Here is a 57,167-nt window from a genome sequence, read left to right as displayed (position 1 = left end):
TTCCTGGTGCATGTGCAGGATCAAGTACGTCAATGTCGATCGTGACATATACCGGACGACCAGCAAGTGTCGGCAATACTTCCTTTAATGGCTCAAGCACTTCAAACTTGGAAATGTGCATGCCCACTTCCTTCGCCCACTGAAATTCTTCCTTCATTCCAGAACGGATTCCGAATGAATAAACATTTTTCGGGCCAATGTGCTCAGCAATCTTGCGAATTGGCGTTGAGTGTGACAATGGCTCGCCCTCATAGTTTTCACGCAGGTCTGTATGCGCGTCAAAGTGGATGATGGCAAGGTCTTCGTACTTTTTCGCGACTGCCTTCATGACCGGCCAGGATACCAGATGCTCGCCACCCATTCCAAGCGGGAATTTTTCCTCAGCCAAAAGCTTGTCTACGTATTCCTCAATCAAATCAAGGCTTTTCTGGGCATTACCGAATGGGAGCGGAATATCTCCTGCATCGAAATAGTTAAGATCAGCCATCTCGCGGTCAAGATACGGGCTGTATTCTTCAAGGCCGATCGATACCTCGCGGATGCGGGTCGGGCCGAAGCGTGAACCCGGTCGGTAGCTGACTGTCCAGTCCATTGGCATTCCGTAGAGGACAGCCTTGCTTTCGTTAAAGTTTGAATGGCTGCCGATAAACACATTGCCAGAATATGCTTCATCAAAACGCATTCCAAACACCTCTTTCAGTTGTTTTTTTACAGTAAAACGGCCCCCCCGGTTTAACCGGGAAGCCGAAATAAACATTGTGCTGAGTCTTGATTATTTTACAAGGTCGCCAACGAACTTTGGCAATACGAAAGCTGCTTTGTGAAGCTCTTTCGTGTAGTACTTTGTTTCGATTTCGTGGAAACGGTCTTCGCTCACTTCTAGTGGATCATGTTTCTTGGATCCAAGTGTGAATGCCCACATTCCGCTTGGATATGTTGGGATATTCGCAATATAAAGGCGTGTGATCGGGAAGATTTCCTTAACATCCTTCTGAACATTGCGGATAAGGTCAGCCTTGAACCAAGGGTTGTCAGACTGTGCAACAAAAATTCCGTCTTCCTTCAATGCTTTTGAAATTCCAGCGTAGAAGCCCTTTGTGAAAAGGTTTACTGCAGGACCGACTGGTTCAGTAGAGTCAACCATGATGACATCGTACTGGTTTTCGCTTTCTGCGATATGCATGAAGCCGTCGCCGACCTGGACATCTACACGTGGATCGTCCAGCTTGCCTGCGATTTCAGGCAGGTATTTTTTAGAATACTCGATTACCTTTCCATCGATATCAACAAGAGTCGCCTTTTTCACGCTAGGGTGCTTAAGCACTTCGCGGATCACTCCTCCGTCTCCGCCTCCAACAACTAGTACATGCTCAGGATTCGGGTGGGTGAACAATGGAATATGTGCAACCATCTCGTGGTAAACGAACTCATCTTTAACAGAAGTCATGACCATGTCGTCAAGCAGAAGCATATTGCCCCACTCTTCTGTTTCCACCATATCAAGCTTCTGGAATTCTGTCTGTTCTGTATGTAACGTCTTGTTCACTTTCATCGTGATACCAAAGTTTTCTGTCTGCTTTTCTGTAAACCAAAGACCCATTTTTATTCCTTCCTTTCGGCAAAAAAATTTCCGTTATGATGCGGCGAATTTCAAGTGTTGAACTCTTAAACGTCTTATCCAAAAGATTACATATATGTCCAGCTGCGGCTCCTAGCTCCTCGAGTCACTTCGGTCCGTCCGGTGAAGTCAAAGAACGACTTCTCCTGCCGGCCCTCCAGTGCTTGTCGGAGCTGAACAGTCGCCTCCGCATTTCTTTTTTATACTTCCCCAACATCACAAATACAAACATCAGAAAAAGTATAGTTGAATCTAGCAAAAATGCAAGCAAAATTTAATTAACTTTGATTCTATGTTTAAAAATTGCTGTTTTTTTTCATACTGATAATATCTATCTTTTTTTAGGAGGAAGCATTTATGGAGCTGATGACAGACCAGCGGTTTCGCAAGACGATGAAATATTTGCGTGCTTTGATTTTTTTCGGACTTGCAGGACTTGCTTTGGCGACTGTACTCTACTTTTCCCTGATCGGTTATGCGAAGCTCCAGGGTCCGCCTCCTCTGGCCGTGCCGCAATCGACCTTGTTTTTCTCCGATGATGGAACGGTGATCGGCGAAAGCCATTCCGGCCAAAAGCGCTATTGGGTGGCTCTCAAGGATATTTCGCCTCATTTGATTAATGCGACGATTTCTATAGAGGATAAGACCTTTTTTACCCATAATGGGTTTGATTATAAGCGGATTGCCGGTGCGGCGCTTGCTGACTTGAAGGCGATGGTCAAGGTTCAGGGTGCGAGCACGATCACTCAGCAATATGCAAGGAACCTTTATCTGGAACATGATAAGACATGGAAACGGAAGGCGACCGAGGCGCTTTACACTTTGCGCCTTGAGATGAATTATTCCAAGGACGAGATTCTCGAAGGCTATCTGAATACGATTTATTATGGCAATGGTGCATACGGCATCCAGGCAGCGAGTCGTTATTATTTTGGCAAGGACGCGAAGGAATTATCCCTGGCGGAAGCTTCCATGCTGGCCGGAATCCCGAAAGGACCAAGCATTTACTCACCTCTCGCTTCAATGGAAAAAGCAAAGCAGCGACAGCGCACCATTTTAAGTACGATGAAGACAAACGGTTATATTACCGAGCTTGCCGCACAAAGAGCAAGCATCGAAAAGCTGAAGCTAGTCGGAGAGCATCAGCATTCCAGGATTGGAGCGGCTCCATACTTCCAGGACGCTGTCCAGAATGCACTCCGCAATTCATTGAACTTTGATGATCGGACCATTTCCCTTGGGGGATTGAGGGTTTATACGACACTCGATCTTGAGCAACAGGAAATAGCCGAGAAGTCTATCGACAAAATGATTGCAGCTGATTCAGAAATCCAGACAGGATTTGTGGCAATGAATCCGAAGAATGGACATGTGGTTGCGCTTGTCGGCGGCAGGAAGTATGAGGAAAGTCCGTTCAACCGGGCTGTGCAGGCTGTCAGACAGCCTGGTTCGACAATGAAACCGATTCTGTATTATGCCGCACTTGAAAATGGTTTTACTCCATCGTCCACAATGAAAAGCCAGCTGACGACGTTCATGTTCGATGATGGACGTTCAGAGTATACACCGCATAATTTTAACAATAAATATGCTGAAGATGACATAACGATGGCGCAGGCTTTGGCCTTATCTGATAATGTATACGCCGTGAAAACCCATCTGTTCCTGGGAGAAGAAACCCTTGTGGAAACGGCGAAACGATTTGGAATCAAATCGGATATGGAAAAGGTTCCATCGCTAGCCCTTGGCACATCCGGTGTCAGGGTAATTGATATGGCCAATGCCTATAGTATTTTGGCAAATGGCGGTAAAAAAGTAGATCCTGTGCTGATCAAGAAGGTTGAGAATCATAAAGGTGAAGTGATATACGAATATAAGGCTGAAAAAGAAGAAGTTCTGAAACCGGAACTCGCCTCGGTGATGACCCATATGCTGACAGGCATTTTTGATAAAAAACTCAATGGCTATTCTTCTGTTACAGGAAGCACACTGATTAAAAAGATGACTCAGCCATACGCTGCTAAGTCTGGAACGACTGAAACAGACAGCTGGATGATCGGTTATACCCCTCAGCTCGTTTCCGCAGTATGGACAGGTTATGATAAAGGGAAGCCAATTGAGCTGACAGTGGAGAAATCCTATGCGAAGAATATCTGGCTCGATTTTATGGAAAAAGCACTTGATAATGAGCCTGTGAAAAAATTCAAGGCATCAAAAGGAACTGTCACCGTCTATGTTGACCCAGCCAATGGCAAGCTCGCTGCTGACGGATGCCCGGTTAAAAGGCTGACATTATTCGCTGCAGGTACAGAGCCTACTGAATACTGCACAGAACACCTAGATCATGAAGAGCATAAGGAAGAACAGCCTAAGAAGGAAAAGGAAAAAAAACCATGGTATAAGCGGATTTTCGGGTTGTAGACCATCCTATATACCATACGTTGTCAACAACAATTATCTCAGTATAGCAAGAAAAGCGTAAGCGCCTTGGTCAGCCCCGACAAGCGCTGGAGGACCTGACAGTGAAGTCGTTCTTAGACTTCATTGGCAGGACCGAAAACGAAATGTATAGCCGACTGCCCAGAAACGCAGAAACTGGAGACTCCGACAAAGAAGCGCTTTTTGCTTCTGCCGGCGGAGTTGAAGTTTCGGAGTTTCTAGGAGGCGACACTAGACTAGCGTCTCGAGGAGTTAAGAGCCAAAGCTAGACAAGCGTCTCGAGGGGCTAGGCGCTGAAGCTGGCCATTTCTCGAAGTGAAAAATTAAATTTACATTGTAAAAAGAAAAACCCCGGAAGCAAGCCTCCGGGGTTTTCCTCGTCCTAGCATAAAATGTGTTTTACGCTGATATCAGTTTACTTTTTTTATTGCATTTGAGCAAGCCAGATATTGTCACTTGCTGTTAACTGTCACAATTTAGACAAATTATTAGGAGAATTATCCAGATATATTAATTGGCTAGTAAGCCCGCTTTCAGCTTATCTTCAGAGCGTTCCCACATTCCCGGATCATGATTCTTCAGGAAATCAGCCAGGATCTGTTTTGATTTTTCATCCATATGGTCGACAATGATATGGCGCTTGATAGACTTATCAAGACGGTTCACATGCTCCGGCAGCGATTTGTACCCGCGGCGAATTTCACGGTTGACAGTCATTTCGCAGGCTGTGACACCTGCATAATAAGGTCCTTCTTCCTTCCTGTCAATTGTCACCCAGACAACCCAATATAACTTTGCATCAGGTACTTCATTCCGATCCGGAAGAAACTTAATCCCTTTCTCAACAGCACTGCGAGCGTGCATCGCACCAACTTCTACAGCAGCCTCCCCTGCTTCCACGTCAATGATGACCGGCGAGACATTATCAAGTGTCAGAACACCTTTACCGAAACCCTTATGGCCGTCCATCGGGTCATTTTTTATTATATTGAAGCCAATATTCTTGCCCTTTTTTTCTTCCATGTTGGAAACCTCCTTAAAATAAATCAGAAAAATAGATTGTATATTCCATCAGTCACAGCCGGAATCAAATAGTAGAAAATCGGCTGGATTGTATATTGATCAAGGGGTGTGATCACAAGGATCAAGAAAATGATCGATCCATACGCTTCATACTGGGTCATTTTCGCCCTGATGTCCGCTGGTGCCAGGTCCTCGATGATTCGGTAACCATCAAGCGGCGGGAACGGCAATAGGTTGAAGATGAACAGCATCGCATTCAGTCCGATAAAGATATTCAGGAAGTCCAGGAAAAACTCTGGAACCCCAGGCGCCAATCCTAGCATCACAAATATGTACCAGATAGCCATTGCCAGGAAGACTAGAATAAGATTACTTACTGGGCCGGCAACCGACACGAGCACTCCGGCAAGCTTTGGATTTTTGAACATGAAGCGATTGACCGGAACCGGTCTCGCCCAACCAAATCCTGCGATAAAAATTAAGATGGTTCCCAGCGGGTCCAGATGCTTGATCGGGTTCAGTGTCAATCGTCCCTGTCTCTGGGCGGTCGGGTCGCCAAACTTATACGCAACCCAGGCGTGCGCAAATTCATGGACAGCGAAAGCAATCATCAATGCGGCAGCCACATACGGAATTTCCTCTAACGAATAGGGTAAGCTCACATTCCATTCCCCTTTTTTGTCTTTTCTTTGTCTAGCTTCAGCGCCTAGCCCCTCGAGTCGCTTCGAACCGCCCAATGAAGTCAAAGAGCGACTTCACCGGTCGGTCCTCCAGCGCTTGTCGGGGCTGACCAAGGCGCTTACGCTTTTCTTAAAGTATAACCCATTCTCCTTCGAATGTGAAAAAGTGAATCTTCGACCAGACTTGCGAATTTTGATGAATTATGAAAAACTCAATTTAGATTTACATATCAACCATTTCAAGGAGGCAATACACATGCCATACGTAACAGTAAAAATGCTTGAAGGACGCACAGAGGATCAAAAGAAAGCATTGGTTGAAAAAGTAACAGACGCTGTCAGCGAGACAACTGGCGCACCTAAAGAAAAAGTCGTCATTTTCATCGAGGAAATGACGAAGAACCACTATGGTGTTGCAGGCAAGCGGTTGAGTGACGAGTAGGATGGACTAAAAGCTCAGAGGATTCTGGGCTTTTTCTCTTTATGTGCCCCGTTTTCTTTCTTACTCCCTCATCCGGGCACATATCTTCCTTTTTATGTGACCAGCTTTCCTTCTTACATAAAAAAACCGAGCACAAAACCCTAAATAGGTTCCATACTCGATTTCATGATTCAAATATCCTTATGCCAACAATTGCTTTGACTTATTTTTCAAGCTTCCAATATATGCATAAGCGTCGTCAATTTCTTCGTCTGTATACTTCTGGCTCTTCTTCACGGTCTGGATTTTTTCCCGGACCTCAGCTTCTGGCAAGTTATCAAAATACAAAACAGTGGAAACGAGTTCAAGGAATCTTGCATTCTGATCGTTGATGTCTGTCAGGCAGTCGCCAAGGCATGGCATCTCGACGCTGTTTTCACCGAGGAATTCCTGGCCTGCTTCTGTCAATGTGTAGCGGTACTGATAGTAGCCGCCCTTCTTTTCCTTCACTTCGTCCAGAAAACCCATATTGCAAAGTTCTTCCACTCTCAGTGTAAGTTCTTCGGAATACGGTCCGTAAAAGTGGAACTGGAATCGTTCCTGGAACGGGAATTCCATCTTTTTGGCGATATAGATCATTTTCTGAAGCTTTTTCCTGCCGATGACCTCTCCGGAAACTGAAATAGCTTGTATGATTTTAGCGTGGTCTTTTAGCAAAACGTGTCAACTCCTGTATCAAATGGTCCCATTGTCTAAGTTCAGCTCAAGAATCTGTGCAATCTGTTCAATCTCAGGGCGTGCTTTCTCCTTTTCCAGGAAATCGGAAGGATAATATAGTTTATGGTCTGTCCGTCTTTTACCGGAAATGGCGTCGACAATATCAGACTCTCGCGACAGCTCGCGGATTTCGCCGTTTTTCTTCAGCAGATGGATCGGAAGGCGTTCTTCCTCTTCACCTGGACGATAGAAATCGTAGGGCAGATCTGATGAGGAATCAACAACCAGGTAATATTCAGGATCCAATCCCGCCTGTTCAAATAACAGAGAAAGCTTCGCAAGCTTCTTGTATTCTTTAGCAGGATCAAACTCAACATATTTAAATAGATTGCGGTTATTAAAGCGGCGGCACAAATCGCTCAGGATTTCGTCCTCTTCTTCCTCCCATATCTGGAAATAGTAGAGGAATACGGCTTCATCTAACTTTAAATAGTCTTCGAGTGTCATGCGGTCTTCAAAAATTGAATAAAAATGATGCGGTTTATGTTTAAAGGTGTAGTTTTGCTCGTGAAGGTGTTTGGCACGGTGCAGGATTTTCGTCAGTATGACTTCCGCACTCCTTGTCACTGGATGGAAATAAACCTGCCAGTACATCTGATAGCGGCTCATTATGTAATCCTCTACAGCATGCATCCCGCTCTGCTTGATCACGACCTGATCCTCACGCGGACGCATCACACGCAAAATCCGTTCCATATCAAAATGTCCGTAGCTGACTCCGGTAAAATAGGCATCCCTTTGCAGGTAATCCATCCGGTCAGCGTCAATCTGGCTCGAAATCAGGCTGATGACAAGCTTGTTTTCATACGTTTTTTCAATAACCTCAGCGACCTTTTTCGGAAAATCTGGCGCGACTCTCGTCAGCACCTGGTTCACTTCGGTATCGCCCAGGATGATTTCCCTTGTAAAATCCTCATGGTCAAGGTCGAAAACCTTCTCGAACGAATGCGAGAACGGCCCATGGTCAAGATCGTGAAGCAAGGCTGCGCATAGTGATAAAAGGCGCTCCCCTTCGTTCCATTCAGGACGGGAAGCAAAGGCATTGTCGACAATCCGGCGCGTGATTTCGTAGACGCCCAGAGAATGGTTGAACCGGCTGTGTTCAGCTCCGTGGAAAGTCAGGTATGTTGTGCCGAGCTGCTTGATCCTTCTCAGGCGCTGGAACTCCTTCGTTCCAATCAAATCCCAGATTACCCGGTCACGGACATGGACATAGCGGTGTACTGGATCTTTGAAAACTTTTTCTTCAAATAGCTTTTCTTCCGAATATCCCATCGTTCCCCTTCTTCCTGATTAGCTTGTTTTTATTATAGCCTGTTTCGTTCGTCAATTCATCTTGATTTTCTGCATTTTTTTACAAAAATTGCATATTCATTTGCAGGGAATTTCCCTATTCCCTTTCATTCCTATATTCCTCGGGTCATAAACTAGTTTGCAAGTTTCTCTGATTAGAAAAGCGTAAGCGCCTTGGTCAGCCCCGACAAGCGCTAGAGGGCCGACCATTGAAGTCGCCCTTTGACTTCACCTGAGCGGACCGAAATCGAAAAGTATAGCCGACTGCCCAGAAACGCAGAAACTGGAGGCCCCGACAAAGAAGCGCTTTTTGCTTCTGCCGGCGGAGCTGAAGTTTCGGAGTTTCTAGGAGGCGACACTAGACTAGCGTCTCGAGGAGTTAGGAGCCAAAGCTAGACAAACGTCTCGAGGGGCTTGGCGCTGGAGCTGGACAATTCTCGAAGTGAAAAATTAATACTTTCTTATTCTAAAAAAAATCACCTCTAAACGGTTGTTTAGGGGTGAAGTTATATAGGCTATTAGTGCGGAGCCATTATATTAAAAATGAATTACTTAAGTTTCTTTTGGACTTTCTCCATAAGCTCTTCTTCTGTCAGTGCAGCAACTGGACGGTTATTGACGAACGCAAATGTTTTTTTCCTGCCTGGTCCGCAATAAGACTGGCAGCCGATGTCGACAGTCGCTTCAGGATCCATCTGTTTGAGCTTCGGAATCAATGTTTTAAGGTTTACGGCCTGACAATCGTCGCAAACACGGAATTCGTTTGCCATTTAGGACAACCCTTTCTATAAATACTGTCAAGCGCCAGCGTCAGCCTCTCAATCACAGCTATTCTCCCTGCGAAGATCAGAAATCCTGTACGCCTCTGCTTTTCGTTTTAGACTAAAGGGTATTTTACCTCTTATTAAAGATGAATGCAAGCTGTTGAACAGGTCCATGTGCTTATCTATTTAAATGAAAAACATGTATTTTGCGCAAAAAATCTACTATCCTTCCATTTTACAATGTATAAGCTTTCCAATTTCAGGACAAGATTGAACTATAAGTTTCAATAGTTAACCAAAGTAAAAGGGAGTTGAAGAAAATGAAGACACGCCAGGATGCCTGGACGGAAGAAAATGATTTATTGCTAGCTGAAACCGTGCTGCGACACGTAAGGGAAGGCAGCACCCAATTGAACGCATTTGAAGAGGTGGGCGACAAGCTCGACCGCACTTCTGCCGCTTGTGGATTCCGCTGGAACGCAGTCGTCAGGCATAACTATGAAAAAGCATTGCAGCTTGCCAAAAAGCAGAGAAAACAGAGACAGAGAATCCTAGGAAAAGATCAGGGCGGCAAGAAGAAGCTGCTTTACAATCCTCCGGTGCCAACGCTGGATGAAAGTTTGACAGGTTCGCTGCCAGCAGTGGAGCAGGAAGAATCTCAACCAACCTTTGACCTGTCCATGCTCGAACAGGACGACAAGCAAATTGACGCAGCACTCATGGCTGAAATGCAAGATTTGATGAACAAGAAGCAGGAACAGAAGGATTACTCTACTGAAGCAGCTGCCGAAGTGGCTGAAATCCCTGCCCAGGAGACGAAGACAGTTGTAACCCAGACGACACATACACCGCCGGTCCGCCACACGGTTCCGACTACCGGCATAACAATGGGACATGTGATCGCTTACCTGCAAAGCCTAAGTGGCTCATCGCTTCAGGTAGATATTTATAAGAGTGAGAATGAAAGATTGAAGCGCGAAATCAATAGTTTAAGGAAACAAAACGAAGAATTACAAGGAAAAATTAACAGGCTTGAAGAAAACACGAACACGATGCAGGAAGATTACGAAACACTTATGAAAATCATGAACCGTGCCCGAAAGCTCACCTTGTTTGAAGAAGATGAACGTTCGGCAACGAAGTTCAAGATGGACCGCAACGGCAATCTTGAAAAAGTAGCGGAATAGAAATCTAGTTGCTAAATAGATAGGGTAGATGGAGAAGGAGTTATGGCAACAGCCCCCTCTTAAGCTCTTATGAGACTTTTAAATTAGGAACTTGTAAATTTCAATTGTGAAAGGTCTCTGAAAAGAGCATAAAACAAGCCGGAAAACATGGGTTTTCCGGCTTGTATATTATTACTTGCTATTCCCGCGGCTCAAGGAATTTCTCATTTCGCTCAATGACCCGGCTGTAATAGTGATCGAACAGTTCAATCTCATAGCCATCAAGGTATCCTGATACCAGCTGATTGCTGTTGGCGCTGAGGAATTTTAAAAATCTCAGCATCACATCCTGAATCGTCATTTCGACACCAACTAGTTCGGAAAGCGAGGCCATGACTTCAGGCTGAACATCCGGATAAGTGAATTTTGTAAGTTCCCCTTTTTTAGAGCGATCATAAAACTCACGGATCAGTTCTGCTCTCTGACTTCCACTTCCAGTCACACAAAGATAGATTTGCACGGCTACCCCTTTTTTCAGGCGGCGCTGCGAGATTCCAGCAAATTTCTTGCCGTCAACGCTTAGATCATAGCTTCCCGGACAATAGGACGCAGAAATCTCCCTTGCTTCTATATCTTTATTGAAATCAGCAAACAATTCCTTAATCAATAACCACATCGCATCATATCCACGGTTGATGTCTATCCCCTTTTCCTTTTCAGGTAAAATAAGTGATAGATTCAGGACACCTTCATCAAGCACGACGGCAAGTCCCCCTGAATTGCGGACAATATATTGGTAGCCCTGCTCCTGAAGATGATTCAGTCCTTGCTGGAGATAGGGAAGCCTTGTATCCTGGATTCCAAGGACGACCGTGTCATGGTGCACCCACGCTCTCGCTGTGGCCGGCGACTGGCCTGTACCGACTGATTCGCATAAGGTATCATCCGTCCCGAACGACTGAAGAGCATGAAATTGTGCCCCGAGTGCCGACTGGTCGATCAATCTCCATGTATCCTGACGCAATAAATTGAGCGCCTCATCCATCGCGATTTCCTCTTTTCTTTCTGAATCTTTCCGTTGATATTATAGCATATGCAGAAAAGCGCAAGCGCCTTGGTCAGCCCCGACAAGCGCTGGAGGGCCTGACGGTGAAGTCGTTCTTTGACTTCATTGGCAGGACCGAAGCGACTCGAGGGGCTAGGCGCTGGAGCTGGACAAGAAAAGCGCAAGCGCCTTGGTCAGCCCCGACAAGCGCTGGAGGGCCTGACGGTGAAGTCGTTCTTTGACTTCATTGGCAGGACCGAAGCGACTCGAGGGGCTAGGCGCTGGAGCTGGACAAGAAAAGCGCAAGCGCCTTGGTCAGCCCCGACAAGCGCTGGAGGGCCTGACGGTGAAGTCGTTCTTTGACTTCATTGGCAGGACCGAAGCGACTCGAGGGGCTAGGCGCTGGAGCTGGACAAGAAAAGCGCAAGCGCCTTGGTCAGCCCCGACAAGCGCTGGAGGGCCTGACGGTGAAGTCGTTCTTTGACTTCATTGGCAGGACCGAAGCGACTCGAGGGGCTAGGCGCTGGAGCTGGACATTTCTCGAAGTGTAAATCTACATATTTTCATTAAGTAAAAATGCCGATCGAAAAAATCGACCGGCATGGTGGAATTTCTTATTTAGTAAGTGCCTGAGCTGCTGTAATCAACGCGAGCTTGTACACATCTTCTTCGCTGCAGCCGCGGGACAGGTCGTTTACTGGACGGTTCAAGCCCTGCAAAATCGGGCCAACTGCTTCAAATCCGCCTAGACGCTGGGCGATTTTATAGCCGATATTGCCTGCTTCAAGGCTTGGGAATACGAATACATTCGCATTGCCCATGATCACTGAATCCGGCGCTTTCTTTTCAGCAACAGATGGAACGAAGGCCGCGTCGAATTGGAACTCTCCGTCAACAATCATTAATGGGTCACGGAGCTTTGCTTCTTCGACTGCCTTAGAAACTCTTTCAGTCTCAGGAGAAACCGCAGATCCCTTCGTTGAGAAGCTGAGCATCGCCACTCGTGGCTCGACATCGAACATCCTCGCTGTCTTCGCGCTTTCAACTGCAATTTCCGCTAGGTCCTGGCTGTCGGGAGCGATGTTGATCGCACAGTCAGCGAACACATACTTCTCATCTTCACGCACCATGATGAAGACACCAGAAGTCTTGCGCACACCTTCCTTTGTCTTGATGATCTGCAAGGCAGGCCTTACCGTATCCGCAGTGGAGTGCGCTGCGCCGCTGACCAGCCCGTCTGCTTTGTTTGAGTACACAAGCATTGTACCGAAGTAGTTTTCATCAAGCAGTATTTTTCGCGCTTGCTCTTCGGTCGCTTTTCCTTTACGTCTTTCAACAAATGCAGCGACAAGTTCATCCATCATTGCAAAATTTGCAGGGTCGTAGATTTCAACCGCTTCAAGCGATACATCCATATTAGCTGCTTTCGCCTGGATCTGTTCAATATCGCCCACTAAAATTGGTGTTAAAACACCGTCTGCAGCCAGTCTGCCAGCCGCTGCTAAAATCCGTTCGTCGAGGCCTTCCGGAAACACGATCCGTAAATTTTGTCCGCTTAATTTGGCTTTTAAGCCTTCAAATAAATCACTCATGCTGACTCCTCCTTTTATCTATACCTCTAGCATACTTTACCAACACTAAAATTCAAGGATGTTACCGTTTACAACCATGAAGTCTTTTTATTGTAAATTTTCAAGCATGTTTACCTGCCTCTTTTACTATTTGCAATCTTTAACAAAATATCCTTTTTCCGCAAAGGCTAAACAATCATGGTTTTATTAACATGACGAATGGAGAAACTATGATATGATAATGGTATATTGATGATTTTTAGGAGTGATATAAATGAGTGAAGCAGCACAGACATTAGATGGCTGGTATTCCCTCCATGATTTCCGAACAGTGGATTGGACAACCTGGAAGATGCTTCCGGCAGAAGAACGCCAGGAGATTGTCCAGGAATTCCTCAGCCTAGTGGAAAAGTGGAACAAGACAGCGGCTGAGAAACAAGGGAGCCATGCACTATACACAATCGTTGGCCAAAAAGCAGACTTCATGATGATGATCCTTCGCCCAACTATGGAAGAATTGAATGAAATCGAAACAGAATTCAACAAGTCCAAGCTTGCTGAATACACGATTCCTGCTCATTCCTATGTTTCTGTTGTCGAGCTGAGCAACTACCTGCCAGCTGGCGAAGATCCATACCAAAATCCGCAAATCCTTGCACGCCTTTACCCTGAGCTTCCAAAAGCTAAGCATGTTTGCTTCTATCCAATGGACAAGCGCCGCCAGGGCGAAGACAACTGGTACATGCTTCCGATGGAAGACCGCCGTAACATGATGCGCAGCCATGGCATGATTGGCCGCCAGTATGCTGGCAAGGTTAAGCAAATCATCACTGGCTCTGTAGGCTTCGACGATTACGAGTGGGGTGTAACATTGTTCGCGGACGATGTCCTTCAATTCAAAAAGCTTGTATATGAAATGCGCTTTGACGAAGTCAGTGCCCGCTATGGTGAATTTGGTTCATTCTTCGTAGGGAACCTTTTAGAAGAAGACCGCGTACCTGCATACTTGAACGTTTAAAATTAATAATTTGAATCCCCAGGCTTTTGCCTGGGGATTTTTGTGTGTTGTTTTAGCCACGGAATATCCTGTTGAAAAGAGTGTTCTCTTAAAATGTTCGAGTCATAAAATCAAGCTTTTCTCATATGTATTGAATAGTGAGGATTCATTTTATTTGTACTCCCAACCTGTAAAGCTCAATTTCACCATTTACATAAATAAAGGTGAATTGAAGGAAGGAAAATATTTTAAGGAGGCTACACCATGACTGAATACAATAATCCGTATTATAACTACAGAACCTACCCGCAAATGTACCAACCGTACAGCGGCACAGAAGACCAGACAGCTGCGCAAGGAAAAATGGGGCAAATGGGACAGATGGCACAGATGGGGCAAATGGGGCAAGCTGGATTCCCGCAAGGCACCGCCTTCCCTGCCCAGTCAGGTGGTGCCATGCCAGGTGTTTCCGTGGCAGGTGCTGCTTTTCAAGGTGTCTCTCCCCAAGTCCCAGGAATGCTTCCAATTGAAGCATCGTATATAGAAAATATTCTTCGACTGAATAAAGGCAAACTTGCTACCGTCTACGCCACTTTTGAAAACAACACGGAATGGAACGCGAAAATTTTTCAGGGGATCGTTGAAGCAGCTGGAAGGGACCACTTGATTCTCAGTGATCCTCAGACAGGGAAAAGGGTTTTATTGCCAATGATTTACCTAGATTATGTCACATTTGATGAAGAAATTGAGTACGACTATCCATTCGGCGGCGGTGGCGGACTCACTGCTTATCCTCCTCGTTAATTTAACAACTTATCTACATGAAAACGGCTTCGGCCGTTTTTCTTATTCTCATTACCAGCAACTTTCAAAGAAAGGATAACTATATAGGATTTTCTCTATATCATGCTACAGCGCTTAGCCGCTCATACTTGTTGTTTTTCTCAGCCCTCAGAACCTTGACAACAATGAAGTTGATAAATAAACTTTATATACCTAATTTTTCTAATTATGAATCCGGGGGGAATAGTATGGTTTCAAATGACAGCAATATTAAACTCGTAGTGGCAGGCTTGCTTCTGGGTATCCTGATGGCAGCGATGGACAATACGATTGTCGCGACTGCAATGGGAACAATTGTCGCAGACCTAGGAGACTTCGACAAGTTTGTTTGGGTCACATCAGCCTATATGGTTACAGTGATGGCGGGTATGCCGATCTTCGGCAAGCTGTCAGACATGTATGGGAGGAAACGGTTTTACATATTTGGATTGCTTGTATTTTTATTAGGATCAGCACTTTGCGGGATTGCAGACTCGATGGTCCAATTGAGCATTTACCGGTCCATCCAGGGCATTGGCGGCGGAGCCTTGATGCCGATTGCCTTCACGATTGTATTTGATATTTTCCCGCCTGAAAAACGAGGAAAAATGACCGGTCTGCTTGGCGCCGTTTTCGGCACATCGAGCGTCCTTGGACCGCTGCTTGGTGCATACATCACTGACTGGTTCAGCTGGCACTGGGTATTTTATATCAATGTACCTATTGGGATCGTTTCGTTATTTTTCATTGTAAAGTATTATCATGAGTCTACTCAGCATTCCAAGCAAAAAATCGACTGGGCAGGTGCCTCCACACTAGTCGTGGCAGTAGTCAGCTTAATGTTTGCCCTTGAACTTGGCGGAAAAGAATACAGCTGGGATTCATTGCCGATTATTGGTTTGTTTGTAAGCTTTAGCCTGTTCTTTATAGTATTTATTTTTGCTGAAAGAAAAGCAGATGAGCCAATCATCTCTTTTTGGATGTTTAAACGGAGGCTGTTTGCGACATCGCAAGTTCTTGCATTCCTATATGGAGCGACGTTTATCATTCTCGCAGTCTATATTCCTATTTTCGTCCAGGCAGTTTACGGGGGTTCCGCGAAGGCGGCTGGATTAGTATTGACGCCGATGATGCTTGGTTCTGTTGCAGGCAGCGCTATTGGTGGTATTTTTCAGACAAAAACCAGCTATCGCAACCTTATGATTATTTCTGTTATATCCTACTTTACAGGGATGCTTCTGCTTAGCATGATGTCACCTGACACATCGAGATTGATTTTGACATTGTTCATGATATTGGTCGGATTTGGGGTGGGATTCTCTTTCTCGCTTCTCCCTACCGCTTCCATCCACAATCTTGACCCGCGTTACCGGGGGTCCGCAAATTCAACCAACTCATTCCTTCGCTCGCTTGGAATGACGCTTGGGATAACCATATTTGGCACCATCCAGAATAATGCATTTATGGAAAAGCTAAAAAGTGCCTTTCAGGGAATGGAAGGCGGTCAAGGCAATCAGTTTGCGGGAGACCCGCAGCAATTATTCCAATCCGGGCAGCGATCTCAAATCCCGGAATTCGTTCTCGATAAAATTGTCGGAGCGATGTCGGCGTCTATCACCCATATCTTTGCCCTCGCCTTAATCCCAATTGCTATTTCTGTCATCGCAGTCTTCCTGATGGGAAAAGAACGAGTTGAGATCAATAAAACGATTGTCAAAGAATCGTAATCTGCATGTGAAAGAGCACGCCAATTGGCGTGCTCCTTTTTGCATTTCCTTTGTTGGCATTTTTACAGATACTTCACAGCAGCAATCATCAGCAATACCCAGGCTGCAAGGAAAGATACTCCGCCAAGCGGGGTGATTGCACCAAGGACGCTGATTTTTGTGAGGGTCAAAACGTACAGGCTGCCGGAAAATAACACGATTCCAATCAGCATCAGCCAGCCTGACCAGGATAGAAGTGCACTTGCCGGAAGCTTACCTAGCAGAACTCCAATGATTAATAGCCCGGTTGCATGGAACATCTGGTAGGTAACCCCTGTTTTCCATGTTTCTAAATATTTCGGCTCTACCTTTCCTTCAAGTCCATGTGCCCCGAATGCTCCAAGTGCAACTGCCAGGAAGGCATTGATAGCTCCGATCAATATAAATAACTTCATTACTTTCACCTCTATTTAAAATTAGAAATCGAACAGCGAGTCTCCATTTGAATCATCTTCCATTTCAAGCTTCTTCGGCTGCGGAACCATCGGTGATGACTGACTTACTTGCATCTGCTGTTGGGGATTGAGCTGCTGTGACGGAACAAATGGCTGTGCTGCCTGTTTCACAGGAGCTGTGCTTCCTCCATCCGACGATTCATCAAGGACGAGCTCGCAAAGTGTTTTAATCGAATGGATTCTTTCCCGCTTTACTGCCTCCGAATCCGCAGATTTCGCCCACTTTAACTCCTCTTCCATTTTCAATAATAATTTCTGCAGTGAAATGTTCATTCACTCACCTCCATAGGTGTTATATATGTATATCATAAGAATCATGTAATTACCGTTCCATTCTACAACAATTCCCATGTTTTTTCGACTTTATGAGTGATACCCGCCGCAAACATTGTTGTTTTGAACTGCCATCGTCAAAAAAACATGTAAGTTTCACGTGAAACATGTCGCTTTTTGCAAAAAAAACAGCCCTGGTTCGCAGGGCTATGACCGACCAGTTATTTTCCATTCCAATTAACAGGATTTGCAAATCTAGAATATTACTTTTAACTATAAGGATGAAGCCTCTACTCTTCCAAGTTTTCAATCTGCCAGTCAATCTCTTGTTCTCCCTGCTCTTTCAGCAGTTGGTTCACTTTTGAGAATGGCTTGCTGCCGAAGAATCCTCTGCTTGCGGAAAGCGGACTCGGATGGACAGACATGATGATTTTATGTTTGTCCTCGTCAATCAACTTTAGCTTACTTTGGGCCGGCTTGCCCCAGAGGATGAAAATCACCGGCTTTTCACGCTCGTTCAACCGGGTAATCACTTTATCGGTAAAATGTTCCCATCCTTTTCCTTTGTGTGAAGCGGCTTCCCCTTCTCTTACTGTAAGGACAGTATTTAAAAGAAGCACACCTTGCTCCGCCCATTTTTTTAAATAGCCGTTATCCGGAACTTCAAGGTCGAGATCGGTATTCAGCTCCTTAAAGATATTACGAAGTGAAGGCGGAATCTTAACACCAGGCTTTACCGAAAAGCTCAAACCATGCGCCTGTCCCTAGCCATGATAAGGATCCTGCCCGAGAATCACAACCTTCACATCCCCATAACCGGTGAAACTCAAAGCATTAAAAATATCATCTTTTTCCGGATAGACGGTCCTGCTGCGATATTCTTCTATTAAAAATTCTCTTAAATCAAGATAGTAGGCTTTCTCAAATTCCTCTGCCAGAAGAGACTCCCAGCCATTATTTAATAGTGCCATCGAGACAGCTCCCTTCATTTCTTTTAAACTACCTGTTTTCCGATACTAAATGTGAACAATTCCCAGTATGTTTATTTATGCTCATACCGGATATATAAATAGTGTAGACGGTGAAGGCTAAAAAAGCTTCCCAAAACTAGTATAGGTTATAAATTTTAAGGAGGAAGATACTATGTTGAAAGTAGAAGTAGTCGAAAACGGAGTCCAAGCTACAGAGAAGATCAACTCTTTTGAAGCAGCAGGCTTTGGTAAAGAAAACATTTATATATTCGCACATGATGAGAAGCGCAGTGAGCACTTGACTGATGCTACAGAAACAGGCGGCATGGGCTTCAAGGAGCAAGGGTTCTTTGATTCCATCGGAAATATGTTCAAGTCACGCGGAGATGAGCTTCGCAATAAGTTCGAATCTCTTGGTCTGTCAAAACAAGAGGCGGAGAAGTATGAGATGGAACTGGATAAAGGCCGTCTTGTGCTAGTTGCTTCTGATGTAAAATAGTCCACTGCGGATGCACAATCATAACCGGTCCATAGAGGTCGTTTATATAGAAACCCCCTGCTGACTTGCAGGGGGTTTATGTGTGTATAGAATTCTATCCAAAAAATCTTTGATAGATACTTCGTGCCTGGGCCAATCCTTTGTCCCATGAATAAGAGCGCGTCCATCCTGGAATATGACCATTCTGTTTTCATCCATATCTACTGATACCAGGTATGGATTCCCTTTTACCTGATAGCCTAAATCCCTCATCTTTTCAGCCGTTTCCTGCAGGTTAAGCTGCTGCTGTTTTGGCGGCCTGATTTGAACCGTATCACGTCCGCATAGGACTGTTGTCTTGGTCATATTCTCAACGTCTAAATAAGGGTATTCAGGATGTTCACCACAGCTTAGGCATCCAGGATCCTTTGCCTTGGACATTTTCATGCTGGTGTACTGGTTTCGCCATAAATCAAAGCTGACGAATGAAGTCCGCACCGCATCCCAGTCTTCCACGAGGATTTTCAGTGCTTCCGCTCCCTGATGGGCAATAACCATCTGCACAGCAGGACCAATAATGCCCCCAGTATCACATGTCATCCCCTGAAGCGGAACCGTTTTTAGCAGACAGTTCAGACATGGCGTTTGACCAGGAATGATCGAAAAACTCATTCCAAAGCTGCCAACGCACGCCCCATAAATCCACGGAATCCTGTTTTTTTGTGAAATATCATTAATAGCCATCCGCGTTTCAAAATTATCCGTTGCATCGATGATAAGATCAACTCCATCGACAAGCTCTGCTAATTTTTCAGGAGTAGCGTCGGCGATATGGGCCCTGATTTCAACATCAGAGTTAATTGCTCTAAGCCTTTTTTCTGCCGCTGCTGCCTTCGGAAGTTTCTCAGCGACATCTTCCTCTGTATATAACTGCTGTCTCTGCAAGTTGCTCGCTTCAACATAATCACGGTCCACAATTGTCAGCCTGCCAACTCCTGCCCTGACCAGCAGCTCAGCATTCCCAGAACCAAGTGCTCCGGCACCAATCATCAGCACATGCTTGCTGCGGATTTTCTCTTGTCCGGCCTTGCCTATTGGAGGAAACAGAGTTTGACGTGAATATCTTTCTGACATAGGTTTACCCTCCTTGTAAAACAAACGCCCAGATCGCATCGACCATAAAAGTCAACGGATCGGGGCGCAGTAATATCTATAACTAATCAACCGCCAGATACAGGCGGAATGAAGGCGATCGTATCTCCATCTTTAATCACTTCATCATTGGATGAAAATTCTTCATTGATGGCTGTCATTGAAGTGTCTAGCTTTTGGACGCCGTACTTTTCAGCAACCATTTCCTTTACCTCGGCAACTGTTTTTCCAGCTGCTTCTATCTCGACTGATTCATAGCCTGCTTCATCTCGTAGATGGGCAAAAAATAAAATTTTATTCATTGAGATCCTTCTCCTCCGGTTTCCCTGTCGGATATGGGACAGTTTCTAGTTGATTGCCGATCCATTCCTCGCCGTCTTCCCAATGCTCTTTTTTCCAGATTGGGACGATTTCCTTGATACGCTCGATTGCATAACGATTTGCTTCGTATGCATCGTTGCGATGCGGCGTGGATACAGCGATCACCACGGCGATATCCGTGATGTCGAGCTTGCCGACGCGGTGGGTAATCGCAACCTCGGCACCGTTCCAGCGCTCCTGGATTTCCGTGCCGATTTGCTCCAGCTTTTTCACTGCCATCGGCTCGTATGCTTCATATATAAGGTAAAGGGTTTTTTTGCCCTTTGTCAATTCACGGACTGTGCCAATGAAAGTAGTAATTGCCCCCGCTTCACGCTGGACCACTTTATCAATGACGGATTGAATGTTAATTGGATCTTTCGCTATTTCATAATTCATCAAAATCACCTCAATAAACTGATCCGGGTCAGGATTTTATTTTTTTATGGACACTTTTACAGATTTCTGCCTCCGGTTTGTCCGTCAGGCACCTTATGACGGACACTTTTCTCGGTTTTTGACTCCGATTTGTCCGTCAGGCACCTTATGACGGACACTTTTCTCAGTTTTTGACTCCGATTTGTCCGTCAGGCACCTTATGACGGACACTTTTCTCGGTTTTTGACTCCGATTTGTCCGTCAGGCACCTTATGACGGACACTTTTCCCGGTTTTTGCCTCCGGTTTGTCCGTCAGGCACCTTGTGACGGACACTTTTCCCGGATTTTGACTCCGATTTGTCCGTCAGGCACCTTATGACGGACACTTTTCTCGGTTTTTGACTCCGATTTGTCCGTCAGGCACCTTATGACGGACACTTTTCTCGGTTTTTGACTCCGGTTTGTCCGTTAGAGCCCTTCTATCGGTCACTTTTTTCGGTTTCTTCCCCCGATTTGTCCGTTAGAGCCTTTCTATCGGACACTTTTCCAGGTTTCTGCCCCCGATTTGTCCGTTAGAGACCTTCTATCCTCAACAAGGCTTAAAAGTAAACCGGCTCTGGGTTGTCGACGACTGCGTAGCCGCCGATTTTGGCGACTTCAGCCTTGAATGCTTCGGATTGGATTACTGACCTTAACCAGATACCCTTTTCGCTTTCATAAAATGCCTTTGACATTAGTAAATCGTAATTTTCGTCAGCTACCGGGATGAAATCCAAAGACATTGCGCGTGCGGCCGGGAAGATTCCAAGACCTGCTGCGTTATCATTTCCTTTCACTTCCGCAGCGACGCTCAGGTGCGAGAACATTTCACGGTCATAGCCGTTCACATCGTCTGGGTTCAGGCCCGCTTCCGTTAACATTAAATCAAACAAGATGCGAGTGCCGGCGCCCTTCTGCCTGTTGGCATAATCTGCGCCTTTCAAAGCTATGTCACTGACGCTCTCAATTCCAAGCGGATTGCCTTTTGGCAGCATCCAGCCCTGGGTTCTTTTTAAAAATGGATAAAGAATTGCGTTTTGCCCTGCAAGGAATTTCTTTACGTAGGTAACATTATATTCTTTTGTCTCCGGGTCTAGCAAATGAATGCCCGCTACATGGGCTTCCCCTTTTCTGATTGCCAGTAATCCGGCCATGCTGCCAACATGGGAAGATACAATTTTCATGTCAGTTCGCTGTCTTTTGAGCTGGGAGGACAGCAGGTCAATCGTCAGATCATGGCTGCCGCTGAAGACGATTGCGTTCCTGATCTCTTCGACAGGACTGTACAGCTCGACCTCGACGATGTCTCCTTGTTCGTATCCCAGTTCTTCCGGCGGGACGACGAGCAAACCATCCGCACGCACGAGCGACATCGTGACACCCGCTGCGCGTGTCAGCGGATTGGCGACAAATTGTCCATCCACATAGCCGATATTCATTCGGACAAAGTCCTCCGCCCCCATCGTGGAGACGATCCTGCGGTCAAGCTTTACCTTGAGCTTAGGCCTTTCTGGTTCTGGTACACCTAGATATTTACAAACAAGCGGCCTTACAAACCACTCCAGTGCCATGTAGGCGGAAACTGGGTATCCTGGTACACCGACAACTATTTTATCTTTAATTTTTCCGAGTATGACTGGCTTACCCGGCCTTGTTGCGACTCCATGGGTGAAAACAGTGCCAAGCTCCTCTAGAATATGAACGGTATAATCCTTTGAACCAGCTGATGATCCGGCATTGATGACGACTATATCAGATTTCTCCACAGCTTCCAGCAGTGCTTCCCTGATTTTTTCCGGCTCATCCTTCACGATTGGATGCAGATATGGCTGTCCGCCCCAATTTTCTACATAGTTGCTAAAAACCGTTCCATTGAATTCAATGATCCTGCCTGATGCCAGTGAAGAGTCCGCACTGACCAGTTCATTTCCGGTTGGGATGATGGTCACAAGCGGCTTTTTGACGACGGGTACCTCTGTAACCTGCGCCGCAAGGAGTGCCCCGAGGTCAGCAGGACGCAATGGATGTCCCTGTGTGAACAGCATTTCCTCCTGGACGATATCCTCGCCAATCGGACGGATATGCTGCCATGGTGTTGCCGGCTCGATGATTTCAATCGTCTCATCATCGATGACCTGGATGTTTTCCACCATAATCACCGCATTGTATTGAGACGGAATCGCATTCCCGGTGTCAACGTATTCGAACTGCTGACCCATCTTCAAGTGGAGTGGACGCTGTTCATGTGCTTCATAAGTATCCTCGGCATTCACGGCAATCCCGTCCATCGCGGATGCATGGTAAAAAGGCATGGAAACATTGGCGAAGACAGGTTCAGCAGTAATTCGGCCCAGGGCGCCGGCAGCCGGGATCCATTCTTTTTCTTGAGGCAGGTCGAACGCGGTCAGCACTTCATTCCTCGCTTTTTCGCGCGGCTTGTCCTCAAGATAAATTTTTCGGTTATAGCGTATTTTATCCATGATGGTGCCCCCCCTATCTCGTCAAAATGACTGGAACGTATTCGCCTTGAGAAATTCCTTCTTTTTCGGAAACAATTTCAACGATTCCATCGCTTTTTACCAATGTCGTAATCAGGCCTGACTTGCCAATGATCGGCTCAGCCCACCATTCTCCGTGCTTTTCCTCAAGTCTTACCCTGATATAATCAGATCTTCCTGGAGAGGATGCAATATTCTTCACAATCCTGGCGAAAATCCGCTCAGGCTTATGCTCGATCTTTTCACCCTTCAGCCTTCTGAAAACTCGTTCGCCAAACAGCTTGAAGATGATCATTGCGGATGCTGGATGGCCCGGCAGTCCGATGACCGGCTTTCCATCTGCAACAGCGAGAATGGTAGGTTTCCCGGGCTTGATTGAAATGCCATGGACAAAAACGCCTGGGTCTCCAAGTGACTGGATGACCTCGGTTGTGTAATCCTTTGTTCCAACAGAGCTTCCTCCTGATAAAATCAAGCAGTCAGCCTGTTCATACAATTCGCGGGCTTTTTGGGCGAATTCCTGGTAATCATCGCGGGTGATTCCCCCCGTATATAAGTTCGATATCCCACTCATTGACCAATCCCTTGACGGTTAAGTAATTGATATCTCGAATCTGGCCAGTTTCAAGTGTTTTCGTTTCAAAAGGAACGATTTCGTCCCCTGAAGAAAGGTATGCAGCCTTCAGCTTACGGTAGACTTTAACATCGGAAACACCAAGTGCTGCCAGTGCTCCAAGCTCCTGCGGGCCGCAATTTTGTCCCATGTGTTAACAGCACTTCGCCTTGTTTGATGTCCTCGCCGGCACGGATGACATTCTCGCCTGGTGCAATTTGCTTGTACGTATTCAACAGCCCGCCGATTTCCTCGCAATGCTCGATCATCAGCACGCTGTCACTTCCTGGTGGCAGCATTCCGCCTGTCGGTACGTATATTGCCTCGCCCCTGCCTACTGGCTTGACCGCTTCTTCTCCCATATGGACCTCGCCGGCGACATTCAGGAAGCCTGGCATCGATTCAGATGAACCGTATGTGTCACGGGCGATGACGGCATAGCCATCGACGGTCGACCGGTCAAAACCAGGTACATTCTCACCTGCAGTGACATCCTCTGCAAGGATGTAGTGAAGCGCCTCATCAAGAGGACGGATTTCAGTATCCGTGATCTTGCCAATTTTCTCATGTATTAATGCAAAGGTCTCCTCAACACTTTTCACTTTGAAAAATTGCATGCTGACTTACTTCCTTTCTAGCACCTGAAAACTATTCTCCGGACTCCGCCCATTTCTTTGCATCTTCGTATTCCACGGGATGGTTCATATTGAAAAATACCCGATCCAGGCTGCCTTCGAAATAGAGCTGCAGATCTGCGTCCTCGAGAAAGCGGACATTCAGTTTTCCAAGCATATGCCTGATCCTCAAATTCCCGTCTTCTATGCATTCCTTAGCTTCTCTTGCTACCCGTTTTTGATAGGGTAGCGGCCGCAAAAAGCGGATGCTGTCTGCCTTCACTGACAGGTACGACTGCATCGTGGTGCTTAAGCGCTTTTACAAGATTTGAAGCTAGCTCTGAGGATACAAATGGCATGTCACAGGCTACGACGAAGTTTTCCTCATAGTCTGATGCTTCGAGTCCCGCATGGATTCCCGCGAGTGGACCAGAACCCGGATACTGGTCTGTTACCATTTTAATATTTAAAAACTGATAGGTTTCAGGATCATTCGTTACTAGAATTATATCATCAAATACGTGCTGTAACTCATCCTTAATTCTCTCAATATTCGTTTTTTCATGAAATTTCAGTAGGGCCTTATTCGTTCCCATTCTGCTAGATTTGCCGCCTGATAAAATGATCGCTCCGGCTTTCATCCCACAGCACCTTCTTTTAGTTTGTCTGTTTGGTTTCCCCAGCGGATTTATATCCATGCTCCTGGGCAACAAAGTCCAGGTGGATTGTGTTCAGGTCTAGCATTGCTGGTGTTGGCTTTACGATATATTGTCTTGTATCGATGACTTTTGTATACCCTTTGCATTCATCACAAATCTGGATTTGTGCCGCAGATTCTCCTTCGATTGTAAGGATTTTCACTGTTTCATGATCGTTATTTCCGCAGTGTGAGCAGGCTACGCGACGGTCATTCCAGTGAGCTGAACAACGCGGGCAGTGCAATACTTTCTTCCCTTCTCCTTCAAGCTGTGCAAGGCGTACAGGTTCGCCGCACACAGGGCATCCGGCACCATGCACACCGTGATGAATTTCATCCTGAACCTTAGCAGCAGTCATCTGCAGATATGGACGAAGAACTGTCTCTGCCACGAATTGCGGAATCCAGCCATCCAGATCATTTTCCTCTGCGAAACTCTTAAAATATATATAATTAAAAGCAAATGCTTCATCGATCCACCTCTTTGCTGTTTCTTCATCCAAAAGATTTTTTACAGATTGCATCGAGGTTTCTATCTCTGGTTGATACTTCGATAAAAGTTCTCCTATATCCTCTATCCACTGTAAGAATAGGGAAATATCAAAGTCAATAGCCGCTAAAGCATTGACAGGAACTCCCGCCTCCATTGCCGACTTATCAAGGTTTGGCCGGACACAGTCAGGATTCAGTGAAGTCTTCCATTGCTCCTGCAACTCTATAATATCCTTCTGCAATTTCTGATACTCTTTTGAGACAACGGACTTTTTCATTGCTGCAGCCCCTCTTTCATTCTAATTTCATAAATTTTGAAGGGAATGGAGCCCGGTCAAGGCTGCCATTCCCTCTATTAATGTTTTACGCGCCTTTTTTCTTGTTCTTGTTTTTATCAAGGTCAGGGAAGTTGCCCTTCTCGACTTCTTCTTCATACCATTCTGTATAGTGATCCTTTGCCCACTCAGCCGGAACGTCACCTGTGATGACGCCAGTGTATCCTGGTCTAGAGTTTTTGTGGATGACACTCAGGTAGATATGGCCGACTACTACCGCAATTGCCAGGCCGAAGCCGACATTATGTGCTACATATGCCCATTGGACAACTGCTTTCGGGAACAAGTCCGGGAACCACATAGGGAAACCCGAACCAATGATCAGGATTGCAGTAGCGATCTGGATGAGTGAGTTTATTTTTTCACCGGCGTTGAAGAATGTTTGTTTTACATGCTTGAACTTGAAGCCAAATAGTTCTTTAACGAACTCAGTGAAAAACTGGATATCTCTCTTCTTCCAGGTAACAAGCTCTTTTCCCCAGCGCAGGAAACCTTTAGGATCCATGATCAGCCAGATGAAAGTCGGCGTTACGAAGGCAATCGCGAAAATCCTGTGGAGCAGGCGCGCTCCTTCTGGTCCTCCCAATACTGGATAAAGCCAGTCAAACCACTCTGTATACATTGGCAGGGCCGTGATATATAGTGCAAAGAATGAAATGGCGTTCACAGCATGCGCGATTACGAAGCCCATGGAGAATCGCTTTACCTTCACACCTGAATACTGCGTATTACTCATGGCTGCCACCTCCATCCTCTTCATGGCCTTTTCCTTCTTTATTGAATAACTTATTTGACACGAAAGCACCTACAAGCGCCATGCTTGTTGCTCCAAGCATCATTTTACCGATTGGCTGTGCGTAGTCCTTCCAGACCACAGCAGATGTTGGAACCTTTGGTTTTTCAGGAAGTCCATAGACAGAAGGTTTTTCAGCAAGTACGTAAATCGTGTGCGTGCCGCCGACTCCTTCTGGGTTGTAAATCATTGCATTCGGATACTTATCCTTGATTTCGCTCAAGCGCTTTTTAGCCTTCTTGAGCATTTCTTCTTGTGTGCCGAATTCCATAGCGTCTGTGTGGCAGGTAGTGACACAAGCAGGCTGCATGCCTTCTTCAAGACGATCGACGCACATTGTGCATTTCTGAGCCTTTTTGTACTCCTTGCCGTTCTTGTCTTTATATGTTGCCAGCTGAACAACATCAAATGGACAGTTCTGAACGCAGTAACCGCAGCCTACGCATTTATCACTATCAACATTTACAGATCCGAAATCAGTATAGTGCATGGCTTCCTCTGGGCAAACCTTTACGCAAGCCGCATCTGTGCAATGGAAGCAGGATGAATGGCGGAAAAGGTAATCCAGATTGCCTTTAGAGTCTTCGTGTTCAATGAATGACAGCACGTTCCAAGTGTTTGCTGTTACATTTGCGTGGGATTGGACACTTCCCTGGAACTCCTCCGGCTCAGCCGGGAGGTCGTTCCAGTTTTTACAGGCGACCATACATGCACGGCAGCCGTCACACTTGGTCACATCGACGTATTTAATATATTCTGCCATTAGTCAGCCCTCCTTATATCACAGAGGAATGCCTTATATTCAGGGATCGTCGTGTTTGCATCCCCGATATGAGGTGTTAAGCGGTTTGCTGTGTCCCCTGTTGCGTATCCTTTATAGCCAAAGTGCCAAGGCATGCCGACCTGGTGAACCTTCTTGCCGTTCATCATGTGAGGCTTGAATCGTTTTGTCACCATTGCATAGGCTTTGATATCGCCACGGGCAGAGCTGACAATGATCTTATCTTTGTTCTTGATTCCTTTTTCCTTCGCTAATTCTTCACTCATTTCAATATACATATGGCCTGCCAGTTCGGACAGCCATTCCTGGTTACGTGTCATTGTACCGGACTGCCAGTGCTCAGATACCCTGTAAGTTGTACCGACAATCGGATACTTCTTGCTGTCACCCTTCAGATTGAAATCGCCTTCGATAATAGCAATAGCTGGGTTGATTTCCTGGCTGGAGAAGGCATTTTTCACTGGGCTTTCATATGGCTCATAATGTTCTGGGAACGGTCCATCATTCAGTGTTGGGGCATAAACTCCTGCCACCCCGCCGTTGATCATGATGAAAGGATTCGTTCCGCCTGGGTCAGCTGGTGCAACTGTTGGCTTGAAGTCAGGGATGTCATTTCCGACCCATTTCTTCTGGATTCCGTCCCACCAGATGACCGCTTTCTTGTCGCTCCACGGCTTTCCGCTTGGATCAGCAGAGGCACGATTGTAAAGAATTCGGCGGTTTGCAGGCCATGCAAATGCCCAGTTCAGGAAGTTGCCGCCGCCAGTATCCTTATTATCGCGGTTTTTAGCGCGGTTCTTGCCTTCCTCTGGATAAAAGCCGGAATAGATCCAGTTGCCAGAGCTTGTTGTACCGTCATCCTTAAGGTCACCAAAGGTTTTTAAAAGTTTGCCAGTTTTCAGGTCATAGCCGTTAATTTCCTTGGCCACAAGGTCGATATCAGGATGGTGCCCTTCACCATAGTTCCAATACAGGGCATTGATTGGCTTAGCTGCAGCTGAACTTTCATTCTTGTAAAGGCCTTTGATATTCTTGACAAGCATATGGATGATTTCCAAATCTGCGAGAGATTCTCCTTTTGGATCAATCGCCTTCCAGCGATACTGCATCCAGCGGGAAGAGTTAGATACACTGCCTTCTTTTTCATAGGAGCCTGCGGCCGGAAGAAGGAATACTTCTGTGTCGATCTTCGATGGGTCACTGCCAGCTTCCTCTTGCCAGAAAGCAGAAGTTTCTGTCTCCCATAGGTCCACTGCAACCATCCATTTTAGCTTGGACAGCGCTTCTTTTTCCTTGCCTGCATTCGGGCCGCCGACTACAGGGTTTGTTCCAAACAAGAACGCCCCTTCCAGTTCGCCTTTATACATAGCGTTGAACAAGTTGATATGTGAGTAGTTCTTGTTTCCTTTTGGAAGGTACTGATAACCGAATTCGTTACCTTTTGTTGCATTCGGCCCCATACCAGGCCTTCAGCAAGCTGACCAGAAACTTTGGTTTGTTGCTCCAGTAGCCGCCGGAAGGTGTTTCTTTCGTCTTATAGCCTTCTAAAGTCGCATGCTCAGGTATTGCTGTTGGTGTTCCAACATACCCTGGAAGCAGGTGATATAGAAGCGCAAAGTCAGTGGAACCCTGTACATTGGACTCGCCGCGCATTGCGTTGATTCCGCCGCCAGGCAAGCCGATGTTGCCAAGCAGCAACTGGATGATTCCAAAGGCACGGACGTTTTGTGTTCCAACAGTATGCTGAGTTGTACCCATTGCATACATGATCGTACCGGATTTTCCTATCTTGCTAGTTGAACAGAAAGTTTCACAAACCTTCAGGTAGTCTTCTTTAGGTGTTCCGGTTACGGCAATGACTGAGTCAACATCATAGCGTGAGTAATGTTTTCTCATTAATTGGAATACAGAACGAGGATGTGTAAGGGTCTTGTCCTTTTTCGGATTCCCTTCTTCGTCTGTTTCAAAAGCCCATTTTGTCTTATCATACTTGCGGGTTGCTTCATCATACCCGCTGAATAATCCATCATTGAACTCAAAGTCTTTCTTTACAATGAAAGACGCATTTGTATATTCAGCAACATACTCTCTGTGGATCAAATTATTCTCTAACGCATAGTTGATCATTCCGCCCATGAAGGCAATATCCGTTCCTGAACGAAGGGAAGCATAGACGTCAGCCTTTGACGATGTCCTCGTGAAACGAGGGTCGACAGAGACGATTTTGCCGCCTTTTTCTTTCGCTTTTGTTAACCATCTAAAAGAAATTGGATGATTCTCGGCAGGATTTCCGCCCATGATCAATGCACAATCGGTATTTTGCAGATCGCTCCAATGGTTTGTCATTGCTCCACGCCCTACTGTAGGTGCCAGACCGGCAACCGTAGAACTGTGTCATATTCGTGCCTGGTGTTCGAGATAGACGACGCCAAGCCCTCTCATCATCTTTGCAAGCAGATATGTCTCTTCATTATCAAGAGCTGCTCCACCTAAGCTCGCGATGGCTTCGGTTTTATTGACAAACATGCCATTTTCTTTTTCAATGAATGATTTGTCGCGTGTTTCCTTCGTGCGTTTTGCAATTGTTTCATACATCCAGTCCCAGCTTTTCTCTTCCCATTTCTTACTGCCAGGAGCACGATATAATGGCTTCGTTAAGCGCTTTTCGGATGTGTAGACTTGTCTGATCGTTGTACCTTTACTGCAAAGTGTACCTTCGTTGACTGGGCTATCCGGATCCCCTTCCGTATAAACCACAGTATTATCTTTTGTGTGTACCAAAATGCCGCATCCTACACCGCAAAATGCGCAAATGGTTGGTGTTACAGTAGCTTTGGCAATCTTGAGTTCTTTCGTTTGTGCATGGACCTCTTTCTCGTTAAAGCCCAACTCGACAACCGCCAGGGTCGCCGCAGTGGCACCTGACAGCTTCAAGAACTGCCTGCGATTCAGGTTGATTTCAACCATCTCTCTCTCTCCTTCCCAATAGTTGCTTAGAACATCCCTAATCCCAAGGTGGTGTCAATTCAGTACTTGCTGGGCTTCCCCCCTTTCCAGAAAAGCGGAAGCGCCTTGGTCAGCCCCGACAAGCGCTGGAGGGCTGACCGGTGAAGTCGTTCTTTGACTTCATCGGGCTGACCGAAGCGACTCGAGGGGCTAGGCGCTGGAGCTGGACAACTCTCGATGTGAGAACTATTTTCCGCAGCCGGCGTGTTTAAATCATCATTTATCCTTTTGGCAGATGTATAGACCGTCGCCATTTTCCCCCGCAAATAGCCAACGACTTCAATGTTCAGAAATCGGGCTAACTGGATGGCCTGCTTGGTAGCCGCAGTTCGTGAGCCAATGACGGCAAAACCAAATTTCGCAGCTTTTGACAGCATTTCATATGAAACCCTGCCGGTCGTCAAAAGGACGAGCCGGTCAGGATGCAAACGCTTTCTAATTGCGTGTCCGATAATTTTATCGACAGCATTATGCCTGCCGATATCCTCCCTGACCTCGATGCTGCCATCCTCAAGGATGATGCAGGCGCCATGCATGCCGCCTGTTTCCAGGTATAACGGCGAATTCTGCGCGAATTCCGCGCGTTTTTTTAACAAATAGGTCAACGAATAGGTCACATCGGAATTCACTTTATTGAATTTCTTGACATCCGTCATCGAAAAGAAAGTCACTCCCCGGCCGCAGCCGGCTGTATAATGCTTCTTTTTTGAATACATTTGCTCAGGATCAAAAGAGTTACATAATGCCACATTCAATGTACCGGTCTTCTCGCTAAATTGGACACTGACAACATCCTCCGGTCCGTCAATCAATCCTTCTGAAAAAAGGTAGCCATATACCCAGTCTTCCAAATCCTGATTTGTCAGCTGGAATACCGCAATCTCATATCCATTCAGCTTCAAGCTGATCGGATATTCTTCAGGACAGCCTTTTTTGATCATGTTCTTCACCCCTTTTCTGGTACTTCATCACCGGGCTCCGCTGCTATTATCGACATCTTTCCGGTCATCAATGGTGTGGTGGAATTGAAAGACGGCTATTCATCTTGCAAGCTGCAAAAACGCTATATTCGGCTCCAATCACTCGCCATATATTAAAAACAATCCACTTCTCAAAAAAGAAAATACCCCCATACCCTTAATGTAATGGAAATTTCATGGTTGTAACCGTTTCAATTGTTACAATAATATAGATGAAAATTGACTAATTATTTACAAATACTTAAATTGAGATTTTACATTTACGAAAAATCTCTGGTGGTCCAATTTTCACATTACCCATCCTAAATGAATTTAATTTTTCGCTCAGTAACTTTCATCACGTCAAAACCCCAATGCCACAAAATTGTCAAAAGTTAAATTTATCCATAAAACCATCACTCAAATCAATTCATTGTCTAAATCTATAGAATTGGTATAATCATAAGAAAGTGATGAAGGTGACATGCTTTATGCTGATAAGGCAGTTGCCATTTTTAAAACGGAGGTAGTATAGATGAGTTTGAAAAAGGTGTTAACAATCGCAGGTTCAGATACAAGCGGCGGCGCTGGCATCCAGGCTGACCTTAAAACCTTTCAGGAGTTAGGCGTATATGGAATGACTGCCTTAACTACGATCGTGACGATGGATCCTAAAAACCACTGGCACCATGAGGTATTCCCACAGCCAGTTGACCTCGTCGAAAAGCAGCTTGAAACGGTTCTTTCCGTTGGAATAGATGCAATGAAGACAGGTATGCTCGGAACAGTTGAGATCATCGAGCTGTCTGCACGCAAAATTGATGAGCATAAATTGGACAGAGTGGTCATCGACCCTGTAATGGTATGTAAGGGCGAAGACGAAGTCCTTATGCCTGAAAACACAGATGCTATGAGAGAATTGCTGCTGCCAAGGGCAACAGTCGTCACGCCGAACCTGTTCGAAGCATGGCAGCTGGCACAAACCGGACCAATCCGCACAATCGATGATATGAAAGAAGCAGCAGTGAAAATCCATGACCTAGGCGCTAAAAACGTCATGATCAAGGGCGGAAACAAGCTGAACCACGAAAAAGCTGTAGACCTGCTATATGATGGAAAAGACTTCACTCTTTTCGAATCTGAAAAAGTTGAAACAAGCTTCACGCACGGCGCAGGATGCACATTCGCATCCGCGATCACTGCACAGCTGGCTAAAGGCAAAACAGTCCCTGAAGCATTAGAAGTGGCTAAAGGCTTCATCACCGAAGCCATCAAGCACGGCTTCAGACTGAACGAATACGTAGGCCCAACCGCACACCTGGCATACAACAAATACGCAGGCGGCAACCGCGGCGAATAAATGAAAAACAAAAAGGATGGCGGCAGCCATCCTTTTTGTTTTTCATTTATTTATATCTTTCGATTAATCCGAAGCACCCGATCTGCCATATAACTATGAAAGAACCATTCTCCAGAAGCGATCAATACTGACGCAAAAAGTGCTGCAAAAACAATGCCATCCGTCTGCTCGAACAACATTAATCCAAGACCCCATATCACGAAAAAAGAAAGCGCTAGATCAGATAGAGAAGCGGTAAGATTGCTAGTTTTCGGGAGAATGAACAAGTCACCGGCGAGATAAGAGATCGCCCCAAGTACGAGAGTGATGACAAGAATATCGCCTAACCCTGCAAAACTCCCCAATAATAGTAGAAGAACAGCAAATGTCATGATGCTTTTAATCAATAATGCCTTTGCGTGATTCATAGGCTCCCTCCTTTTCCAACACTATTACCATTAACCTTCATGATTAAACACTATATGTAAAATCATTATTGATGTTACTTCTAAAACTAGAGGGTATGTTTATTCATTCTTTCGAGCGTACATTTCGCTTTCAGAAGGATTTTTTAGTAATATAGAAATAATCGATTTTTAACATAGAAGGCTGTTGATTCGGCTATTATAAAATGAAAAACTTCTAAGCCCGGGAAGGAGGAACAAGGATGGATCCGGTGATTTTATCAGAAGTCCAGAAAGCCCTGGACCGTTTTAAAGACAAAGAAGTCTATGTCCATTTAGAAACAACAAATGGAGCTTATGCATCCCACAATAACGAGTCATTCTTCTCATCAGGCGCGTATATTCGCAATGCGAAGGTAACCTATGAACGCGCGAAGATTACTGGTGAAGGCCCTTTTCGGACAGGTTTGAAAATACCTTTTGGCTGGGTGTATGCTGAGGGAATCACACACTTCGAAATTGACGATAAAGGAAGACTGTTGCTTGCCGGTCATGATTTTAACGGAAAGCTTGCCGTCGCCCTTGAAATAAGCGAAACACCGTTCGAATAAGTTATTTGGACTTGGCTGAAAGGAGAGATTTTTCACGATGGAAAAAGAAAGGCATGTACTTGTCGTTTTCCCTCATCCTGATGATGAGGCATTCGGTGTTTCCGGAACAATCGCCTCCCATGTTAACATGGGAACGCCTGTCACATATGCCTGTTTGACACTTGGACAGATGGGACGGAATATGGGGAATCCGCCGTTCGCAAACCGGGAAACCCTCCCTGCAATACGTAAAAAGGAATTAAAGGACGCCGCTCGCGCGATGGGAATCAATGATTTGCGCATGCTCGGTTTCCGTGACAAGACAGTCGAATTTGAGGATGAGAACATGCTGAGCAATCTCATGTCATCATTGATCACAGAATTGAACCCTTCGCTCGTCATCACCTTCTATCCTGGCTACTCTGTCCACCCGGATCATGAGGCAACCGGTGCGGCGGTAGTGCGAGCAGTTGAAAAAATTCCCGAGGCAGACAGGCCGAAGCTTCATTGCGTGGCATTCTCACGAAACTGTGTCGAAGAGCTTGGCGAGCCAGATATCGTTTATGATATAAGTGCTGTTGCAGACATCAAGCTTGATGCAATCCGTGCACACCGCTCCCAGACTGAGCTGATGCTTGAAGAAATGGCTGTTAAACTGAAGGAAAAGGATCCAAAAACGTTGGCGTGGATCAACAATGAACGATTCTGGACCTATAAATTTTCTTAATCAATCCACCTTTTGAGGTGGATTTTTTATTTTCTTTCATATACCCCTTCAATCATCAAACCTTTCACAAAAACAACTTCATTTTCCGATTCACCCTTGATACTCCAAACAGACTCTTTAAATCCAAAAAACTTGCTATTATCTGTTTTACCAATCAGCTTTTCGATTTCAAAGTTTCTTTCACCATTTAAATAAAATTTCTTATAGGTTTCATACCCAGTGTAATATTCTTTATTTTTATAAACCAAGGTTCCAGCAGCTTTAGTTGTGTAAACTTCTAAATTTGCATCATAGATAAAAAGGACGCTAACCAATAGTAGTGGAGCTATGGTCATTATCCACCACTTTTTCTTTTTTACCACAAACCATCACTTCCTGCACTTTTGTTTTTTGATCAGTAATACATTATGAAACTAATTCCGCAAAACCAGTAAAAAACCTTTTTTAACCTAGTTTTTTTAATACCCCTCTCTTAAATTTCCAAGCTCTTCATACAACCGTAATGGACCTTCAATTTCAATCACTTCAAAAAATGGACACATCCTGTTCATATACATTTCACAATTCCGTTATTGCAATGTGAACTGCATCACACTTTCTACACCTTGTTCCAAGGTACGATGTTAGTGAAATTCATTCATTAAAGGGGGTAATGAAATCCATGCAAAAAGCTTTAATCAGTTTTATCATTAGCGCTCTGATTGGTCTTGGACTCGGTTACATTGCATTCGATGTCGTCGGCGGAAGCAACGGAGATACTGAAAACGCTTCCAAAGAAACAGACACTTCTAAACCGCAGAGTGACAACAAACAAGAGGAGAAGGATGACCAGCCTGCTGCTGAAACAGTTTCCGCAGATGATAACATTTTAACATCCAAGGGCTGCCTTAGCTGCCATTCTGTATCTTCATTAAATCTCACTGGCGGTGCAACTGGCCCAGATTTATCAAAGGCATTCGAGAATGTTGAAGGAAAGCATGGCAAGCCAATTCATCAGTTCTTAAAAGCCTACCTCAGCAGTCATGTCAGGGGTAATTGGCGGCAATCCACTTTCTGAACAAGAAATTTCAGAAGTAGTAAAACTTCTTGAGGAAGCCTCAAAAAAATAAACAAGGTGGTGCAAAGCAGATGAAAAAATGGATTCCAATCGCCTCGGGACTCGCTACCGGGCTCCTTGCTGCAACGGTTTTCTTTGCTGATTTTTCTCCTGGTGACCGAAATGAAGCAATAGCGGAAAGCAGCAAAAACAAAACAAATGCGGAAAAAGTATATGTACCTTTTGGTGAAAAGGATGAGTACTACTTATTCGCTTCGGGCGGACACTCAGGACAGATGTTCATTTATGGTGTCCCTTCCATGAGGCATATCAGGACCGTACCGGTATTCAGCCCGGATTCGGCAACAGGATATGGCTTTGATAAACACTCAAAAGAAATGATGGGCGGCTTTACCTGGGGCGATCTCCATCACCCGGCATTTTCAGAGACCAATGGTGATTATGACGGTAAATACATGTTTGCTACCGATGTCGGCAACAGCCGGGCGGCAGTCATGAACCTTGAAACATTCACTGTCAAGGACATCATTGATGTACCAAATACGAGCGGTCCGCACTGTGCAGCATTCGTTACAGAAAACACTGAATATATGTTCCTGCCAACACGTTTCGCAGTGCCGATTGGAAGAGAGTATGCACCGCTTGACGACTATAGTGAAAAGTACCGCGGCGTCATGTCAGCAGTTACCTTTGACGAGAAAAAGGAAAAATTGAATATTGCCTACCAGGTTGCCCTTCCACCATGGTCCTATGACCTATCTGATGCAGGGAAAAAAGTCTCCAAGGATTGGGCAGTCATGACTACCTATAACACAGAAGAGGCAACGACAAACCTTGAATTCAACGCTTCCCAGGCTGACCGCGACTTTATCGTCCTTTTCAACTGGAAAGAGCTTGAGCAAATGGTCAAGGACGGAAAGTATGACGAAGTAACTGGCCAGAAGATGATCTTCCCTGAAAAGCATAAAGGCGGCATGTACCTGGTGCCTGTAGCCAAATCGCCGCACGGTGTCGATGTCACTCCAGATGGAAAGCACTTTATTGCTTCTGGTAAATTGGCACCAACAATGACTGTATTCTCTTTTGAAAAAGCATTCAAAGCGATTGAAAACAAAGAATTCGCCGGCGAGCGAAATGGGATTCCAATCATTAAGTATGAATCAGTTATGGAGAAAGAAGTGAACCCAGAAAATGCGCTGGGACCGCTTCATACTCAATTCGATGATCAAGGCATGGCTTATACAACCATGTTCATCTCATCTGAAATCGTGAAATGGGATCCGAAGACTGGTGAAACTTTGGACCGGGTGCCTGTACAGTACTCTCCTGGACATTCTGTTGCAGCTGAGGGAGATACAGTCGCACCTGACGGAAAATACCTCATTGCATTGAACAAAATTGCAAAAGACAGCTATCTATCTGTGGGTCCTTCCCACCCTGAATCCATGCAGCTGATCGACCTGCGCGGCGACAAAATGGAAGTCATCCAGTCTGCCCCGGTCAACCCAGAACCGCACTACGCACAAATGATCAAGGCAGATAAAATCAAAACGATTACCGTTTACCCTAAGGATGAAAAGAACCCTGATGCCGTTTACAGCCAGGAAGAAACCCGCATCGAAAGGAAAGGCAACGAAGTTCATGTCTACGGAATTGCCATGCGTTCAAAATTCATTTTTGACGCAAAAGCGGAACGACCTGACCAAATTGAAGTCAAAAAAGGAGATAAAGTCTTTATTCACCTAACCAATATCGACTTTGACCAGGACATTACCCACGGCTTTGCCATCAATGGCTACGATTTGAATATTGAAGTACAGCCTGGACAGACGAATACAGTGGAATTCACCGCAGATAAAGCAGGGACATACCCGATTTACTGTACGAACTTCTGCTCAGCACTGCACCAGGAAATGACCGGTTACTTCCTGGTAAAACCGTAATTCCATTGCAAAACTGGTGAAGGGTATCAGCCTCTAAAGTTGATACCCTCACACCTTTTAATTCTTTTCAACAGAAAGGCGTGATTCCCTTGGCTGGAAAAAAACTCTCGATCCTTTCTTCTGGATTGATCGCAGCAGCTGCTGCATTGATTGCAGCTTCCTTATTTTTTCCGTGGTGGGGTATGGAGTTTTTTGCTCCTCAATATCCAGAAGGCTTGAATATCATTGTCTATCCAGACAAACTGGAGGGCGAAATCGATATCGTCAATGGGCTCAACCACTATATTGGCATGAAAGGCTTCAGCGAAGAAAACTTTCCAGAGCTTACTTACCTTAAATATTTGATTGGCGGATTAGCCTTACTAACCCTGATCACAGCTGTTCTCAGGAGGAAAAAAGTTCTTTATTTCCTGATTGGATTATTTTCAATTGGCGGTTTATTGGGTGTATGGGATCTTCGCCGTTGGCTACACGACTTTGGGACGGATTTAAGCCCCACCGCTCCGATAAAAGTAGATCCATTTGTTCCGCCGATTATTGGTGAGAATACACTCGCGAATTTCATAACAAACAGCTACCTTGGCACTGGTTCTTTTTTAGTATTAGCAGCATTCATCCTGATTCTCATTCCCCTTTGGAAGGATCGTTGATCATGAAAAAAATCCTTTGGCTGCTTTTGCTCCCTATCCGCCATTCCTTTTCCGGAAAAGGGGACGGCAGCACAAAACCTGCAGGCCGTCATTGATTCAGCCAAAGACGGTGAAATCATCCAGCTTGAAAGTACTAGTTACATTGGAAATATAGTGATTGATAAGCCGCTTACCCTAATTGGAAAGAAAGGGACTATCATTGAAGGAGACGGCAAAGGCAATGTCATTTCTGTTCGCGCTTCCGGTGTCACCATTTCAGACCTCAAAGTCACAAATAGCGGAATGGACCGAAACAGCCCGGAAGAATACGCTGCGTTCAAGGTTTATACAGATGGGAATATCATCAGGAATATCGTGATTGACCATTCCTTCCACGGAGTTTATTTAAGCAAAGCACATGACAATACCATTGAAAATGTAAGTGTAAAAGGCCTTGGAAAAGGAGAAATAGCCGCCCAGGGCAATGGCCTGCATGTCTATTATTCAAATGGAAATCTATTAAAAAACAATTTTATTGAAGGCACAAGAGATGGGATGTTTTTCGATTATGCCAATGACAATAAAGCCTTAAACAATAAAATCACGAAAACACGTTACGGTCTGCATTATATGTACTCAGACCGCAACGAATTTAAAAACAACATATTCACCTTTAATACAGGAGGGGCAGCCATCATGCACTCCAACCAGCTAAAGCTGGAAAACAACCAGTTTATCTTTAATTATGGTCACCGCTCTTTCGGACTGCTGGTATTATCAGCTAACGAAAATAACATTGAGAACAACACTTTCTACATGAATCAAAGAGGGTTATATATAGATCAATCTACCGATAATCTGATTCGGTCGAACCATCTCTCTCAAAACCAGATTGGAATCGAGCTATGGGCGAGTTCAAACGAACAGATTTTCACTGGAAATACGATTCAAGAAAACACCATACCAGCTGTCACACTGGGCGGCACCGGCAGGAATGACTGGAGCCTTGAAGGAATCGGCAATGATTGGGGCAGGTCCTTCCCTTTGCTCGATCTCGACCAGGATGGCGTGGGTGACAGTCCGGCAATCTATAAATCCTCACTATATGAACTGATTGAGGATCAGGAACTAGTCTATCTTTTCCTAAAAAGTCCGGCCATTAACATCTATGAAAAACTGAATCAGCTGCTCGATCATGATAAAACAATGTTTGAGGATCAGTATCCTCTGGTGAACAGACGGAAATCAACACCCTACCTGCCTGCAATTATCATCATTGCCGTCTTCGCAACAGCCATCTTCGCAAAAAGGAGAAAACTGCTATGCATTTCATTTGGAAAGAATGGAAGGAAAATATAAGAGGCAAAGGGCTCTGGCTTGCGATCGGTACAATCATATTAGTTTCTGTTCTGCTGCTTGTAAGATCAACTTCTCTTTCCTATGATCAGGGTTTGTATATCTTGCTCATCAACCTGTTCGACACACTGATTTATTTTATCCCGATTCTGTACTTATTCATGGGCGCTTTCTCTATCTTCCAGGAAAAAGAGCAAAAAACACTGGTCATGCTTTTGACCAAACAAGAAAGCTATTGGACATTTCTCGCCAAAAAGAGCTTTGGGATGCACTTAGTGCTTCTTACACCAGTAATCATCTGGTTTTTCTTATTCCTTATTCCTTTAAAAATTTTCTTTAAAGCTGATATTGGAACCTATCTTGTCTTTGTTCTTTCGATCACTGTCCTTATGCTTGTGTTCACGCAAATCGGCGCCCTGGTAGGGAGTATCAGCAGGTCAAGAATGCAGATTGCCGGTATTGCCGTCATCCTCTGGTTCTATTTCTTTTTCTTACATGACTTTGCCCTGTTATCCATCATCCAGGATGTGACCCATGAGAATGTAAAGCTATTCTCGATTGCCTACTTTTTAAATCCAATACAGGCAGTAAGGATGTATCTTGAAACAGGAGTAGGGATTTACTCTTTCGGTCACATGTCACGTCTATTGAAATCATTCATGTGGCTGCAGCCGGGGGCCTTCCTCGGAGCCAGTTTTGTTTTTTGGATGGCCGCTACATTTATCAGTTCTGTGCTGCTGCATCGCAAGGAGGGTTTTGAATGATCAGCGTTTCTGGTTTGACACAATCATATGGAAATGATGAAATCTTGAACAATATCAGCCTTTCTATCGAGAAAAACGAAGTATGTGCCCTCGTAGGCAGGAACGGAGCTGGCAAGTCTACTTTTATCAATAGTTTACTTGGCCTGATTCCCATCAAGAAAGGCGAAATACACGTAAATGGCAAGCCTCGAAAAAGGAATAACCGCTGGAAAAACGAGATTGCCTATTTGCCGGAAAAATTCATGCTATATCCCTCTTTGACAGGTTACGAAAATATCGTGTTCTTTGCACAGGCTGGCAAAGGAAACGCGGATGCGAAAAAAATAAAGCAGATCTTGAATTCCGTGGGACTTTGGGAAGACCGGAACAGGTCCATCAAGGGCTATTCAAAAGGAATGCTCCAGAGACTGGGGCTTGCCATCACTCTTTATCAGGATTCCGACATATTGATTCTGGATGAACCTACAAGCGGAATTGACCCAATGGGCCGCAAGGAGATCCTGGAAGTGCTTCACTCTTTGTCGGGTAAAACCATCCTGCTCTCTTCCCATCATTTAGAGGAAATCAAACAAATCTGTACACATGTAGCTTTTTTAGATAAAGGAAAAATGACGAAATACACAGTTGATGATTTTTTAAGAATTCAGGAATTAGGAGGCATGGAGAAATGAAAAAATTATTCTTTTCACTATTCATATTGCTAGCGACACAGTTAACAGGCTGCAGTCAAGAGCCAGTTTGGAATGTAGAAATCAACAAAGAACCAGTCTTTTCAAACGGGAAAGAGTCAAACTTTGAAATCATGGTGATGGAGGATGGAGCCGCTGTAAAGGACCTCCAGATTTCCGCCGAGTTTGCGATGGCCAGTATGGACCATGGAAGTATTAATGTTGAACTGGAAGAAATATCTGATGGTGTTTATTCTGGAAGTGCCATATTTTCAATGGCAGGAGAATGGGAAGCAGTTTTCACTCTTGAAAAGGACGGATTTAAGCAAGAAAAAGTCATTAACCTTAATGTGAAAAAAGCGGAAGGTGTCGCTTCCCTTAATGGTGAATGGATCACAGATGAAGACCTGGAATTTTACCAGTTCATCAATAAACTTCATATTGAAATCAACCGGGAAACAGACCGAGAAAAATATACCGGAGAAAAGCTGGATGAAGCACTTGCTTATTGGGATAACCAGGAAAAGCTGAATCAGGATAAAAATCAGCTCTTGACGCAAATCATCAGACTAAGGGTCATGGCAATGCTTGGCCAAGAAAAAGGACATAAGGTAACAGATGAGGAAGTGAACGGAGCCATTGAAAAAGTACGTGCTCAATACAGCAGCTCAGACGCAGCAAAAAGACTGATTGCACAATTTGGCGAAGAAAAGTTCTGGAGCATCCAGCAGCAGCAATACGCCCGGATCGTCCTGACACAAAAGGTCCAGAATGATTTAATTGAAAAAATAAAAAAGGAAAATCCCAAAGCAGGAGAACAAGAAGTTCTTTTCACAGCCGAAAAGGAATATGAAGAGTTGTTAGTCAGCCAAGTGAACTCCTTGAAGATTAAGATCATGTAAAGTCCTCTGCCATGAGGACTTTTTTTGATTATTGTCGATTTTCGTTATAATTTATGAGTGATTACTCACTTTACAAAGTGTTTCTTTTCAGTTATTCTTTTAGTGAGTGATTACTCACTTTAAAAAGGATGGTGAAAATCAATGATTGTTTCAACCAAAAATGTAAGTAAACGCTATGGTAAGCATGATGTCTTGAAGAATATTAATTTAGAAATTGAAAGCGGCGAAATATTCGGGTTGCTTGGACCTTCTGGAGCAGGAAAAACGACTCTCGTTCGGCAGCTCGTCGGCCTGGAAATGCCGAGTGAAGGTGAAAATTATCTTTTCGGTGAAAAAATGCCTTCCCTGAAGCTGATTGAAAGGATTGGCTATATGGCCCAATCGGATGCACTTTATACTGAGTTATCTGCGAAAGAAAACCTGGAGTTCTTCGCATCCTTATTTGGTCTTAAGGGAGCTCAGCGGAAAAAGCGTATTTTAGAAGTGATGGAGCTTGTGGATTTATCTCAGCATCTTAATAAGCTGGTAACCAATTATTCTGGTGGCATGAAACGCCGTCTTTCCCTTGCTTCAGCACTGCTGCATGAACCGGATTTGTTGATTCTCGATGAGCCGACTGTCGGCATCGACCCTGTGCTGCGCCAGAGCATCTGGTCGGGTTTTTATCATTTGAAAACACAGGGAAAAACGCTAATTGTCACAACGCATGTCATGGATGAAGCAGAGAAATGCGACAGATTGGGATTGTTACGAGATGGTCGTCTGATCGCGGTGGGAACTCCTGATGAATTGAAGGAACGGACCGGTTCTGCAAGCATCGAGGAAGCATTTTTAGCCTATGGAGGTGTTCAGCATGAGAATTAGAGCTTTGGTGATTAGGATTATCCGGCAATTCCTCAGGGATAAAAGAACACTGGCAATGATGCTTGTTGCCCCCTCTCCTGATCCTGACGATGCTCCACCTTGTTTTTAACGGGGAAAACTATATCCCGAAGATCGGGTTGGTCGATATCCCGGACCCTGTGATGGAGAAACTCGATATCGATGACGCAAAAATAACAGAATATGATTCTCTGAAAGTTGCTAAGGAGGATACATTGAATCATGAAATAGATGGGTATATTGTTTTTGAAGGCCCTATGCTGGATAAAATTGTTCTCGAAGGAAGCGACCCATCTGTGAACGGCGCTGTGATGAAATGGTTCCAGAAGGCAACCAAATCACTGATCCCTGCTAACGGACAAACGGAGTTTACCGTCGATTATCTGCATGGCTCCAGTGAAATGGGCCAGTTTGACTATTTTGGACCGGTATTGCTCGGCTTCTTCGCCTTCTTCTTTGTGTTCCTCATCTCCGGAATTTCTTTTTTACGGGAAAGAACGAGCGGCACGCTTGAAAAACTGCTCTCAAGCCCGCTGCGAAAATGGGAAATTGTCATCGGCTATGTCCTTGGCTTCGGAATCTTCACAATGCTGCAGGCTACGCTGATTGCCTGGTATGCAATTTACGTCCTAGGAATGCTGATGGAAGGTTCATTCATCTATGTGTTGCTGATTACTCTGTTGTTATCGATGACAGCATTGACGCTTGGCACCCTGTTATCGGCGTTTGCCAATAATGAATTCCAGATGATCCAGTTCATCCCGATCATCATCGTACCGCAGTTTTTCTTCTCTGGATTGATCAATCTTGATACGATTTCCGATTGGCTGAGCTGGCTTGGGACAATCACTCCGCTGTATTATGCTGCTGAGGCATTGCGTGATATTATGGTGAGAGGATATGGATGGGATGCCATCTATGGAAATCTATTGATGCTGGCCGGGTTTTCAGCACTGTTCATGTTCCTGAATATTTTGGCATTGCGGAAACACCGGGCAGTTTAACCGCGGTGAAAGGAGCAACTCATGAGTGATCAAGACTTTAAAATTGACGAGCTAATGGACGGAGACGAACTGACTGATAAGCAGAAGAAAATCATCATATCAGCAATCGAATCTTTTGCCGAGAAAGGATATTCCGCTACGTCAACCAGTGAAATCGCCAAAAAGGCAGGCGTCGCTGAAGGTACGATTTTCAGGCATTATAAAACGAAGAAGGATTTGCTGCTGGCAATTGTCGCTCCCGTGATGGCAAAGTTTGTGGCACCTTTTATCATAAAAGATTTGCAGAAGGTCCTTCATCAGGATTACGAGCATTTTGAAGATTTTCTTACTGCCATGCTTTTGAATCGCCGTGATTTCCTTATCAAAAATCTTGCTACAGTTAAAATTCTGGTGCAGGAAATTCCGTTCCATCCTGAATTGAGGGAATTATTTAAGGAACATATTGCATTAAAAGTATATGAACGCTTCGAGAAAATTGTCGAACATTATCAGGCAAAAGGACAAGTCATTGAGATTCCAGCCTATAGCGTCGTGAGAATGACGTTTACATCCGTATTTGGCTATTTGATTGCACGATATATGATCCTTCCCGAAGCAGACTGGGACGATGAAGCAGAAATAGAGGCGACAATTCAATTCATCATGCATGGATTGGCTAAACCAAATAGCAGCAAAGAATAAACCGGGTGTGCGTGCCCGGTTTTTGTTTTGGAAACTGGAAAAAATCGCAGAGAATTTCCAATTCGCTATAAAAATATAGATTTCGCTTTAAAAATCAGATTTTCGCTATATTATTGGATTTTTCGCTATAAAAATCAAGTTTCCGCTATAAAAATCAATTTTTCGCTATAATATTCGATTTTTCGCTATAACCTTCCTGCTAAGGTTCTCGTTTATGGATAAACCCGCCTAGCTTCCAGCTGTTTAGCGCCTTTTTATGCGACTGCTTTAAAAATTTATAAAAAACTAACTAAATTAGCGCAATCGGTCAACTTTTACACGATAAAGTCTGTCATCGCCTTCACCCGGGGTGCCGCGGCCGTCTGTATTGTTGCTGATGAAGTAAAGATACTCCCCATCCACGATGACATCGCGTATTCTCCCTAATCCAGTGACGACTTCCCTTGTTGTTTTCGCGGCAGGATTGAACTCGCGCAACGCATTGCCTCTTAATGTTGCGACATATAACTTCCCTTCATACGCAGCCATTCCCGATGGTGCCCATGTATCACTTCCTGACTGGAAAATCGGCGCTTCCATCCCTTGCTTCGTGTCATCGCCGGTTATCTCCGGCCAGCCATAGTTTTTCCCGGCCTCAATCAGATTGATTTCATCATGCGCGGAGGGTCCGTGTTCACTGGCATAAAGCGCGCCATCCTCCGACCAAGTCAGTCCCTGCGGATTTCGGTGACCATAGCTGTAGACATAGGAGTTTTCAAATGGGTTATCTGCCGGAACAGATCCATCTAGATTCAGGCGCAGGATTTTGCCGCCGAGCGAACTTAAATCCTGGGCAATTTCCGGATTGGTTGCCGCATCACCTGCCGTGGCGTATAGCTTTCCATCCGGTCCGATTTTCAGCCTGCCTCCGTGGTGAAAGCGTCCGCTCGGGATTTTATCAAGTAGCAGCTTGCCTTCCTCCCAATCGCCATTGTTCAAAGTCAGTTCGACAATCCGATTGAACTGTCCGGTGCCATTCTCGTATGTGTAATAGGCAAAGGCCTTGTTGGACTGCTCGAAATCTGGCGCGAGCACAAAGCCAAGAAATCCGGCTTCAGCAGCTTGTGACACTTCCTTTTTAAAAGAAACCTTCTGTCTCTCTGTGTTACTGCCTTCCACTTTTACAATTGAACCCGGGCGTTCGCTCAAGTAAAAGGTAGCGCCGCTTTTATTGATTGACCACGGCACTTCCAGATTTTCTGCGACAACCTCAAGCTGTTCGGCCTGGGCAACCGCTTCTTTGTCTTCTGGTTTTTGTTTCACTTCACCAGCAGGCTTCGTTTCATCACCGCCACCTGAACAGCCTGCAATCATCAGCAGCATTGCCAACATCACATACAAGAATCTTTTCATGACACACGTCCTTTCCTAATATAAAGCCCATTCTAAAATCAGAAGCCTTACTCCACTAAAATTCAGAATTTCTAATCCACTAATAAATCAGAATTTCTAATCCACTCAAAAATTAAATGTCCAGTACCTTCATAATTGCTTTCCCTACGCCGCTTTCTTCATTCGTCGCTGTCACTTCGCCGCAAAGTTCTTTGATTTCCTGCGCTGCATTGCCCATCGCTACCGGTTTGCCGACTTTTTTCATCATCGATACGTCATTGAAATTGTCGCCAAGCGCCATTGTTTCTTCCAGGCTGATTCCTCTTGATGCGACGAATTTTTCCAGGGCGACTCCCTTTTGAGCATCTAAGCTTGTGATTTCAATGTTTTCACGCCCGGAGGAACTGACCGCAAGCCCTGAAATTTCCTTCAGCCCAGCCTTTGCGGCCTCAAGCTTGTCATCATCCAGTGAAAAAGCCAACAGCTTGTAGATTTCATATTGGTCGTCCTCGAATAATTCGTCATAATGGTCAATCTTCTTAATCAGTCCCTTATGAATTCTTTCCTCAGCAGCCTCTGCGATTTTTTCGATCGGCACTTCAGGATTTGCGGTTGAGAAAATATCAACAATGATCGTGACCGCCATATCCTCATCTTCAGTAAAGGTGCCTGTATTGGTGTATACCTCGAAATACACGCCGCTTTCCACAAGTCTTAGCGCTGCCTGCCGAGCCTCATCCTTGTTCAGCGGGCTTGAAGAAACGATTTCCCCATCCTCCGAACGAACCTCGGCTCCATTCACACAAATCATCGGCAGCTTAAGACCTGCTTCCTCAAAAACGAAACTTGCTTCCTGGAACGATCTTCCGGTTGCGACAACGACTTCTACTCCCTGCTCTTTTGCTTTTAAAATCGCTTCCTTATTCTCCGCAGTAATCTGCTGGGAAGCAGTCAACAATGTCCCGTCCATATCTGTAGCTATACATTTAATCATATCTTCACCTTCAGTCATTATTTTTCAGTATTATCAATCATGATAGACCTTCAAACTCTCGACAGCAACTAATACGTGTATATACTAGTTCATCTCTTTTTCTAAGGATAGGGTAGGCTCCCTATTCTGCAGTTACAACCTCATAATCTCAAAATGTAAATTTCTCTTAAACTTACATATTGTCTTCCTAATAATCATATGCTATTATGAATCCACAGCTGCAATCGTTTGCATATCAAGGGTGGCAGTATAGCCAAAATGTTCAGGAATCCATTTACATCAATGTTTTCCTTACTTTTATCCTAAACATGTAAGCGTTTTAATGATGTTGTGTATAACAATTACTTCTATGGATTTATGCAAAAATATGCAAACGGTTTCGGAATGCAAGTGGTTGCATGCAAAAAATAAATATTTGGGGGTATCTCACAATGAAAGCAAAAAAACTATTTCCAGCAGTTCTTTCTCTGGGACTTTTGATTGGCGGAGGACTTGCAGGATGTTCATCAAGCGATGACAAGACTTCTGGCGAAAATGGAAAAGACGGGGAGAAAGTAACCGTTGATATTTTCCAATTCAAGGTTGAGTTCAAGGATCAGTTCGAAGACATTGCAAAAGCTTATGAAGAAGCAAATAAAGATGTTGACATCAACATTACAACTGTGGGCGGCGGCGAAGATTACGGCGCAGCACTTAAATCAAAGTTCGCTTCTGGCAACGAACCTACTATTTATAACGTAGGCGGACCTCAGGACGTTGCAGACTGGAATGATAAGCTCGCAGACCTTTCTGACACAGAAGCTGCAAAAGCTGCTCTTAGCGGAACTCTTGAAGGCGTAACAAAAGACGACAAAGTACTTGGACTTCCGTACAACCAGGAAGGCTACGGCTTCATCTATAACAAAGAGATTTTTGAAAAAGCTGGTATCGATCCAAAGAGCATCACTAGCTACAGCGCTTTGGAAGATGCAGTAAAGACTTTAGACAGCAAGAAGAAAGACCTTGGTCTTACATCTGTATTTGCTCTTCCAGCAAAAGAAACATGGGTAACTGGACTTCACCTTTCAAACGTGTTCCTTGCGCCTGAGTTTGACCAAAACGTAATCAACGCATTCGAATCGAAGGAAGTTACTTTTGAACACGGTGATGCATTCAAGAAGATTCTTGACCTGCAGAACAAATACTCTGACCAGCCTACTGTAAGCCTTGACTACGCTAAGCAAGTGGAAGAGTTGTTCTCTACTGGCAAAGCAGCAATCATCCAGCAAGGTAACTGGGTATCCGGGTCAATCGCTGGAATCGACGAAGAGCTTGCGAGCAGCGGCGTAGGAATCCTTCCGATCCCAGTTGAAGGCTATAAAGAAGATTCAATCCCGGTTGGCGTGCCAATGTACTGGGCTGTTAACAGCAACAAGGACGAAAAAGAAGTAGCAGCAGCTAAAGACTTCTTAGACTGGTTATATACTTCTGAAGAAGGTAAAACAGCGGTAATCGAAGATTTCAAATTCATTCCTGCTTATGAAGGATACGACGCTAGCAAGATCTCTGATCCACTTGCAAAAGAAATCTATGAATACTCTTCAGCTGGCAAAACATTGGCTTGGACTTTCATGGGTTACCCAACTGGATGGGGACAAGAAAAGCTTGGAATCAACATCCAAAAATATGTAAGCGGCGAAATGACATGGGACGAATTAGTCGAAGAGTCTTCGAAAGCTTGGACAGAAGCTCGTAAGTAATAGGTTTTAACAAAGGAAGGAAACAGAACGGCTGCGGCTGTTTTGTTTCCTATCTTTTTTCCATGAAGAGGTTTTACATAGACTTCTTAGGAAAGAGATTTGTTTCCCCTGATATCACAAAGATAGGAGGATTTACAGATGCGAAACCGGAACCTCTGGTATTGGCTTTTCCTGGCTCCAGCCTTGCTCGCGCTTGCTGTTGTGGTTATTTTGCCGCTGGCATTCGGTGTGTACTACTCATTTACAGATTGGAACGGGATTAGGATACCTTCATTTGTAGGCCTTGAACATTATAAAGCGCTTTTTGCGGAAGAAGAATTTAAAGATGCGTTGTGGTTCACAACAAAGTTCACTGTTGTTTCTGTGTTCCTGATCAATTTCTTCGGCCTTTCACTTGCCTTGCTTGTCACGCAAAAATTCAGGACGAATAACATCCTGAGAACGATTTTCTTCATGCCGAACCTGATTGGCGGACTGATTTTAGGATTCATCTGGCAATTCATTTTCACAAAAGTTTTTGCGAGCGTCGGAGAACTGATTGGCGTTGAAGCTTTAGAGGGATGGCTGTCCACTGAGACAACAGGCTTCTGGGCAATGGCGATTCTGATGAGCTGGCAGATGGCTGGTTACATCATGGTCATCTATATTTCCTTCCTTGAAGGAGTGCCACAGGAATTGCTTGAAGCCGCAGAAATTGACGGAGCGAACAGTCTTCAGCGTTTCTATCACGTTACCTTCCCGCTCGTCATGCCTGCATTCACAGTCAGCTTGTTCCTGACACTTTCAAACTCATTCAAGCTTTACGACCAAAACCTGTCGCTCACTGGCGGCGGACCATACAATTCCACACAGATGGTCGCAATGGAAATCTTCAAAACTGCCTTTGTGGAAAACGCAATGGCATTCGCACAGGCAAAAGCGGTCATTTTCTTCCTGATCGTTGCGGCTATTTCGCTTACACAGGTTTATATCAATAAAAAACGGGAGGTCGAGATGTAATGAAAAAGAAGAAGCAAAGCAGAATCATTCTTGAAATTCTCGGCATCATCCTTGCCCTGATCTGGCTCTCCCCGTTTTACTTGATGATCGTTAACTCTTTCAAGACGAAACGAGAAATGTTTGAGGATACAATAAAGCTTCCGGATGTTTTTTCATTCGAGAATTACACAGTTGCTTTCGAGCGTCTTGATTTTATCAAAACGTTTTTCAATTCCGTTTTAATCACCGTGCTTGCCGTAGCGGTAATTATCGTTTTCTCCTCAATGGCTGCCTATGCCCTTTCAAGGCGCGGAGGCAAAACGAGCGGTATCATATTTATGCTGTTTGTAGCTGCAATGCTCATCCCTTTCCAGTCGGTTATGATTCCATTGGTTTCCATTTTTGGTAAACTTGAAATGTTGAACAGGGGCGGACTCGTTTTCATGTACCTTGGTTTTGGGGCAAGCTTATCGATTTTCCTTTATCATGGAACATTGAGCGGGATTCCAAAATCGCTTGATGAAGCAGCAACCATCGATGGTGCGAATCGATTCCAGATTTTCTGGCATATCATTTTCCCGATGCTTAAACCGGTTTCCGTTACAGTGGCAATCCTGAACATCATCTGGATCTGGAATGACTATCTGCTTCCATCTCTCGTAATCAACAAGCCGGGAATGGAAACAATACCTCTGAAGATGTTCTTCTTCTTTGGTGAGTATACGAAGCAATGGCATCTAGCGCTGGCAGGACTGACGATCGCAATCATTCCAGTCATCATTATTTATTTCTTCCTTCAAAAGCAAATCATCAAAGGTGTTTCAGAAGGTTCGGTAAAATAATCGATACTATAGGAGAGACGACCAATGGCAGTCACAATCAAAGATGTAGCGAAGGCAGCCGGTGTGTCACCTTCAACCGTTTCAAGGGTGATTAAAGATCACCCTCATATCAATGAAGGAACGAAGAAGCGTGTACGGAAGTTGATGGAGGAATTGGGTTACCACCCGAATTTCCAAGCACGGAGCCTGGTGGTAAGGAGTACTGAGACAATCGGTATCGTCATGCCAAATTCAGCAACCCAAGCATTGCAAAACCCATTTTTCCGCGAAGTCATCAGGGGAATCAGCATGAAAGCCCATGAGCACCAGTTTGGTGTCTATTTAACGACGGGCATCACGGATGAGGAGATCTTCCAGCAGGTCGTTTCAATGGTGCAGGGCCGCAGAGTTGACGGCATTATCCTCTTGTATTCAAAAACGGATGACAAAATCATGGACTACTTGCTGAAGCAGAAGTTTCCGTTTACCGTCATAGGACGTCCGAACATGAATGCTGAGCGGATTACCTATGTGGATAATGACAATATTTATATCACCAAACAGGTAACTGATTATCTGATCAAGCTTGGGCATCAAAAAATTTCTTTCATCGGTTTTAACCTGGAGCATGTTTTTACAATTGACCGGCTTGAAGGATATAAACAAGCACTCCAGGAAGCCGGCATTTCCTATGACGAAAAATATATTATCCATGAGCAATGTTTAAAATCTGAAGGAAAAGAAGGAATCACCAAATTCCTGTCTACCCATGAGCCGCCTACTGCCCTGGTAGTGGCCGATGATTTTACCGCAATTGAGCTTATGAGTTATTCCGAGGAACTGAATATCAAGGTACCTGAGGAAATCTCAATAGTAAGCTTCAATGATGTACCGCTCGCGGCACATATGAAGCCGCAGCTGACTTCTGTTAATATCGACATCTTCCAGTTAGGTTTCGAAGCGGCTAACTGTTTAATAGAAATCATCAAAAAACCAGATGCTTTGCCGAAAAGGGTCACAATTCCGGCAAGGATGATTGAACGTAAATCTTGCAGTCCGATTAATAAGTAAGTCTCAGAGAGTGCAAAATGACTAATGTAAAGACACATCAGGATCATTCAAAGAAATGAGGGTTCACATGAAACACACATGGTGGAAAGAGGCTGTTGCCTATCAGGTATATCCAAGGAGCTTCAAGGATTCCAATGGCGACGGCATCGGTGATTTGCAAGGAATGATATCAAAACTTGATTACTTAAAGGACTTAGGAATCGATGTGATCTGGATTTGTCCAATGTACAAATCTCCTAATGACGATAATGGTTATGATATCAGTGATTATCAAGATATCATGGATGAGTTCGGAACGATGGAAGACTTTGACCAGCTGCTTGCTGAAACGCATAAGCGCGGCATGAAGCTGATCATCGACCTAGTCATCAACCATACGAGCGATGAGCACCAATGGTTCATTGAGTCACGTGAATCCCAGGACAGTCCTAAACGCGACTGGTACATCTGGCGCGACGGCAAGGATGGCGCTGAGCCGAACAACTGGGAGAGTATTTTCGGCGGATCTGCCTGGGAGTATGATGAGCAGACAGATCAGTACTTCCTGCATATTTTCTCCCGCAAACAGCCCGATTTGAACTGGGAAAACAAAGACGTCCGTACTGCTTTATACGATATGATCAACTGGTGGCTTGATAAGGGAATTGACGGTTTCCGTGTCGACGCGATCAGCCATATCAAAAAAGAAGAAGGCTTGAAAGACATGCCTAATCCCGAAGGAGTGCAGTATGTTTCTTCTTTTGACAAGCATATGAACGTCGATGGGATCCAGACATTCCTGGAAGAGCTGAAGGAAGAAACGTTCTCAAAGTACGACATCATGACAGTCGGCGAAGCAAATGGCGTCAGCATTGAGGAAGCGGATCTTTGGGTCGGCGAGGAACAAGGAAAGTTCAATATGGTATTCCAGTTTGAACACCTTGATCTCTGGGATTCTGAAAAGAAGGCACTCGACCTGGCAAAGTTGAAGAACACTTTTACCCGCTGGCAAAAAGGCCTTGAAGGACACGGCTGGAATGCATTATTCATTGAAAACCATGATAAAGCCCGTATCGTTTCAACATGGGGCGATGACAAGGAATACTGGCGCGAAAGTGCAACAGCGCTCGCTTCGATGTACTTCCTGATGCAGGGTACTCCTTTCATCTATCAAGGCCAGGAAATCGGGATGACCAATGTCCAGTTCCCTTCAATTGAGGATTACGATGATGTCGCAATCAAGAACCTGTATAAAATTCGCCGCGAAAACGGTGTGCCACATGAAGAGATCATGGATTTCATCTGGGCGACAAGCCGCGACAATTCCCGTACGCCAATGCAATGGTCAGCTGCTGACAACGCCGGTTTCTCAACAGGCAAGCCTTGGATTGGGACGAACCCGAACTACAAAGAAATCAATGTTGAAGCCCAGCTTCAAGACCCTGGCTCCATTCTCCATTTTTACAAAAAAATGATTGAGATGAAAAAGACCAATGAAATTTTCACATACGGCACATATGATTTGGTTCTTGAAGACCATACACAAATCTATGCTTACACAAGAACAATGGGCGACAAACAAGCGCTGGTCATCTCTAACCTTACAAACGAGCCTGCAGCCTTTGAATTCAACGGATTCCCACTTGAATCAAGCCAATTGCTGCTGAACAACTATAAGGTTGAAGAACAGGAATCACTGTTTACCATGAAGCCATATGAAACAAGAGTATATTTGAAGTGATTTTTAAAGGAGTGCCGGATTTTTATGATGGCACTCCTTTTTTATAGGCTATTTTTCACGAAAATGTTACTTTAACAGGGTCTGTGACCGAATCTCTGCGATGAATTAATCAAGCTTTTAGTATATTTTCGATCAATTGCACGGTTATTCTGCATAATTGCTCGCTTTTTCTCCTTAATTGCACGCTTGTGCCAGTTAATTGCACGGTCATCCTCATTAATTGCACGCTAACCCGATATAATTGTACCATCATCCTAAATTTGAAAAAAACGACTATCCATTACATTCAATATCAAGAGGCATTTACATTACCTAATAACAAAAGTCTGATATACAACATCTTCCCCATCCTGCACTTCCGACTGTTCTACAAAGTCTATCTCCATTTGCCTGTAGATTTTTTTCCAAAAATGCACTGCGGTTAGATTGTTAACGAGCTGGGATATGTAATAACTGCCTTTATTTTCAGCAATGATCTCTGTTACAGCTGCTTTGGCGACTCCTTTTCCACGGAAGGTATTCAGGATAAAAAAGTCATTGATCACTTTATCTACTCTTGTCGTAAAAGGTGCTTCGAGGATCAAGACAAAGCCTGCCAGCTTTTCATCAGCAATAATAAAGTAAGGAGTGACCCCTTCTTTTTCCCCTATTAACGAAAATGAATCAAATTCAAAACTGCCAGACTCACTGATCTGCAATCCATCTGTATAAGCGGATAAATCATGCAGGTAGAGTGAATATAAGTTACGCAGCACTTCCTTTTTATCTTGATTGATTTTTTCCAAAGTTACTTTCATACTGATTCTCCCTGATTAAATGAGGTAATAGTCCTATTAAGAATTCAAGCAAAACAGAAGGAATCCTGCTAAAAAAAGTTGAATTTTACATGAAGGTGGCGGATGGGAGTTTAGCTTGCTTGCTTTAGGATAATATAATTCAGGAAGGAATTGGACCGAGAAAAGGGTTGGCAAAACAGGGGTTATGCATTAAAATAATTTTTGGCTTATAAATATGTATTCTAAGGGTGAAATCATTTTGGAAAAACCATTGCGTAAAACACGATCTACCGGGGACTTTTTAGCATTCATCATTCCCTCGTTAATAGGAATATTTTTCTTTATGTTACCAATCTCCTATAATGGAGAAATCACGATACCAATCGCTGTCCTTTCCGGATGGCTCCAGGAACTGCTTGGCGGCACGCTTCCTGCAATCATGACGGTGATCATTGTTCTGACTTTAATCGGGACCTTATTGATAAAAACGGTCAGACCTGAAATCCTGAATCGTAATCATTTCTTGAAATCATTGTTTGATGTACCGACAATCTGGCTTATTGCCAGGATTTTAGGAGCTATTTTTGCAGTTATGACCTTATTTCAATTAGGACCGGAAGCAGTCTGGTCAGCTAACACAGGCGGCCTTCTGCTCAATGACCTTTTGCCAATCCTTTTCTCTGTTTTTCTATTTGCGGGATTATTCCTGCCATTATTGCTGAACTTCGGCCTGCTTGAATTATTCGGAACCTTAATGGTCAAAATCATGCGCCCTATTTTCACATTGCCTGGCCGTTCTTCCATCGATACTCTCACATCATGGCTTGGCGATGGCACAATTGGAGTTCTACTGACAAGCAAACAATATGAAGAAGGATATTACACGAAAAGAGAAGCGGCTGTCATCGGGACGACATTCTCTGTTGTCTCCATCACTTTCAGCCTTGTCGTCATTTCCCAGGTTGACCTGGCTCACATGTTCGTTCCCTACTATCTGACTGTGACACTGGCTGGTGTGGTTGCAGCCGTCATCCTTCCGCGAATCCCGCCTCTTTCCAGGAAGCAGGATACGTACTATGTGGAGCAGAACAACGACTACTCTGAGGAGAACATTCCTGATGGATATACACCTTTCTCCTGGGGAATGGCACAGGCTGTCGATAAAGCAAGCAGCAATAAGAGCTTCAAAGATTTCTTCCTTGCCGGTATCCGCAATATCCTTGATATGTGGATGGGTGTTGCGCCGATCGTCATGGCGCTTGGAACACTGGCGCTGATTGTCGCAGAATACACACCCGTATTCCAATGGCTTGGTATGCCGTTCATTCCACTGCTCGAGCTGATGCAGGTACCAGAGGCGAAGGCGGCATCTGAAACACTGATTGTCGGCTTTGCGGACATGTTCCTTCCTTCCGTAATCGGTGCTGATATCGCAAGCCCGATGACAAGGTTCATCATTGCGTCTGTTTCCGTGACACAGCTGATCTATATGTCTGAGGTTGGCGGACTGCTGCTAGGATCCAAGATTCCTGTCAGCTTCGGGGAATTATTCATCATTTTCCTTCAGCGTACACTTGTTACATTGCCAATCATCGTATTGGTTGCACATATTCTTTTTTAAGATAAAAAGTAAAATGGAGCCCCTGTCCAAGGGGCTCCATTTGTTTTTTCTAGCACTGGAATGACCGGATCTGTCTTAGGTCCATGCCGTAGTAAACCCATCCTCTGCGGCGGCTCCATCTCCAGCCGGCAACGGAGTTTCTGCCAAGGAAGACTGGATAGAACCAGAAGCTTCTGCCATCGATCAGCCAGATATACGTATAGCGGAACATACATCTCCTGATTCCGCCAGGGTCGACTGCGAAGGCTGTTGCCTGTTCTTGTGGTACAAATGCAGGAGGCGGCGATGTTGGCGGCCCTCCTGCCTGGCCACCGCCCGGTACACCTCCAGGACCGCCAGGAAAGCCGCCAAATGTTCTCAATTCTTCCTGCTGATAATAGTCCTTTTCATAAAAGCCATAATCATCCTCAAATTGCTGATTTTGTGCATATGGGTTGAAGTTATTAAAGTACAAACTCATATCCCCTCTCTAAAAGTCTTCCATGTAATGTATGCAAAACGCCCAATTCGGTGCTAGTTGGTAAGGCTTTCCATTTCCTTTTGAAGTTGGCTGGTGATCTCGTCTACCTTGGCAAAATCCATGGCTTCGATGTAGATGGCCTCCAATTGGTCACGCAGCTCTTTTGCGTGAGCTAGTGAGGCTATGGCTTCGTTCATCTTCGCTTTATACCTTCCGCCAACATCCTTGATCTCTGCTTCGTATTTTTCATCTGTACCAGGAGTGATCAACTCTGAATACATATCAATGATTTCATCCGTCTCTCTCTCCGGAAAATATTCATGTGGCGCGGTGCTGTCGAAAATCGCGAAGTCGAGCTCGCGGACGATGACCATATCCAGGCTATGCGGGTCGAAACCGCAATGATAGACTTCAACGTCATAGCCTCGCGACTGTCCTTCCGCAGCAATTTTTTTTCAGCATGGTCGACTTTCCAGAACCTGGCCGGCCTTTAATGAAATACCTCTTGCCAACCGTCTCAGTCAGATTTGGTACAAAGTCGACTGCACCAACCGGAGTGGCTGCACCCCAGGAATCGGTCAAACACCCTGCCAGTTCCTTCTGAAGATGTACTGTCTGCGAAAAACTGATCCATTAATTTGTTTGTCAGCTCGTTCGCCTTTTCGAAGTCCATGTTCTCAATGTAGATTTTTTCCCACTCGTCATGGATTCTCAAAGCTTCGGCAAAAAGGCTGTAGGCGGAATTAAATGCCCCGCTGATTTTTTCACTAAGCTGCAGGATCATTTCCTTGTGCTCATGGAGCTTTCCGGAATCCCACGCTTCACCCAGATTGACGTACTCCTCTACCGCCCCAGGTGCTTTCGGTTCGATGACATGAGGCGCCGTTCCATCAACGATCCCGGCATTTAATTTGGGAATCAGCACACCATCAATCGATTTATTGTCTGATGAACAATGCAGGAATTGTACTTCATAGCCTTTTTCATGCCATTCATTGCCGATCTTTTTCATGAGCGATGATTTCCCTGTTCCTGGTCCGCCCTTCAATATGAATAGCCGGGACAGGCCATGCAAGCTGGAATCATATAAGCTGTAAAAACCGCGGGCAGTGTTTCCGCCGGCAAAGTAATTCAGGATTTTTCCTGACATAGAATCGCACTCCCTCCAACCGTTCTTATAAACGGCAAGTTTTCGCTTCCTCCTTACTATATGCAGGGCATTTGTTCTGGGTGATTGCCCATATTTCATTCCAGCTTTGTCTTTCATGTCTCTATTTCCCGGGCAAGTCTATTGGCGGATTACCTCCATTATAGAAATGCCTCTTGTTGATTTTCGTTTAGGTGTGGAAGTTCATAAGCGGAGAATTTCCAGTAATTGTATAAAAAGGAGGCT

General features: G+C 44.8%; 58 protein-coding genes and 5 pseudogenes (1 of these 63 running past the window's edge). 31 read left to right on the top strand and 32 right to left on the bottom strand.

The features are described 5' to 3' along the window. Together speB and speE are read right to left on the bottom strand one after the other, a co-directional pair. Positions 1 to 682: the 5' portion of an agmatinase gene (speB, locus tag LC048_RS23835; RefSeq protein ID WP_226603181.1), read on the bottom strand. It extends 191 nt beyond the left edge of the window; only the first 682 of its 873 coding nucleotides appear in the window; its start codon is at positions 680 to 682; the stop codon falls past the left edge of the window. Positions 683 to 772: 90 nt separating this feature from the next. Then, positions 773 to 1,600 carry a spermidine synthase gene (gene speE / locus LC048_RS23830; RefSeq protein ID WP_226603183.1) on the bottom strand — a complete coding sequence of 276 codons (828 nt, stop codon included), beginning with the start codon at positions 1,598 to 1,600 and terminating at the stop codon, positions 773 to 775. Positions 1,601 to 1,975: 375 nt separating this feature from the next. On the opposite strand from speE, the gene LC048_RS23825 reads away from it, so the two are divergent. Together LC048_RS23825 and LC048_RS23820 are read left to right on the top strand one after the other, a co-directional pair. Next, entirely contained in the window at positions 1,976 to 4,039 is a 2,064-nt protein-coding gene (locus LC048_RS23825; RefSeq protein WP_306048964.1) for a transglycosylase domain-containing protein, read from the top strand. Between the two features lie 101 nt (positions 4,040 to 4,140). Then, entirely contained in the window at positions 4,141 to 4,326 is a 186-nt protein-coding gene (locus LC048_RS23820; protein WP_226603188.1) for a hypothetical protein, read from the top strand. Positions 4,327 to 4,567: 241 nt separating this feature from the next. Here the strand turns inward: LC048_RS23820 and LC048_RS23815 are convergent, their stop codons facing one another. Beyond that, positions 4,568 to 5,080, bottom strand: coding sequence for a YwhD family protein (locus LC048_RS23815; RefSeq protein ID WP_226603190.1), 513 nt, complete (start codon positions 5,078 to 5,080; stop codon positions 4,568 to 4,570). A 23-nt stretch (positions 5,081 to 5,103) separates the two neighbouring features. Next, entirely contained in the window at positions 5,104 to 5,691 is a 588-nt protein-coding gene (locus tag LC048_RS23810) for a site-2 protease family protein (protein WP_226603543.1), read from the bottom strand. Between the two features lie 265 nt (positions 5,692 to 5,956). Between LC048_RS23810 and LC048_RS23805 the strand changes: the two genes are divergently transcribed. Further along, positions 5,957 to 6,202, top strand: a complete 246-nt coding sequence (locus LC048_RS23805) for a 2-hydroxymuconate tautomerase (protein WP_371932085.1) — start codon at positions 5,957 to 5,959, stop codon at positions 6,200 to 6,202. A 180-nt stretch (positions 6,203 to 6,382) separates the two neighbouring features. On the opposite strand, the gene LC048_RS23800 is transcribed toward LC048_RS23805, so the two are convergent. After that, positions 6,383 to 6,898 (bottom strand): YwgA family protein, encoded by a 516-nt coding sequence (locus tag LC048_RS23800; protein ID WP_226603194.1) that lies wholly within the window; start codon positions 6,896 to 6,898, stop codon positions 6,383 to 6,385. Positions 6,899 to 6,916: 18 nt separating this feature from the next. Continuing rightward, a complete protein-coding gene (locus LC048_RS23795; RefSeq protein WP_306048961.1) occupies positions 6,917 to 8,233 on the bottom strand; it encodes an HD domain-containing protein in 1,317 nt (438 codons plus the stop codon). A 240-nt stretch (positions 8,234 to 8,473) separates the two neighbouring features. Between LC048_RS23795 and LC048_RS23790 the strand changes: the two genes are divergently transcribed. Beyond that, positions 8,474 to 8,647, top strand: coding sequence for a hypothetical protein (locus LC048_RS23790; protein WP_226603198.1), 174 nt, complete (start codon positions 8,474 to 8,476; stop codon positions 8,645 to 8,647). 152 nt (positions 8,648 to 8,799) lie between these two features. Here LC048_RS23790 and LC048_RS23785 read toward each other — a convergent pair whose 3' ends face one another. Beyond that, positions 8,800 to 9,021 (bottom strand): YuzB family protein, encoded by a 222-nt coding sequence (locus LC048_RS23785; RefSeq protein WP_226603201.1) that lies wholly within the window; start codon positions 9,019 to 9,021, stop codon positions 8,800 to 8,802. A 314-nt stretch (positions 9,022 to 9,335) separates the two neighbouring features. On the opposite strand from LC048_RS23785, the gene LC048_RS23780 reads away from it, so the two are divergent. Further along, complete coding sequence (locus tag LC048_RS23780; protein WP_226603203.1) at positions 9,336 to 10,202, top strand: RsfA family transcriptional regulator; 867 nt, start codon at positions 9,336 to 9,338, stop codon at positions 10,200 to 10,202. Positions 10,203 to 10,380: 178 nt separating this feature from the next. Here LC048_RS23780 and LC048_RS23775 read toward each other — a convergent pair whose 3' ends face one another. Continuing rightward, positions 10,381 to 11,226, bottom strand: a complete 846-nt coding sequence (locus tag LC048_RS23775; protein ID WP_306048957.1) for an octanoyl-[GcvH]:protein N-octanoyltransferase — start codon at positions 11,224 to 11,226, stop codon at positions 10,381 to 10,383. 104 nt (positions 11,227 to 11,330) lie between these two features. Between LC048_RS23775 and LC048_RS23770 the strand changes: the two genes are divergently transcribed. From LC048_RS23770 to LC048_RS23760, 3 genes are read left to right on the top strand one after another with little or no spacing between them, the layout of a single operon-like run. Next, complete coding sequence (locus LC048_RS23770) at positions 11,331 to 11,468, top strand: hypothetical protein (RefSeq protein ID WP_226603213.1); 138 nt, start codon at positions 11,331 to 11,333, stop codon at positions 11,466 to 11,468. Continuing rightward, positions 11,452 to 11,589: a hypothetical protein gene (locus LC048_RS23765; RefSeq protein ID WP_226603213.1), complete on the top strand. Its 138-nt coding sequence runs from the start codon at positions 11,452 to 11,454 to the stop codon at positions 11,587 to 11,589. Before LC048_RS23770 ends, LC048_RS23765 begins: the two co-directional genes overlap by 17 nt. Further along, entirely contained in the window at positions 11,573 to 11,710 is a 138-nt protein-coding gene (locus LC048_RS23760) for a hypothetical protein (protein ID WP_226603213.1), read from the top strand. Before LC048_RS23765 ends, LC048_RS23760 begins: the two co-directional genes overlap by 17 nt. 130 nt (positions 11,711 to 11,840) lie before the next feature. On the opposite strand, the gene pta is transcribed toward LC048_RS23760, so the two are convergent. Next, complete coding sequence (gene pta, locus LC048_RS23755; protein WP_226603214.1) at positions 11,841 to 12,818, bottom strand: phosphate acetyltransferase; 978 nt, start codon at positions 12,816 to 12,818, stop codon at positions 11,841 to 11,843. A gap of 253 nt (positions 12,819 to 13,071) precedes the next feature. Between pta and hemQ the strand changes: the two genes are divergently transcribed. The 3 genes from hemQ to LC048_RS23740 all read left to right on the top strand — a co-directional run bounded on the left by hemQ (position 13,072) and on the right by LC048_RS23740 (position 16,343). Further along, on the top strand, positions 13,072 to 13,815 hold the full coding sequence (hemQ, locus tag LC048_RS23750; RefSeq protein ID WP_306048954.1) for a hydrogen peroxide-dependent heme synthase: 744 nt from the start codon (positions 13,072 to 13,074) through the stop codon (positions 13,813 to 13,815). Positions 13,816 to 14,058: 243 nt separating this feature from the next. Beyond that, complete coding sequence (gene gerQ, locus LC048_RS23745) at positions 14,059 to 14,598, top strand: spore coat protein GerQ (protein ID WP_226603219.1); 540 nt, start codon at positions 14,059 to 14,061, stop codon at positions 14,596 to 14,598. Between the two features lie 227 nt (positions 14,599 to 14,825). After that, entirely contained in the window at positions 14,826 to 16,343 is a 1,518-nt protein-coding gene (locus tag LC048_RS23740; RefSeq protein WP_306048952.1) for an MDR family MFS transporter, read from the top strand. 62 nt (positions 16,344 to 16,405) lie between these two features. Here LC048_RS23740 and LC048_RS23735 read toward each other — a convergent pair whose 3' ends face one another. The 3 genes and pseudogenes from LC048_RS23735 to LC048_RS23725 all read right to left on the bottom strand — a co-directional run bounded on the left by LC048_RS23735 (position 16,406) and on the right by LC048_RS23725 (position 18,081). Further along, positions 16,406 to 16,777, bottom strand: coding sequence for a DUF423 domain-containing protein (locus tag LC048_RS23735; RefSeq protein WP_214904395.1), 372 nt, complete (start codon positions 16,775 to 16,777; stop codon positions 16,406 to 16,408). Positions 16,778 to 16,798: 21 nt separating this feature from the next. After that, positions 16,799 to 17,110, bottom strand: a complete 312-nt coding sequence (locus LC048_RS23730; RefSeq protein WP_226603224.1) for a YwdI family protein — start codon at positions 17,108 to 17,110, stop codon at positions 16,799 to 16,801. Between the two features lie 290 nt (positions 17,111 to 17,400). Continuing rightward, positions 17,401 to 18,081: pseudogene (locus LC048_RS23725) on the bottom strand (uracil-DNA glycosylase). Positions 18,082 to 18,253: 172 nt separating this feature from the next. On the opposite strand from LC048_RS23725, the gene LC048_RS23720 reads away from it, so the two are divergent. After that, positions 18,254 to 18,580, top strand: a complete 327-nt coding sequence (locus tag LC048_RS23720) for a YflT domain-containing protein (RefSeq protein WP_226603232.1) — start codon at positions 18,254 to 18,256, stop codon at positions 18,578 to 18,580. A 94-nt stretch (positions 18,581 to 18,674) separates the two neighbouring features. Here the strand turns inward: LC048_RS23720 and LC048_RS23715 are convergent. The 13 genes and pseudogenes from LC048_RS23715 to fdhD all read right to left on the bottom strand — a co-directional run bounded on the left by LC048_RS23715 (position 18,675) and on the right by fdhD (position 31,259). Beyond that, positions 18,675 to 19,693, bottom strand: a pseudogene (locus tag LC048_RS23715) (thiazole biosynthesis adenylyltransferase ThiF). A gap of 86 nt (positions 19,694 to 19,779) precedes the next feature. Continuing rightward, on the bottom strand, positions 19,780 to 20,013 hold the full coding sequence (gene moaD, locus LC048_RS23710; protein WP_306048950.1) for a molybdopterin converting factor subunit 1: 234 nt from the start codon (positions 20,011 to 20,013) through the stop codon (positions 19,780 to 19,782). Then, positions 20,006 to 20,470, bottom strand: a complete 465-nt coding sequence (locus LC048_RS23705) for a molybdenum cofactor biosynthesis protein MoaE (RefSeq protein WP_226603237.1) — start codon at positions 20,468 to 20,470, stop codon at positions 20,006 to 20,008. Before LC048_RS23705 ends, moaD begins: the two co-directional genes overlap by 8 nt. A 579-nt stretch (positions 20,471 to 21,049) precedes the next feature. Further along, positions 21,050 to 22,969 (bottom strand): molybdopterin biosynthesis protein, encoded by a 1,920-nt coding sequence (locus tag LC048_RS23700; protein WP_306048948.1) that lies wholly within the window; start codon positions 22,967 to 22,969, stop codon positions 21,050 to 21,052. Between the two features lie 13 nt (positions 22,970 to 22,982). Beyond that, positions 22,983 to 23,561 (bottom strand): molybdopterin-binding protein, encoded by a 579-nt coding sequence (locus tag LC048_RS25230; protein WP_371931960.1) that lies wholly within the window; start codon positions 23,559 to 23,561, stop codon positions 22,983 to 22,985. 125 nt (positions 23,562 to 23,686) lie between these two features. Continuing rightward, complete coding sequence (locus tag LC048_RS25225) at positions 23,687 to 24,217, bottom strand: MoeA family protein (protein ID WP_371931959.1); 531 nt, start codon at positions 24,215 to 24,217, stop codon at positions 23,687 to 23,689. 31 nt (positions 24,218 to 24,248) lie between these two features. Beyond that, positions 24,249 to 24,392, bottom strand: a complete 144-nt coding sequence (locus tag LC048_RS23690; RefSeq protein WP_306048946.1) for a hypothetical protein — start codon at positions 24,390 to 24,392, stop codon at positions 24,249 to 24,251. A gap of 37 nt (positions 24,393 to 24,429) precedes the next feature. Continuing rightward, positions 24,430 to 24,855 carry a molybdenum cofactor guanylyltransferase gene (gene mobA / locus LC048_RS23685; RefSeq protein ID WP_306048944.1) on the bottom strand — a complete coding sequence of 142 codons (426 nt, stop codon included), beginning with the start codon at positions 24,853 to 24,855 and terminating at the stop codon, positions 24,430 to 24,432. 16 nt (positions 24,856 to 24,871) lie between these two features. Continuing rightward, the gene (locus tag LC048_RS23680) at positions 24,872 to 25,681 is read right to left on the bottom strand and encodes a formate dehydrogenase accessory protein FdhE (protein WP_226603254.1); all 810 of its coding nucleotides are present in this window, start codon (positions 25,679 to 25,681) and stop codon (positions 24,872 to 24,874) included. Positions 25,682 to 25,766: 85 nt separating this feature from the next. Beyond that, on the bottom strand, positions 25,767 to 26,474 hold the full coding sequence (locus LC048_RS23675; RefSeq protein ID WP_226603256.1) for a formate dehydrogenase subunit gamma: 708 nt from the start codon (positions 26,472 to 26,474) through the stop codon (positions 25,767 to 25,769). Beyond that, a complete protein-coding gene (locus LC048_RS23670; protein WP_226603257.1) occupies positions 26,467 to 27,294 on the bottom strand; it encodes a 4Fe-4S dicluster domain-containing protein in 828 nt (275 codons plus the stop codon). Before LC048_RS23670 ends, LC048_RS23675 begins: the two co-directional genes overlap by 8 nt. Further along, positions 27,294 to 30,270, bottom strand: a pseudogene (fdnG, locus tag LC048_RS23665) (formate dehydrogenase-N subunit alpha). Before fdnG ends, LC048_RS23670 begins: the two are co-directional and overlap by 1 nt. Positions 30,271 to 30,338: 68 nt before the next feature. Next, on the bottom strand, positions 30,339 to 31,259 hold the full coding sequence (gene fdhD / locus LC048_RS23660) for a formate dehydrogenase accessory sulfurtransferase FdhD (RefSeq protein ID WP_371931958.1): 921 nt from the start codon (positions 31,257 to 31,259) through the stop codon (positions 30,339 to 30,341). A gap of 553 nt (positions 31,260 to 31,812) precedes the next feature. On the opposite strand from fdhD, the gene pdxK reads away from it, so the two are divergent. After that, the gene (pdxK, locus tag LC048_RS23655) at positions 31,813 to 32,637 is read left to right on the top strand and encodes a pyridoxine/pyridoxal/pyridoxamine kinase (RefSeq protein ID WP_226603261.1); all 825 of its coding nucleotides are present in this window, start codon (positions 31,813 to 31,815) and stop codon (positions 32,635 to 32,637) included. 50 nt (positions 32,638 to 32,687) lie between these two features. On the opposite strand, the gene LC048_RS23650 is transcribed toward pdxK, so the two are convergent. Continuing rightward, entirely contained in the window at positions 32,688 to 33,044 is a 357-nt protein-coding gene (locus LC048_RS23650) for a DUF2512 family protein (RefSeq protein WP_226603262.1), read from the bottom strand. Positions 33,045 to 33,283: 239 nt separating this feature from the next. Between LC048_RS23650 and LC048_RS23645 the strand changes: the two genes are divergently transcribed. Together LC048_RS23645 and bshB2 are read left to right on the top strand one after the other, a co-directional pair. After that, on the top strand, positions 33,284 to 33,631 hold the full coding sequence (locus LC048_RS23645) for a YojF family protein (RefSeq protein ID WP_226603264.1): 348 nt from the start codon (positions 33,284 to 33,286) through the stop codon (positions 33,629 to 33,631). Between the two features lie 37 nt (positions 33,632 to 33,668). After that, a complete protein-coding gene (bshB2, locus tag LC048_RS23640; protein ID WP_226603265.1) occupies positions 33,669 to 34,337 on the top strand; it encodes a bacillithiol biosynthesis deacetylase BshB2 in 669 nt (222 codons plus the stop codon). Between the two features lie 26 nt (positions 34,338 to 34,363). Here bshB2 and LC048_RS23635 read toward each other — a convergent pair whose 3' ends face one another. Next, the gene (locus LC048_RS23635) at positions 34,364 to 34,699 is read right to left on the bottom strand and encodes a hypothetical protein (RefSeq protein ID WP_306048940.1); all 336 of its coding nucleotides are present in this window, start codon (positions 34,697 to 34,699) and stop codon (positions 34,364 to 34,366) included. 299 nt (positions 34,700 to 34,998) lie between these two features. Here LC048_RS23635 and LC048_RS23630 point away from each other — a divergent pair, with 299 nt between their 5' ends. The 10 genes and pseudogenes from LC048_RS23630 (at position 34,999) to LC048_RS23585 (ending at position 44,223) form a co-directional block, all read left to right on the top strand. Continuing rightward, the gene (locus LC048_RS23630; RefSeq protein WP_306048938.1) at positions 34,999 to 35,394 is read left to right on the top strand and encodes a cytochrome C; all 396 of its coding nucleotides are present in this window, start codon (positions 34,999 to 35,001) and stop codon (positions 35,392 to 35,394) included. Positions 35,395 to 35,465: 71 nt separating this feature from the next. Then, positions 35,466 to 37,337, top strand: a complete 1,872-nt coding sequence (nosZ, locus tag LC048_RS23625; protein WP_226603271.1) for a Sec-dependent nitrous-oxide reductase — start codon at positions 35,466 to 35,468, stop codon at positions 37,335 to 37,337. Positions 37,338 to 37,426: 89 nt separating this feature from the next. Continuing rightward, a complete protein-coding gene (locus LC048_RS23620) occupies positions 37,427 to 37,987 on the top strand; it encodes a hypothetical protein (protein WP_226603273.1) in 561 nt (186 codons plus the stop codon). Positions 37,988 to 38,029: 42 nt separating this feature from the next. After that, positions 38,030 to 39,325: a nitrous oxide reductase family maturation protein NosD gene (gene nosD / locus LC048_RS23615; protein ID WP_306050595.1), complete on the top strand. Its 1,296-nt coding sequence runs from the start codon at positions 38,030 to 38,032 to the stop codon at positions 39,323 to 39,325. Continuing rightward, a complete protein-coding gene (locus LC048_RS23610; protein WP_226603278.1) occupies positions 39,289 to 40,086 on the top strand; it encodes an ABC transporter permease in 798 nt (265 codons plus the stop codon). Before nosD ends, LC048_RS23610 begins: the two co-directional genes overlap by 37 nt. Next, on the top strand, positions 40,083 to 40,757 hold the full coding sequence (locus tag LC048_RS23605) for an ABC transporter ATP-binding protein (protein ID WP_306048935.1): 675 nt from the start codon (positions 40,083 to 40,085) through the stop codon (positions 40,755 to 40,757). The genes LC048_RS23610 and LC048_RS23605 overlap by 4 nt, the downstream gene beginning before the upstream one ends. After that, positions 40,754 to 41,656, top strand: a complete 903-nt coding sequence (locus LC048_RS23600; protein WP_306048933.1) for a FixH family protein — start codon at positions 40,754 to 40,756, stop codon at positions 41,654 to 41,656. The genes LC048_RS23605 and LC048_RS23600 overlap by 4 nt, the downstream gene beginning before the upstream one ends. Positions 41,657 to 41,797: 141 nt before the next feature. Next, on the top strand, positions 41,798 to 42,520 hold the full coding sequence (locus tag LC048_RS23595) for an ABC transporter ATP-binding protein (protein WP_226603291.1): 723 nt from the start codon (positions 41,798 to 41,800) through the stop codon (positions 42,518 to 42,520). Beyond that, positions 42,510 to 43,542 (top strand): annotated as a pseudogene (locus LC048_RS23590) (ABC transporter permease). Before LC048_RS23595 ends, LC048_RS23590 begins: the two are co-directional and overlap by 11 nt. 21 nt (positions 43,543 to 43,563) lie before the next feature. After that, positions 43,564 to 44,223 (top strand): TetR/AcrR family transcriptional regulator, encoded by a 660-nt coding sequence (locus LC048_RS23585; protein WP_226603297.1) that lies wholly within the window; start codon positions 43,564 to 43,566, stop codon positions 44,221 to 44,223. Between the two features lie 294 nt (positions 44,224 to 44,517). On the opposite strand, the gene LC048_RS23580 is transcribed toward LC048_RS23585, so the two are convergent. Together LC048_RS23580 and LC048_RS23575 are read right to left on the bottom strand one after the other, a co-directional pair. Continuing rightward, positions 44,518 to 45,615, bottom strand: coding sequence for a PQQ-dependent sugar dehydrogenase (locus LC048_RS23580; RefSeq protein WP_226603300.1), 1,098 nt, complete (start codon positions 45,613 to 45,615; stop codon positions 44,518 to 44,520). Between the two features lie 112 nt (positions 45,616 to 45,727). Then, complete coding sequence (locus LC048_RS23575; protein WP_226603302.1) at positions 45,728 to 46,588, bottom strand: Cof-type HAD-IIB family hydrolase; 861 nt, start codon at positions 46,586 to 46,588, stop codon at positions 45,728 to 45,730. A 431-nt stretch (positions 46,589 to 47,019) separates the two neighbouring features. Between LC048_RS23575 and LC048_RS23570 the strand changes: the two genes are divergently transcribed. From LC048_RS23570 to LC048_RS23550, 5 genes are all read left to right on the top strand, one after another. Continuing rightward, positions 47,020 to 48,327, top strand: a complete 1,308-nt coding sequence (locus LC048_RS23570; protein WP_226603303.1) for an ABC transporter substrate-binding protein — start codon at positions 47,020 to 47,022, stop codon at positions 48,325 to 48,327. A 138-nt stretch (positions 48,328 to 48,465) separates the two neighbouring features. Beyond that, entirely contained in the window at positions 48,466 to 49,326 is an 861-nt protein-coding gene (locus LC048_RS23565; protein ID WP_226603304.1) for a carbohydrate ABC transporter permease, read from the top strand. After that, positions 49,326 to 50,147 carry a carbohydrate ABC transporter permease gene (locus LC048_RS23560; protein ID WP_226603307.1) on the top strand — a complete coding sequence of 274 codons (822 nt, stop codon included), beginning with the start codon at positions 49,326 to 49,328 and terminating at the stop codon, positions 50,145 to 50,147. Before LC048_RS23565 ends, LC048_RS23560 begins: the two co-directional genes overlap by 1 nt. A 24-nt stretch (positions 50,148 to 50,171) precedes the next feature. Further along, on the top strand, positions 50,172 to 51,197 hold the full coding sequence (locus LC048_RS23555) for a LacI family DNA-binding transcriptional regulator (RefSeq protein ID WP_226603308.1): 1,026 nt from the start codon (positions 50,172 to 50,174) through the stop codon (positions 51,195 to 51,197). Positions 51,198 to 51,264: 67 nt separating this feature from the next. Beyond that, on the top strand, positions 51,265 to 52,917 hold the full coding sequence (locus LC048_RS23550; protein WP_226603309.1) for a glycoside hydrolase family 13 protein: 1,653 nt from the start codon (positions 51,265 to 51,267) through the stop codon (positions 52,915 to 52,917). Between the two features lie 308 nt (positions 52,918 to 53,225). On the opposite strand, the gene LC048_RS23545 is transcribed toward LC048_RS23550, so the two are convergent. Further along, positions 53,226 to 53,714: a GNAT family N-acetyltransferase gene (locus LC048_RS23545; protein ID WP_226603314.1), complete on the bottom strand. Its 489-nt coding sequence runs from the start codon at positions 53,712 to 53,714 to the stop codon at positions 53,226 to 53,228. A 238-nt stretch (positions 53,715 to 53,952) separates the two neighbouring features. Between LC048_RS23545 and LC048_RS23540 the strand changes: the two genes are divergently transcribed. Then, positions 53,953 to 55,314: a YjiH family protein gene (locus tag LC048_RS23540; protein WP_306048928.1), complete on the top strand. Its 1,362-nt coding sequence runs from the start codon at positions 53,953 to 53,955 to the stop codon at positions 55,312 to 55,314. A gap of 49 nt (positions 55,315 to 55,363) precedes the next feature. Here the strand turns inward: LC048_RS23540 and LC048_RS23535 are convergent, their stop codons facing one another. Together LC048_RS23535 and LC048_RS23530 are read right to left on the bottom strand one after the other, a co-directional pair. Continuing rightward, positions 55,364 to 55,774 (bottom strand): hypothetical protein, encoded by a 411-nt coding sequence (locus tag LC048_RS23535; protein WP_226603318.1) that lies wholly within the window; start codon positions 55,772 to 55,774, stop codon positions 55,364 to 55,366. A 53-nt stretch (positions 55,775 to 55,827) separates the two neighbouring features. Next, positions 55,828 to 56,924: pseudogene (locus LC048_RS23530) on the bottom strand (PRK06851 family protein). Positions 56,925 to 57,167: the final 243 nt, after the last annotated feature.

The organism is Mesobacillus subterraneus, from assembly GCF_020524355.2.
Lineage (GTDB): Bacteria > Bacillota > Bacilli > Bacillales > Cytobacillaceae > Mesobacillus > Mesobacillus subterraneus_C.
This window is presented reverse-complemented; position numbering and strand designations above follow the sequence as displayed.

Excerpts from the sequence above, each read along its gene's own strand:
- speE (WP_226603183.1), bottom strand. The coding sequence starts at position 1,600 with ATGGGTCTTTGGTTTACAGAAAAGCAGACAGAAAACTTTGGTATCACG.
- LC048_RS23825 (WP_306048964.1), top strand. The coding sequence starts at position 1,976 with ATGGAGCTGATGACAGACCAGCGGTTTCGCAAGACGATGAAATATTTG.
- LC048_RS23815 (WP_226603190.1), bottom strand. The coding sequence starts at position 5,080 with ATGGAAGAAAAAAAGGGCAAGAATATTGGCTTCAATATAATAAAAAAT.
- LC048_RS23810 (WP_226603543.1), bottom strand. The coding sequence starts at position 5,691 with ATGATTGCTTTCGCTGTCCATGAATTTGCGCACGCCTGGGTTGCGTAT.
- LC048_RS23805 (WP_371932085.1), top strand. The coding sequence starts at position 5,957 with ATGAATTATGAAAAACTCAATTTAGATTTACATATCAACCATTTCAAG.
- LC048_RS23795 (WP_306048961.1), bottom strand. The coding sequence starts at position 8,233 with ATGGGATATTCGGAAGAAAAGCTATTTGAAGAAAAAGTTTTCAAAGAT.
- LC048_RS23785 (WP_226603201.1), bottom strand. The coding sequence starts at position 9,021 with ATGGCAAACGAATTCCGTGTTTGCGACGATTGTCAGGCCGTAAACCTT.
- LC048_RS23780 (WP_226603203.1), top strand. The coding sequence starts at position 9,336 with ATGAAGACACGCCAGGATGCCTGGACGGAAGAAAATGATTTATTGCTA.
- LC048_RS23775 (WP_306048957.1), bottom strand. The coding sequence starts at position 11,226 with ATGGATGAGGCGCTCAATTTATTGCGTCAGGATACATGGAGATTGATC.
- pta (WP_226603214.1), bottom strand. The coding sequence starts at position 12,818 with ATGAGTGATTTATTTGAAGGCTTAAAAGCCAAATTAAGCGGACAAAAT.
- hemQ (WP_306048954.1), top strand. The coding sequence starts at position 13,072 with ATGAGTGAAGCAGCACAGACATTAGATGGCTGGTATTCCCTCCATGAT.
- gerQ (WP_226603219.1), top strand. The coding sequence starts at position 14,059 with ATGACTGAATACAATAATCCGTATTATAACTACAGAACCTACCCGCAA.
- LC048_RS23740 (WP_306048952.1), top strand. The coding sequence starts at position 14,826 with ATGGTTTCAAATGACAGCAATATTAAACTCGTAGTGGCAGGCTTGCTT.
- LC048_RS23735 (WP_214904395.1), bottom strand. The coding sequence starts at position 16,777 with ATGAAGTTATTTATATTGATCGGAGCTATCAATGCCTTCCTGGCAGTT.
- LC048_RS23730 (WP_226603224.1), bottom strand. The coding sequence starts at position 17,110 with ATGAACATTTCACTGCAGAAATTATTATTGAAAATGGAAGAGGAGTTA.
- LC048_RS23720 (WP_226603232.1), top strand. The coding sequence starts at position 18,254 with ATGTTGAAAGTAGAAGTAGTCGAAAACGGAGTCCAAGCTACAGAGAAG.
- moaD (WP_306048950.1), bottom strand. The coding sequence starts at position 20,013 with ATGAATAAAATTTTATTTTTTGCCCATCTACGAGATGAAGCAGGCTAT.
- LC048_RS23705 (WP_226603237.1), bottom strand. The coding sequence starts at position 20,470 with ATGAATTATGAAATAGCGAAAGATCCAATTAACATTCAATCCGTCATT.
- LC048_RS23700 (WP_306048948.1), bottom strand. The coding sequence starts at position 22,969 with ATGGATAAAATACGCTATAACCGAAAAATTTATCTTGAGGACAAGCCG.
- LC048_RS25230 (WP_371931960.1), bottom strand. The coding sequence starts at position 23,561 with ATGAGTGGGATATCGAACTTATATACGGGGGGAATCACCCGCGATGAT.
- LC048_RS25225 (WP_371931959.1), bottom strand. The coding sequence starts at position 24,217 with ATGCAATTTTTCAAAGTGAAAAGTGTTGAGGAGACCTTTGCATTAATA.
- LC048_RS23690 (WP_306048946.1), bottom strand. The coding sequence starts at position 24,392 with ATGCTTGGAAAACTGAATGTCCGCTTTCTCGAGGACGCAGATCTGCAG.
- mobA (WP_306048944.1), bottom strand. The coding sequence starts at position 24,855 with ATGAAAGCCGGAGCGATCATTTTATCAGGCGGCAAATCTAGCAGAATG.
- LC048_RS23680 (WP_226603254.1), bottom strand. The coding sequence starts at position 25,681 with ATGAAAAAGTCCGTTGTCTCAAAAGAGTATCAGAAATTGCAGAAGGAT.
- LC048_RS23675 (WP_226603256.1), bottom strand. The coding sequence starts at position 26,474 with ATGAGTAATACGCAGTATTCAGGTGTGAAGGTAAAGCGATTCTCCATG.
- LC048_RS23670 (WP_226603257.1), bottom strand. The coding sequence starts at position 27,294 with ATGGCAGAATATATTAAATACGTCGATGTGACCAAGTGTGACGGCTGC.
- fdhD (WP_371931958.1), bottom strand. The coding sequence starts at position 31,259 with ATGATCAAAAAAGGCTGTCCTGAAGAATATCCGATCAGCTTGAAGCTG.
- pdxK (WP_226603261.1), top strand. The coding sequence starts at position 31,813 with ATGAGTTTGAAAAAGGTGTTAACAATCGCAGGTTCAGATACAAGCGGC.
- LC048_RS23650 (WP_226603262.1), bottom strand. The coding sequence starts at position 33,044 with ATGAATCACGCAAAGGCATTATTGATTAAAAGCATCATGACATTTGCT.
- LC048_RS23645 (WP_226603264.1), top strand. The coding sequence starts at position 33,284 with ATGGATCCGGTGATTTTATCAGAAGTCCAGAAAGCCCTGGACCGTTTT.
- bshB2 (WP_226603265.1), top strand. The coding sequence starts at position 33,669 with ATGGAAAAAGAAAGGCATGTACTTGTCGTTTTCCCTCATCCTGATGAT.
- LC048_RS23630 (WP_306048938.1), top strand. The coding sequence starts at position 34,999 with ATGCAAAAAGCTTTAATCAGTTTTATCATTAGCGCTCTGATTGGTCTT.
- nosZ (WP_226603271.1), top strand. The coding sequence starts at position 35,466 with ATGAAAAAATGGATTCCAATCGCCTCGGGACTCGCTACCGGGCTCCTT.
- LC048_RS23610 (WP_226603278.1), top strand. The coding sequence starts at position 39,289 with ATGCATTTCATTTGGAAAGAATGGAAGGAAAATATAAGAGGCAAAGGG.
- LC048_RS23605 (WP_306048935.1), top strand. The coding sequence starts at position 40,083 with ATGATCAGCGTTTCTGGTTTGACACAATCATATGGAAATGATGAAATC.
- LC048_RS23600 (WP_306048933.1), top strand. The coding sequence starts at position 40,754 with ATGAAAAAATTATTCTTTTCACTATTCATATTGCTAGCGACACAGTTA.
- LC048_RS23595 (WP_226603291.1), top strand. The coding sequence starts at position 41,798 with ATGATTGTTTCAACCAAAAATGTAAGTAAACGCTATGGTAAGCATGAT.
- LC048_RS23585 (WP_226603297.1), top strand. The coding sequence starts at position 43,564 with ATGAGTGATCAAGACTTTAAAATTGACGAGCTAATGGACGGAGACGAA.
- LC048_RS23580 (WP_226603300.1), bottom strand. The coding sequence starts at position 45,615 with ATGAAAAGATTCTTGTATGTGATGTTGGCAATGCTGCTGATGATTGCA.
- LC048_RS23575 (WP_226603302.1), bottom strand. The coding sequence starts at position 46,588 with ATGATTAAATGTATAGCTACAGATATGGACGGGACATTGTTGACTGCT.
- LC048_RS23570 (WP_226603303.1), top strand. The coding sequence starts at position 47,020 with ATGAAAGCAAAAAAACTATTTCCAGCAGTTCTTTCTCTGGGACTTTTG.
- LC048_RS23565 (WP_226603304.1), top strand. The coding sequence starts at position 48,466 with ATGCGAAACCGGAACCTCTGGTATTGGCTTTTCCTGGCTCCAGCCTTG.
- LC048_RS23560 (WP_226603307.1), top strand. The coding sequence starts at position 49,326 with ATGAAAAAGAAGAAGCAAAGCAGAATCATTCTTGAAATTCTCGGCATC.
- LC048_RS23555 (WP_226603308.1), top strand. The coding sequence starts at position 50,172 with ATGGCAGTCACAATCAAAGATGTAGCGAAGGCAGCCGGTGTGTCACCT.
- LC048_RS23550 (WP_226603309.1), top strand. The coding sequence starts at position 51,265 with ATGAAACACACATGGTGGAAAGAGGCTGTTGCCTATCAGGTATATCCA.
- LC048_RS23545 (WP_226603314.1), bottom strand. The coding sequence starts at position 53,714 with ATGAAAGTAACTTTGGAAAAAATCAATCAAGATAAAAAGGAAGTGCTG.
- LC048_RS23535 (WP_226603318.1), bottom strand. The coding sequence starts at position 55,774 with ATGAGTTTGTACTTTAATAACTTCAACCCATATGCACAAAATCAGCAA.